Below are 57,671 nucleotides of genomic sequence, written 5' to 3'. Positions count from 1 at the left end.
CAGCATTCTAGCCAAAATCGTGTGCAAAGATACGAATCACTTGCGCCTTGTGTTGCACGACAAAATCCAGAAAATAGAAGGCATACAACGCACGGAAACCTTGATTTCCTTGGAGGAGAGTATCAGCCGCCCGGTCAACTTTTTGGAGGCTGATTGAAAACAAAGAGCAAATGGCGGTGCGGTTGCCATGTATTTCAGCGTCCGCGTTGTTTATTTGCATCCGGTATTTTGCTGCCAGCAACCCATGCTTCTCAGAATCGGCTCGCTGCTTTTTTTTGCACTCCTGCTCTCCTCGGCTGCTTCGGCACAGCCCAACGTGCCCGTTTATTCCGGCTACCGCATCAGCCTCTTCGACGTTTCCATCAAAAAACAAAAATCGGAAAGCCTCTCGCTGAAGCTCTCCGTCGCCAACACGGGCCGCTTGCCCATCGCTTTGGGCAAAAAAACGGAGGAAACACCCGAAAGCCTCATCGTCGAGCTCGACACCGTGAAACTCCCCCCCGTGCTGCGCGGGCGCGAACAGCTGCTCTCCGATGCCATCCGACAAGAAAAAATCAGCCTCCTGCCCGGCGAAATCATGCGCGACCTCGCACTCGAAATGAGGATAAAATCGCTCGACACGCCGCCCGACACGCCCGAAGGCTGCCCCGACCTGATGCTCGACACGGCCTACATCGTGCAATACACCGACAAGGCAATGTCGCTGCGCTTTGTGGTACGCAACGTGGGCAACGCCACCGCCCAACTGCTCGGCGCCACCGATAGCCTCGAAGACAATCTCGCCGTCAACGTCTATTTCACTTCCGGCACCAAACTCACGCGAGGCTCTATACTGGCCGACGGTGTTTTTGTCCAAAAAGGCCGCGAAACACTCGACGGGTTGCTCTTGCCGGGGCACTTTTTGCAAGGCGACATCGAAATCAGCCTCTCCAAACGCACGGCCTTCATGCCTAACCTCGTCTTCGAGCTCGACCCTTTTCACACCGTGCGCGATTGCTCCCGAGCGAACAACACAAAAGCAGTGGTCGTGGAGTTTTAGGGAGGATTTGAGAGTGTGCCAATTTGAGAATTGGTGCCGCTGTTGTTGTCCCCGCCGATAGCAAGCGACGGAGCGAGACATCGTCAGGCACAGCCCCATTCATTCCACCGCTTCTTGTTGGCGAAGGATGCCAGCAAGGGCCAAAAGTCCGCGATTTGCCCTCGTAAAGCGGACAGTTCCTTACAGGATGACAAAAAATATGGCTTAGCCTGATGCCTATGGCGAGGACACCAACAAGGGCAGGGCAAACTCATCAAAATGGCACAAACCTCGGAGATATCAAATGTTGCTAGCCCCCCCCATTTTCGCCGTATTTACGACCCCAGCGGGGTCGAATGTTGGTGACCTGTTTGCTGAGATAGACATTTGACCTCTCCGAGGTCGTGATAATTATCACAAAAACACGCCATTCCTACCAATATCAAACCTCTCCGAGGTCGGTTGTATTTTGATGCGTTTGCCCTGCCCAACAAGCGCAAAAACGTTTGCTGCATTGGCCAGACAACCAATCGCAAATCGCAAATCGTAAATCGCAAATCGTAAATCGTAAATCGTAAATCGCAAATCGCAAATCGCAAATCGTAAATCGCAAATCGCAAATCGCAAATCGTAAATCGCAAATCGTAAATCGTAAATCGCAAATCGCAAATCGCAAATCGCAAATCGTAAATCGCAAATCGCAAATCGCAAATCGTAAATCGCAAATCGCAAATCGCAAATCAAATCAACTTGGCATAAAAGTGTTGATGGGTATTTTCTCCCTGAATGAGTCGGGGTTGTAAAATCGCATGAGATACTCAGGGTATGGCAGGGGGGAGAGATTGGTGAGGACGGGAAAATGCAGATTGCGCGACGAAAAATGCTCCAGCATATATTGCACAGAGGCTAAGCTGCACTCTTTGAAAAGGTCAAAAAACAAGGCCGCGGACTCTTCACGAGTCGGCTCTGGCTTATCGAGCAAATAAGCGATTTCCGCCAGCAACGAAGAAATGACCGCGCCTACGCCCGGCTCCAAAAAAATGGCAACGCCCGTTCCATTATACAGCTAGCTCGGCGAAGTAAAAAAATTGCGCGTTTCGGGCTTTGACGGCTTAGGCGCAAACCACCCTCCCTTGCTCAATCTGCTATTGTATAAATCGTTTGCATCCTTAAATGCGGTATGTACGTCTTTCTCATCTTTGAAAAATACCATTGGAGCGCCAAAGTATTCGAGGTAGGCCGCCTTCCATATTGGAAGCAGTGTCGCGCAGCACCTGCTGTTGCTCTTCCGGCCATGCGTAAAACGAAACCGTGGAAGGGTCGAACTTTTTGTTCGTGTTTTTCAGTGCGAACTCGGCATTGCCCAAATTGGCAATCGTGCCAGTGACCCACCATTCGCCGCGCCATTCGACGATGCTAGTGAGCACCAGTTCGCCTAGGCTGATGCCCTTCAGGGTCACAGATTCCTGCTGCACAAGAAAAAGTCGCTTGGTGTGCAGATACCGAAATTTGTAATAGTCTCCCTCGTAGGCCTCATAGACAAACTCGCCGAGCACACGCCGGGATAATTTGCGGATATCGTCGTGCAGGGAATCGTCGGGGCAACGCGCCACTTCCGCCAGCCAGTCGGGCATGGTGAAAGCGAGAAACGACGAGCATTTTTTGTATAAATAATCATCCTGCATGGTGTAGATGAGTTTGTTGGGGTCGTCGTAGGCGCGGAGCAAGTCATTTTTTTCTTCCAAGAGTTTCCGCACTGCTTCATCCATTTCACGTCTCATCTCGGGCGCGGTGAGGTAGCATTGAAAGGCCAGCCAATACAGCTTGCTTTTTAGATTGAAAAAATAAATGTCGGGAGCAATATGCAGGAAATCGTCGTAGAAATCGGTGCCGGGCGCTTCGTCGAGCGCCTCATCAAAGGTTTCCAACAGCGCATCGGCCATTTTCAGCAAGTCGGCGTTGTCAGGACTGAAGATTTTGTTGGTAGCGTTGCAGCAGAAATGCCACACGAGATAAGCGATGTCCTCGGGATTCATGTCGTCGGGGTCGTAGTCGTCGAGATTGTAAAATGGCAGTTCGTAGCCGTGTAGCTCCTTGTTTTTGCGAACAAAAATAGCCCAAAGGCCGATTTCGTTCGCATAGTCCTCAAACCACGACGCAAGCACGACGGCGAGCTCGACTGTGTGCTCGCGGGCAATAATGCCCCGAAGAAAATCTGATGCGTTCAGCGCCTCGAACACACGGTTGGAGAGCCGCAGGTAATACCATCGTACTGCGGCGAGAATTGCTTGTAAGGGCAGTACTTGAGCCAGTCGGCTGTGGTGACGGCGAATACAGAGAAAGTGCGCTTGGCCATGTCGAAAAGGAAATTGCAAGGCGAAGGTAAAGACGGCTGGTTTATTGCACCAACTCACATTTTCCCGCCCGCAAATCATCTTCCAGTCGCTTGAACTTCCCCTTGCGGATGGCGCCATCCGGGTATTTCACTTTGACCACTTCGTTTCGGGAGATATTCTGGAACGGGTTTTCGCGTGCCGCGTGCTTCAATGCAACAACTCGAAATCGTGCCAGTAGAGCCAGTCATTGATGATTTCCAGATTTTCGGGCGTGGTGTCGAGGCGCACGAGGTCTGCCGGGCTGATGTGGTGGATGCGCTCGCTGCCTTCCTCTGCCACGCCCAAACGAATGGGGCTGCCTGTCTCGCTTTTGGGGTCCACCTCCACGATTTGCTCGGTTTTTTCCTCCGTCGTGCCGCCGCGCAGGGGCATCCGGGCGGTGGCGGTGATGGGAAACTCCAGATTGTCGGTCATGTAGTAGTACCGGCCCATGAGTTCTTCTTCCTCGTCGTAGCAGTCCACGATGATTTCGTCGAGGATGCGGTGTTCGCGGGCGGGGTCGTGGGAGGGTGGCATGGTGCTATGATTTGTAGTGGTTGAGGAAGTCTATGAGCTCGCGGATACGGGCGAAAAGGGTGAATTTGGAGTTGGCGGAGGGGCAGCGCTCTTGGTTGAGGTTGTAGTAGTACTTGCCGAAGAACACGATGTATTTCGCAGTATCGCGAAGGTAGTTGTCGAGCAGAAAATAGTGCGCCTGAATGTCGTCGGGAAGTTTCGTGAACGCTTCGATATTTAGCGCAGGCGGCAGGCTGTGCGCGTCGAACACGATGAAGTCGTATTTGTCGGACGGGACGGTTTTGCCCACCACAAAATCCGGCGTGGGCAGGTCTTGGATGCGGGCGAAGAAGTCCTGCATGTAGGCGCTGTCGTCGGGGGTGCGGGAGACGACGAGGATTCGGGCCGTGGAAAGGGAGAGGGTCATGCTTGTTCTGCGTTGTATGGCTTCCAATAGCCATAACCCACAGCCGATTTGGCGCCAAGCCCCCTTGTCGTCAAAGCCTCTATGAGCCAGGTTTCTAATTTTTCTTTTAATTCATTGTCCGGCAAGCCGATGAGAAATCGGAAAGGCGTCCCTTGCCCCACCGTCAAAAAATGGATGGGCGTAGGGCTTTGCCAATCGGCCGGGGGTTGGCCTTCGCCGTAGTATTTGGGGTAGTGTGGCGTCATCACGTCCAGTTCGATGCGCGGGGCTTTGGTCGGGAAGGCATCGAAGAAGATGCACTGCCCGCGCACGGGATTCTTGGTGCTGGATTCTTCGTCGTTTTTTCCAAAAATCTTTTCGATGTGCTTTTGGCCTTCCTCGAACTCCGAGAGGTAATGGCGCAGTATGCCTTTGATGCTCGAAGCCGGGATATAGGGCACGCCATAAACAGGGTGCAAGGTCATGTTCGTTTTATAGACGGATGCTTCGCCCATGCCTGTGACCATACGCCAGTCCGGAGTAAAATCTACCTGAATCAACCCACTTGGGGCGATTGCTGCGGCATTTTTCAGATTTCGAGCGGCGAGTTTTTCTAAAAATTCATTGTCGAAACGGAAGTTACAGAGGTCGTTTTTTTCAGGTGAAAATCGCGCCCCAAGTTTAGTGATGGGTTCATCCATTTTTGAAATATCAAACAAATTTGACCCTGTTTTTTGAGGATTCAACGCAGGCTTGTTCAATTCAAGCCCAAAATTTTTGAACATACTTTTTGATTCATTTGTAACGCTTTTTTCCATTGCAAGCCAGACTTGGGTGGCCACCCACTGATTGCCGCGTTGTTCCGCTTCCGCTTCGAGCCTGCATTTGCCTACGGCGCAACTGACCAATGTCCGGTCGAGCCAGGCACGGGTGATGAAGGCTTTCCGCAATACGGCTGCGGAAGCCGAGACCTTTCTCCGCTGGCCATCGGCCTCGACCAGTATGACATTCCGGCTCTGGTCGAACGATTCAAGTTTAAGGTTGCGCAGTATCATCGGGCGTTGAATTTGATTGAGGAGAGGTTGATTTCTCGGTTTTTACAAATCGGATCATCCAATTGGCCAGTGTAAATGTTTCGGCTTGCACGATTCGGTACTCATCATCTGTTAATTCTAACAAGACTTTCATAAAACCGTCAGGCTTTATGTTTTCTGGCGATGCCTGAAGTTTTGCCCTCATGAACTTTGTCGGCTCGTCGTCATCATTGAACCAATCGCGCACATTTTCAAAGACCTCCAGATGCTGACCTTTTTTTGAGTAAAAAAAAGCCATAGTCGCTCGCAGGCCATTCATGCGAATCATGGAAGGCAGCTCCTGAACGGCTGCCGAATAGTTGAATTTGTTTTTGGTGTCCTTCTGCTTTTTGTTCCCAATTTCAGCAAAAGTGAACGCCTTCAAAGCCCGCTTGGCTTCAAGATTTTGTGGCTTGCTCATTTTCAAAAAAAGGTTTGGTGATACGGACGATGCCTTTGCCGAGCGTGGCGTTGCCGCCTATTTGGACGATTCCCGGAAGGCCATTGTGGAAGATGTTAAGAATTTGCGCCGCGTTGCGCCCATCTTTTTTGAATTCAGGGTGAGCCATGGCCAACGAATAAAGCACACTCGCCGTAGGCAAATGCTCTTCGGAAAAAAGCGCTCCGTCCTCAACTACGCCGTCTTCCCCGATACGAATTCGAGTATGGACTTCGGTGTTGTGTTGCACAAAGTCTGAAAAATACTCATCCGGGATGACCACAAACTGTGTGGGCAGTTCTGGAATTCCGAGGATATTGGCCAAGGCTTCGGCGAGTTTGCTTGTCGCCCCATTTGCATCTGCATCTTTGGTTACTTCAATGCTGTATTCCTCTAAAAAAACCTTTCCAGCATTGGTGATTATGCTGCTTTGCGGCACCGTGTTTTTTGAAACAGAATTAACCAAATCCGCCAAATTACTTACTTCTTCACCGCCACCGTTTGCCGCGCTCACACGCAAGTCGCGCTCAAAACGGGTGAGCACCCGCGGGCAGGTTGTCCAAGCGAATACACCCTGCCGACTGCGCACCGGAAAAAGCAGAAGCCGCCCATCGGTCAGGCCGAGCGCGCCGGCGTTCAAATCACCTTCAGTCGGGTGCCCGAAAACGGCAATTAAATCTTGGTGAAGCCCCTTTCCAGTAAATTTTCGCTCAAAAACATCCCGAAAGGCCCCTTTGATGCCCGAGGCTTCTACTTTCGGAAAAAGGGTGTGCGCTTCGCGCTGAATGGGCAACTCCGTGCCGATGCCTCCGCCTGCGCCCGCATGAAGGGGCGTTTCGCAGATGAAAAAAATGGGTTTTGCGATTTGAAACATTATCTTGGAAGTTGAGTGTTAAACAGTTGACTGACAAGGCAAAGGCCGAAGCCGTTCTTTTGGTCTTCGCCGGGGCTGCAGAGTGATTCGCCGTGCAATTGTTCGGCCATTTCGTTGGCCTTTGCTTCGGATTCGGCTTGAAACAGAAAGACACTTCCAGCGGGTATGGCGCGGCGCATGGGCTTGGGTTGCTGCTCCAACACATCCCAGCCGCCCACGGAAACCGGTTTCCCGACGGCTGCTGCGACCAAAGTAAGCCCCGGAATTTCAGGAAACCATGCGTTGCAAAGTGCCGGCGTGAGCAAGACAATTTTCAGCAATTCCCCTTGAATCTTCGGCCTTTTCGGGAGCAAGTCAACGCTCGTAGTTTTTGCTGTTACGCTGCGCCGCTCACCGCCGAGGGGGAGCACCGCATGGCTCGCAAGTTTGAAGGGCTGCGATTCGGGCGCGTTCAATTCCACCAAGAGGCTAAGCCCCCCATGTTTTTCATCCTCAAAACGATTGGCGACGAGGCGGAAAAGCAGCCCCTCCTTCGTGCGATTGGTTTCGCGATCGCGCCCGATACCTATTTTGTGCTCGCGCTTGACCAGATCCGACAGGCGTATCGTCTCAAATGGAGCCGAAGAGTCGCCGTTCAAATAGTGCTGCATCGTTTCAAAATCAAGTAAGTGCCCATGCACAGGTTCCGTTTTCCCATCCGCTTCTGCCTTGAAAAGGTGGCTCACTTTGGGCGGGCAGGATGAGGCGGATATTTTGTCTATCAATTTCATCGGCTGAGCCGGAGTGCCCTTTTCGGGCTTTGGGAAGAACAAATCAAGGGGTGCGGGAAAAACGGGTTTGCCCGCAATCCCCAAGCCAAAATACTCCAGTTCCACCCCGATAGAGGCTGTGGCCAAGGCATCTTTGTCGGCATCAGGCACGCCGAGACGCTCGGACATCCACATCGAACGCAGCGCGCCGCGCACCGTCGAGGGCAGGGGCGGGAATATGCCATCGGCATACGACTCCTCGCCGAGCGCGAAGGGTCGGCCATCCCGGAAAAAGAGCGGGTCGAGGGCGTCAAGTTGTAGTTTCATGTTCTGCAGGCTCGTTTTTGGTGGGAGAGATATGGGTTTGGCGCTCGATGAAATCCGCTATGTCAAGCGCGTCGAAAAAGGCGCTGAGTTTTTGGTTATGCGCGTTGAGCAAGTTTTTGACTGCGGTTTGCAATGGTTCGACTTTCTCTTTTTTCCGCTTCTGAAACTCTTCGTCCGATTCGCCCTCGTTTTTCGTCAGGTTGCAGGCGCGGCTTACGGCACGGTCGAGCAGGCTGTGCGCAGTTGGCAAGAGCTTTTCCTTTAGTTTGCCGTCGTCATCCGCAAAGGCTGTCAATTCTGCCCTGGCTTTGCTGACAAAAGCATTGGAGAAGTCCGGCGTTTGCAAAGCGGCAATGACTTTGCCAAGGTTAGGGAAATCCTCAAACGGCAGCACGACCTCGGCAGTTTGTCCGCTGCCGGGTATGACCCCAATGCCGATTGCGTCTTTTTTATCCCGCAAGTTTTTGGCATCTTTTTCCATTTCGCGTGCTTGTGCGAGCACCAGCGAAAGCGGCTCCTTGTAATGCGCGATGCAAACCCCAGCGGAAAAGGTCAGTTTGTGCTCACCTTCGATATGCGCTGAAAGTTGTTCGTGAACGGTCTGTTGGTAGGTATCGCGCAGAAAGTCCAACGCCCCTGTCAAGTGGTGCAAATTGAAAAAGCCGAGGAAATCGTCGCCGCCGGCGTAAATGACCCAGCCCCGATGGTCACCTTTGGGGTATTCGGCCCGCACTGCTTTGGCGAAATCGGCCAACTTTCCCGTCAGGGTTTTGTGGAATGTCTCCAGATGCACACCGTGTTTCAGGTGCGTGCCTTTCCACCATTCGCCCATGTGGTCGCCGTCGAAAACGACGAGGGCGTAGTATTTTTCGAGTTTGCGGCCATGCTCTTTGGCTTTATCAGCCAATGCTTTTTGAATATCTTTCGCATCTTGCAGTTTTTGGGCGGATAATCCCTGCTTCTCAAAATATCGCTCGTTCAGATTTTCTTCAAATAACAGTTGCCAGTTCAGGTGTTTAGGATGGCTGTGGCCAAAAATCTTTGTCATGCTTGAAAGGCTGGTTGAGCCTACCTCGTGCATAGTGTCAGCAAGGGCAAACTCTGCCGTGTCCGGGAAGTCGCCTGCCTCAAACTCCTGAAACCTTTTTAGCATACTGACTGCACTCAAACCCTCGCCGGGCTGTAAGTGGCGAAGTTTCAACTGGCTTAGGTCGTTATAGCCGATTGTCACATTTGAAACGGAGTAGAGCGGTGCCTTGTCTTGTTGTCTAATAACTTGCCCGTTGGCCAATCTGTAGAAAATCACATTCCGCTCGCCATCAAGACTGCATTTCCTTCCCTTCTCATTGGGTGTGAAGAATGGCCGGGTGTTTTTGACTGCATTGAGGTTTTTGTTCAATTCGTCGTAAGCCCTGCGGTAGGTCGCGTCGGTTTCGTCTGCAAGCGGCTGGAAAAGCCACTGAATGTCGAGGTGCTGCTCGATTTGGCGTTTGGCTTCGTGATAAGTCGTAGGGTCAAGTAACTCAGCAAGCGAAAATTCAACTCCTTTTTGAGGTTCGTCAAATTGCATTCTCCAATAGTCCTGAACCGCATCGGCAACCGATTTGCCTATGGATGCCAAGTCATCAGCAGCGGTGATTTTCCCAAGAAACCGGTTGGGAATAGCGTCGCTGCTGATGTCAGGGAAAATGACTTCGCCGCCGTGCTTCTTTTCAAAATGGTCAGCAGCGACCTTGCACAACTCCGACAATATCCGGCTGCCACTGTACAGGTCGTGCACCTTCCGCGCTTGCGCGATGAAGGATTGGACTGGGCCGATGGTGAAGAGGAAGAGGTGGGTCATATCTGCTGGGCTTTGCTTTTGATTTTTTGCATGAAAGATTTTATAAGGCTGTCATCTTCTTTAGACCAAGAATGATCTTTATTTCGAACATTTCTATTTTTACTGGTAAAGACAATCGTGTCATTGTCTGGCATAAACTCACCTTCCAGGTGAGTGACAACCCAGTGGAATTTGCTATTATTTTTATTAAAAATCACAGATAGGTAGATCGGACTTGCGCGCCGTTCATTCTCTTTGAAAGTTACTGGATTGTCACTAAAAACACCTACTGGAATACGGTAGTGGAAATATTTAACTGATGACATTTAAGTTGTAGTGGTATGCGAATAGTTTGAAGTGCAGATTGAGCATATACTCCTTTTTGGAGAAGGAGAGGGTTTTTCGGACGAATCGGCTGATACGCTGGCGCAAGGTGTTGTTCAGCCTTTCAACATGGTTTGTCAGACCGGTCTCCTTGCCGACCATGTAGTGTGTTTCGTTGGGCAAGCATTGGTACGCCGTCCAAAAATCGCTGAAACTCAAGCATTTTTGGTACTCGTAGGGTAGTTTTCGCCAAAGGCGCTTGCAGGAGTCCATCGAGCCATCGCCAATGAAAAAGGAAAGTATCTGCCTAGTTCTACAGCACTGGACAATCCAGACCCGTACTTGATTGATTTTCACGGCGATGTAAGTGAACATTTCGTCCGCCTCTAACTGGTCGTCGGCTTGTCCTTCCTCAATGGTGGTTTTGAATGGGGGGAGTTGCCGGGCTTTTTTTTTTAACCAATTGAGTACCGTCCGATGCGAGACATTCAACAAGCGCCCCGTGCCTCGAAGGCTTTGCCGCTCTTGGTAGGCACGCTCCACCAGTTCGGGGTCCATGTTCCTGCTGGGTTGCTTGCTGTCCAATACCCGGCAGCAACCACAATCTTTGCACTTGTAGGTTTGGGTGCCGGAGCGGTTTTTCCCGTTTTTGACGATGTTGCTGCTTTCACAGCGGTGGCAACGACGAACTTCCGTTATCATGGCGCAAAATTACATTGTCAGTTAAATATTTCCACTACCCTGGAATACCAAAGGCCGCTTTCTTATCTAATGTTTCTATCGTAAAAGTTCGTTCAGATTTTATACGGCTTGTTTTCCCTTTTCTTGTGGACCGGAGCTCTCCTCCGATTGAATTGACTGCATCTTGCCATGTGGAAAAGGTTTGATTGCTTAAATATGCGGGGGAGGTCTGATTCAATAAACTATATTTTTTGAATAAAACTGGTTTTTTCGAGCCAATCAATTCGGAAATTTTCTTGAAGTTAGCTTTCAAAAAATCAATAGTTGTTTCGTCGGTCTCTGTAAAAAAAGATATTCTATCTTGTAAAATCCCCATTTTGTCTTCGATAGAATCAATGCAAAATGCGCCAGCGCAACGCCTCGCTCGCGTACCTAAACTGCCAAGGTTAACCAGCAACCAAAATGATGCAAGGGCTTTTAGTAGAATATCCCGGTTTTCCTCCCGACACGAAAAAATGATGTCAAATTTACTTTCTGTATCGAACCCCAAGTCATCCCTTTTATGGTGCTTCAACGAATAGAATAGGTATTCAATCCCTTCTATTTGGCCGCCTCGGAAAATATCTCCTCCTTTTGTATAGCGCATATTTTTTTCTACGACCCTGACAATAATTGGGCTCTTTTGCATTACTTGATAAATTCCTCCAAAGATATCTTCATCTTCTTTCAGCAAATATTGATAAGTTGGGTTACCATTTTCTTTCTTGACTAAATAACCATTCATCGCCCGCCACCAAAACCGCAACGCTCCCTTAATCGAAGGCGCACGAAGTTCCGGCGTGCCTTTAGGGTCGGCGCCACCGAGGAAGGCGGGGGTGATAAAGCGGCAGTTAAACGTAATAGTCTCCATATTCCAAATGAGTGAGGGCATTATGCCTGTTTTGTGGTGGATGGTTTGCGCAGATATTGTTGGTATTTCAGGGCATTGATGAGGTTACCGTAGATTTGGGATTTGAAGCCAGCAGAGGCAACCCGTCTATTCGCCATTGGTGTTTGTGAAAGATTAGGCCTTCCGAAATGAAAAATCATCGTGCCTGATGATGTTCTGTCCAAGCATAATAGCAATTCATCATCAGAAAAAGGATTTGGAGTCTCTTTTGGCGCATCGGATGCAACCTCATTATTGAAAAAAATCAGGTCATAATTTCCCCCATCCAAAAGGTTATATAGCGTGTCTTCGTCAAGTCTTTTCACATTATCAGGGATAGTTGCTGCGGCCAGAAACCCCGTGTCTTTCAACATCTGTCGGATAAATCCGGAATCGCTACCTTCTTTTGTCAGCACGAGCAGTTTTTTCTCGCGCTTGAACCTTTCTTCGTCCGGCAGATAGTAGCGGTCAACCGTTTCTTTTGCTCTTTCCAGCGCAAAGCCAAGCGCAGATTTATAGACCGACCAAAACATCAGGACGAAGGCGATCACCGTCAGCGGGATGCCGAGTTTTTGGATGAGGACAAAATCGTTGCGGATGCTTGTTTCTACCCGGTCAATTTTGAGTTCCAATTTCTGCATATCAAGCGTAGTACTTGACTTGGCGGAGTCCGCTGGTGCTTTTAGCAATTCGACCTCGTTTTTCAGTTTCGCGACTGTGCTGGGCAGGTACCCATAGCTTGCCCAAACGGAATAACTCCAAACTCCTAGAACAAGAAGAATTGCAAGAAGAAACCAGTAAATTGGCTTGATGTGAACTTGATAGGTCATTCGATTTTGTTTTTGTTCAACCCATTCTTTTTGAGTGTTCTGTTGTTAAGGAATGGCCGAGGTGTTTGGCTGCAAGTGACTTCGGCAGTTTTTCCACCACCTCAATCACCATCCCCGCGAACTCCACGAGTCGGTCTTCGAGATCGTATTTTCGTTCAGCGTGTTCCATATTTAGATCTGGCGTCAATTGTACATTGAAAATTGGCCATTGCACATTGTACATTTCAAAAATTTAAAAATTTCCAAGTCATTAATGTTCAATGTACAATGTTCAATGACCAATGTACAATTTTCGTCACCCCAACCTCCCATTCACCTCCTCCACGCTAAACCCCTCCACATCAAACTCCCCTCCGACCCATTCCAGCATGCTCTCATGTTCCGGGTTTTTGGGGTTGTTCAGCACGGCCAAAAGGTGCTCGTATCCCCACGGCCCGCCGCAGTCCTCGGGCGGACAGGCGCGTTTGCCGGCGGTGCAGCGCGGATAGGAGGCACCGGGTTCGGGGTCGAGTATTTTTTCCAAAACGATATCGTGTTCCCAGCCGTCGCCGAAGTCGTATTCGAGCAGGAATTTTTGCTTGGGCGCGGTGATGAGTTTGTTGAGTTTGGTTTTGCCCATCACGCGGCCACCCATTTCATCGGCGCTTTCTTTGTCGCCGAAAAACTCCTCTCCGCCGATATTGAGACTCATCAGGTGGTAGCCGTCCCAGCCCATCACATCAATGAGCGTGTCGCAAAGGTCTTTCAGGCCGATGTCGGCAGGCACCTCGACGCAGCGCCAGATGGGCGGCTTGATGTGCTTGAGCGTGATTTTGAGTTGGTAGATTTTCATGTTATGGTGTTGGTTGAAAATTTAGGATTTAGAATTGGGGATTTAGAATTTACGATTTACGATTTACGATTTACGATTAGGGATTTAGAATTTTTTGAAATGTTCAATGTCTATTTTTTTGCGGCCGCACCACTCCGAAGCCTAGCGCCGCGCCTTTGCCCAGCCCGATGTATTCGGGCAGCGATATGTTGGCCTCGAACTCGAGGGTGAAGGCCAGCATTTTGATGCCTTTGTGCTCTATCCATTCTTTTTTGAGCAAGTCGGTGATTTTCACCTCGAAGCGCGGCGCGGCCTCCCAGCCCACGCCTGCGGCGAAGGCGATAATGTGGGTGGCCAGCAGGCGCTCGAGGAAGGCGAACTGCTCGGCGATGCCCGTGAGGGTGCGGTAGTGCTCGTAGTTTTCGGGGTTGAAGGCCCTCCATTTGTGGAGGCGGTAGCGTGAGGGGGGCTCTTGCACGTGGAGGGTGTATTGGTTCACGTTGAGTTGGGCGATGCGCATGTCGTGTCGCTGCTCGCCGACGCGCAGGCTCCAGTCGGGTTGACTGAAGAAGTGGTGTGCCTCCTCGATGCCTTGTTCGAGACAGAGTAGCATGGGGCGGATTTGCCCTTTGTGGGTGTCCAACTTGTACTGAATGAGGGGATAACGCTGGTGGTAGGAGCCTGTGTCGTTGTTGTGGTTGTGAAACCAGTCGTGTTCGAGGCCTACTTTTCGAGCGACCGCGCCGCGGAAGTGCGGGAGTTCCCAAGGTTGGAGGTGCGTGTCGAAGGAAACGGATAAGATGCGAAGTTTCCTCATCTGGCGTGCGTGGATTGGATTGTTTGCAAAAACAGTTTCGATGGTGCGTTGGTCGCTGGGAGCGGGTATGGTCGGGAGGGGCGGCTCGGTTTTCAAACGCGCTGCAAGTAAGGTGTTTTGTGCGAAAAAGCGCAAGCCATTTGTCGAAAAAAAGTACCGGATGTCAGGTAGGTGGCAAAAATGGGGCTTGAGTGTTCGCTGGCTGGGGGGGGGCGTGGAAGGGGAGGCAGTCGTCGCGGCGGAAAGCACTTCCTTGCTGTGGGGTATTGGGTGAGTGGCGCGACGGGTGAGTGTGTGGGGTGGGGAGGATTTCATAAGGGTCGTCGCAATTCTTCCTTGCTCGAATATGCTTTTAGAGACAGCGGCAATCTTCTTTGGAAAATTGGGGAAAACGTCGCAATTCTTCCTTGCTCGAATATGCTTTTAGAGGTGACGGATAATCATATGCACAAATGTAGTCACGTCGCAATTCTTCCTTGCTCGAATATGCTTTTAGAGACTGAGAACATGCTCGCTACCATCAAGCAGATGGTAGGTCGCAATTCTTCCTTGCTCGAATATGCTTTTAGAGTCATCCACGTCCAAGATGTATTCTTTCTTCAACCGTCGCAATTCTTCCTTGCTCGAATATGCTTTTAGAGTCATTCAGAAATCACCGCTCATCAAGGACAAAGGCAGTCGCAATTCTTCCTTGCTCGAATATGCTTTTAGAGAACAAATTGAATATGACATCGCCGAAATAGTAAAGGGTCGCAATTCTTCCTTGCTCGAATATGCTTTTAGAGTTCAAAAGAATTTTCGTCAGAATTACCAAATCCAACGTCGCAATTCTTCCTTGCTCGAATATGCTTTTAGAGGCTTGAAATATAAAAATAACGGTTCTTTCTCTCAAGGGTCGCAATTCTTCCTTGCTCGAATATGCTTTTAGAGAAAAAATATAAAAGAGTATGAAAAAGATAAGCAAAGGTCGCAATTCTTCCTTGCTCGAATATGCTTTTAGAGGACAAAAAAAATTGTATCATTGTAGATATTGATGGAGTCGCAATTCTTCCTTGCTCGAATATGCTTTTAGAGCTATCTATGTTCGGACTTTACTGTATTCCGTCATGTCGCAATTCTTCCTTGCTCGAATATGCTTTTAGAGATGGGTGATACATTGCCAACCTTTGGTCAGAAAACCGTCGCAATTCTTCCTTGCTCGAATATGCTTTTAGAGGATACCAAATAATACTAGCACAGAAAGAGCTTTAAAGTCGCAATTCTTCCTTGCTCGAATATGCTTTTAGAGGAAAACTACGAGCGGCACGAATACAAATTTGGCCCGTCGCAATTCTTCCTTGCTCGAATATGCTTTTAGAGAGATAAGAAGTACTTAGAGTTATTACCTAAGAACTGTCGCAATTCTTCCTTGCTCGAATATGCTTTTAGAGTATCTAAATTTAGCATTGGTGAAAGAGATGTCAAAGGTCGCAATTCTTCCTTGCTCGAATATGCTTTTAGAGTGAGTACGACGCAGCAGCACAATACAAGTTTAGTGGTCGCAATTCTTCCTTGCTCGAATATGCTTTTAGAGAAGTCAAGGGGTTGGAGCTCCTTGATAAATGAACAGTCGCAATTCTTCCTTGCTCGAATATGCTTTTAGAGCCATTGGCTTTCGCGGCCTCTTTAATGGCCGCGGGGAGTCGCAATTCTTCCTTGCTCGAATATGCTTTTAGAGGATGACGATTACAGTGCCGTTCTCTCCTCTGCCATAGGTCGCAATTCTTCCTTGCTCGAATATGCTTTTAGAGAGATTAAGGAGTGGGGGCTCCTTAATCAATGAACACGTCGCAATTCTTCCTTGCTCGAATATGCTTTTAGAGCAGCCGAGTATCATCCCTGAGTGTACATCGCGGCAGTCGCAATTCTTCCTTGCTCGAATATGCTTTTAGAGCTCTACTTTGAAGAGTTAGTAGCGTTCCTGAAAGAAGTCGCAATTCTTCCTTGCTCGAATATGCTTTTAGAGAACCACGTTCTCTTCGGTGGGATTGCACTTAAAACGTCGCAATTCTTCCTTGCTCGAATATGCTTTTAGAGTACTATAAGAGCATTTTGTATCTTTCCTCGTTGGAGGTCGCAATTCTTCCTTGCTCGAATATGCTTTTAGAGTAATCTTTAAAAAGTGCTCTATCTTCGTAAAAGAGTCGCAATTCTTCCTTGCTCGAATATGCTTTTAGAGGGGCAACTACTTTCCCAGTGGGATTGCACTTAAAAGTCGCAATTCTTCCTTGCTCGAATATGCTTTTAGAGATCCATCTAATACTGTATGTGAGATCATTGGAGATCGTCGCAATTCTTCCTTGCTCGAATATGCTTTTAGAGTCAATGCTAATTTGCGTCTACACATGTTACCATAGTCGCAATTCTTCCTTGCTCGAATATGCTTTTAGAGGATGGTTGGTTTGCTGTTCTATTCAGCCTCGGTAGCGTCGCAATTCTTCCTTGCTCGAATATGCTTTTAGAGCATTCATCAAGTTGAGGCATGTAAAATTTTTCCAGTCGCAATTCTTCCTTGCTCGAATATGCTTTTAGAGAAGATGTTAGAATCTCTCACTAAAATCCTAATGAGCAGTCGCAATTCTTCCTTGCTCGAATATGCTTTTAGAGCAACCCACAGTTATGCCAACAATGAACCAAGAAGTCGCAATTCTTCCTTGCTCGAATATGCTTTTAGAGAGTAGCCCGTTGAGCCCCTCCGTTAGTTGCTTTCGAGTCGCAATTCTTCCTTGCTCGAATATGCTTTTAGAGAAATCCTAAGCAGACTGCCGCGAATCTAGAAGTAGGGTCGCAATTCTTCCTTGCTCGAATATGCTTTTAGAGACGTACTAGAAACTAGTATTAGTGACAGCGGAGAAGTCGCAATTCTTCCTTGCTCGAATATGCTTTTAGAGAGGCAGAAATTTACTATTGGTCACAGGTCTTTATTGTCGCAATTCTTCCTTGCTCGAATATGCTTTTAGAGTAATCTGGGGGAAACTCACGAACGGCACGAATACAGTCGCAATTCTTCCTTGCTCGAATATGCTTTTAGAGAGTTTCTTCTTCTACGAAGAGCTAATAGCCAACTGTCGCAATTCTTCCTTGCTCGAATATGCTTTTAGAGAGATGATGAATCTAAAACCACATTTTTTCAGAAAAGAGTCGCAATTCTTCCTTGCTCGAATATGCTTTTAGAGATAGCTGGGCAAAAGGTCGCTGGCAAAAGTCTTGGGGTCGCAATTCTTCCTTGCTCGAATATGCTTTTAGAGACAGGCGCGGTTAGCAGCCAGTTTCCGGGCGCGGAGTCGCAATTCTTCCTTGCTCGAATATGCTTTTAGAGGAAAAATGAAACAGGGGTCACGATTATTCCCTACAGTCGCAATTCTTCCTTGCTCGAATATGCTTTTAGAGGACCTGCCGACGAATAAGGCCGGAAATTATACCATTGTCGCAATTCTTCCTTGCTCGAATATGCTTTTAGAGTCGACCAGATTATCTGGCCAAATTGACCCTGACTGTCGCAATTCTTCCTTGCTCGAATATGCTTTTAGAGGAGCCTCTTTTGACTTCTCCGACCTGAATTACAGGGGTCGCAATTCTTCCTTGCTCGAATATGCTTTTAGAGTTACACAGGGTTTCCCCTCAATTTTCCTTTCGGAAGGGTCGCAATTCTTCCTTGCTCGAATATGCTTTTAGAGACCACTTTAATTTTCATAATTATTATGAGAATTTTGTCGCAATTCTTCCTTGCTCGAATATGCTTTTAGAGAATGTCAGATAACCTACACATATTCAGTTAATAATGTCGCAATTCTTCCTTGCTCGAATATGCTTTTAGAGTAATTGCATTTTCTACAGGATAGACGTTTCCTGAGTCGCAATTCTTCCTTGCTCGAATATGCTTTTAGAGTGAAGGTTCTCATTTTGTTCAAACAGATTATCAAATCGTCGCAATTCTTCCTTGCTCGAATATGCTTTTAGAGGCATCATCAAAAACCTCAAAAAATTCTCCGCCGAAAGTCGCAATTCTTCCTTGCTCGAATATGCTTTTAGAGCCGTAATACGGCTTATGCGTACTGCGAAGGTAGTCAACTCCTTCCCGCTTCGCCAAGTGTTTCACAGCATTATTTTCAAAGGCTTTTCAGCCAGGGCCGTAATTATATTGTTAACCCCCAGCACCTCTATGTCGGCCACATATTCCTCGCGCAGTGGCACCAAGAGCAGGCTGTCGTCGGGCGACAGGGGTTGTCGGGCATAACATTGCTTCAAGGCACCGCGCAGGCGCACAAGGTGCTTGCGCTCCAAATAAGGTGCCACAAACACCGAGCGCTGCACCCTATGGCAGCCGTGTCTTTCGAGGATTTTTGCGGTTCGAGCGCGGAGGCGGTCGTTTTCGATGTCGTAGCAAATGACGAAGTGCATATCGGACGAGTTTCTCGTTGTTGTTGACCCAGCGCAATATCATGCGCACGATGAAGAATGCAGCCGCCCCTGCAATGGATAGAGTGGCGGCATCGCTCCAGCCAAATCCACCGGTTGGCTCCACTTGGGGCGGTATCACCACCACCGGGGCTGAATATGGCACGGGGGCCACGGTGGGCAGGTTTTGGGTGCGAGCAGCGCGTTTTCGGCTGAGCTCGCTCATTTCCTCGGCGCTCAGCGGGTGGGGGTGCAGCTCGTGTCGGGCGGTGAGTATGTGCACGGTGTCGCCCTCGCGGGTGCGATACACCCAGAAGCGCACGCCGCCGTGCCCGCTGCAAGCGCCTGTGCTGCGAGTGTCGCTGTGGGTGTCGTCCATGCAGACGCACCCGATGCGAAACGCGCCTTTTGGCACGCTGACGCGCTTGTTCTTGTGCTGGCGCTGGCGGTGGTTGGTGGGGGTTTCGCCTGCTTGCTCGCTGGTGCGAAATATCTCCTCGATGCGGGCTTGCTCATTGGCCTCTATGTCGGGATCTTGAGCAAGGGCAGTGGCTGGCAGCAGCCACAAGTAGAGGACGGTCGTATGAAGAAATATGTTTTTCATCAGAATGGAAGAAGTAGAGCGGGAGTGGGGGGCGGGGGTGGATGCGCTAAGTTTTTAAGAAGTAGATAAAATGTAATAAGTATCGCTAAAAAACAAGTTCACGATTTCGATACCAATCTGCCGTGCCGGGCAGTGCAGGATGACACCGTGAACAGGGAAATGGTGTCAACAAAAAAACACAGAGACACGGAGGGCACAGGGTTTGGGTCTTCAACAATTTGCCCTCTTTTAAGCACTGTCAACAAAAAAACACAGAGACACGGAGGGCACAGGGTTTGGGTCTTCAACGATTTGCCCTCTTTTAAGCACTGTCAACAAAAAAACACAGAGACACGGTGGGCACAGGGTTTGGGTCTTCAACGATTTGCCCTCTTTTAAGCACTGTCAACAAAAAAACACAGAGACACGGAGGGCACAGGGTTTGGGTCTTCAACAATTTGCCCTATTTCAAGCACTGGATTTGTCTCAAAAAGAAGACATCCGGGAAGGCTTGACGCAACTTTCCGAACCTTCTCCCTCTACCCCGTCCGCTTCGCTTGGCCGGGCAAGCCCTTTAGCCCGAACAAAAACACGGCCAAATCACGCAAAGGCTTTGACGCGCAGGGCTAGTTGCTGCATATCGAGGTCGAGCAGCACTTTGCGGCGCACTTGTCGCCCAGCGTGCGGCAGGGAGGTTTCCATGAATTGGAGCATGGCATCTATCACCAAGTCCTTGCCCGCGCTGGCGAGCCAAAGCCCGCGTTCGTGGAGGTCGGGTTCGAAGCAATCTTCAGCGAGATTGCCGCTCCAAGCCAGGCGCACGGCCACCTCGTCGGCCCAGGGGCGATAGGGTTCGATGGCATCGAACACCAGTGTGGGCGCGTCGCCATGGCGGTCGGCGTGCAGGATGCCGAGGTAGGGGTCGAGGCCGCTTTTGAGTTGGGAGAGGTGCACCGAGGTGTAGAGCATGCCGTAGAGGTAGTTGAGCACGGTGTTGAAAGGGTCGTAGGCAGGTCTTTTTTGGCGGCTGGCGAAGTCCATGCGTCCTTCGAGCAGTCGAGCGAGTTGTTGGAAATAGACCCGTGAGGCGGTGCCCTCTTGTCCCCTGAATTTTTCGGCTTGTGCGGCGGCGGTCTCGGCATCCCATGTGGGGGGCGGTGTCCAAGCCACGAAGTTTTTTTCGGCGGCTGCCATGATGCGGTCGGTGACCCGCAGGTCGGATGTGTAGGCATGGGGAGCGTCGGGCCATTCGGCGAGCGTTTGGAGCAGGGCGCGCTGGCGGACCACCTTTTGGGCAATCACCGAGGCCACCCATTGAAATCCTTCAGGGGCGCGGCTGAAAAGGGGTTGGTTTTTGCGCACGGTGGCGATGTTGCCAGGCAGTCCGGTGCCCAACTGAGCCAGTGGGCGGTGCGTTTGCGCGTCTATCAGCAACAGCGGGATATCGTGTTCGGCGGCCAGGAGCGCGGCATCGCTGCTCAGCGCCGTGCCTTTGGTGAGCAACACGGCGCTCACGTCGCGCAGGGCAAACAGGCGCTCGCCGCCCGCGCGGGTACGCACGCCCAACATTCCGTTGCGCACATACAGGTAAGCACCAAAGGAATCAAGGTAAAGTTGCATGGCTCGCCAGCGCCCCGCAAAAAACGAGCCTACGCCGAAACGACTACTTACCAGCGTGTGTTTATCGCCACAGATTCCACAGATTTACCCTGATTTTCTTTGCGGGTTTGATATTTCTACCGTTCCTCCGTGAAAATTTGTGCGAATCTGTGGCAGCCTAAGCAGTTACATGACATGAAAAGATAGCCGCCTGCCGAAGACGGGGCTTTTTCAACCCTTGATTCGCGCAAATCGTAAATCGTGCGAATCAAGGGTTGAAAAATACAAAGTGTTGAAAATCAAATTTTTAAGCGGCTTACGTTTACGAAACTTTTGAAAGTTTCGTAAACGTAAGCCGCTTAAAATGAAGTCAATCTTCTAACCCTTGATTCGCATAAATCGCAAATCCCAAATCGCAAATCGTAAATCGTAAATCGTAAATCGCAAATCGTAAATCGTAAATCGTCAGATTCCTTTCTCCACCAAATATCTTTCCGCATCGAGCGCCGCCATGCAGCCCGTGCCTGCCGCTGTCACGGCTTGCCGATAGATTTTGTCCTGCGCGTCGCCGCTGACGAACACGCCCGGCACTTTGGTGAGGGTGCGGCCCGGTGTGGCGATGAGGTAGCCGCTCTCGTCGCGGTCGAGCCAGTCGGCAAAGATGTCGGTGTTGGGCTTGTGGCCGATGGCGACAAAGAAGCCCGTCACGTTGAGCACCGTTCGTTCGCCTGTTTTGTTGTTGAGGAGGCGCACACCCGTCACGCCGTCGTCGCCGAGCACCTCTTCGGGCGAGGTGTTCCAATGAACGACGATGTTGGGGGTGTTGAGCACGCGCTCCTGCATGATTTTGGAGGCACGCATCTCGTCGCGGCGCACGAGCAGGTGCACGGTGTTGCAGATTTTGGCGAGGTAGGTGGCTTCTTCGGCAGCGGTGTCGCCGCCGCCTACGATGGCCACGTCTTGCTTGCGGAAGAAAAACCCGTCGCACACGGCGCAGGCCGACACGCCGAGGTTTTGCAGGCGCTCCTCGCCGGGTATTCCGAGCCATTTGGCGCTGGCTCCCGTGGCGATGATGACCGTGTGGGCGTGTAATTCGTGGCCGCTTTCCGACCAAGCCTTGTGTACTGGCCCGGTGAAATCCACCTTTGTTATCATTTCTTGCCGAATCACCGTGTCGAAACGCTCGGCCTGACGCTTGAAGTCGTCCATCATTTCAGGCCCCATGCGGCCATCGGGGTAGCCGGGGTAGTTTTCCACGTCGTTCGTAATCATGAGCTGACCACCGGGCTGGGGGCCGGTGTACATCAATGGGTCGAGGCCGGCACGGGCGGCATATATCGCGGCAGTGTATCCGGCAGGGCCGGAGCCGATGATGAGGCATTTTACTTTTTCCATATTGGGCGCAAAAATAGCAAGCCAAACCGCCCGCAGGATGGAAAGTTTGAAATTTTGAAGAGTAGAGGGCAAAATGTTGGGAGGCGGACAAAACCTTGTGACATACTTTAGGGTTCAGTGTTTGACAAATCTCCCTAAGCCTATTATTTCCCCCGTCTTGTTGCGCAAGCACAACAAATAGCATCCCGAGGCCAATACGTCCAAAGGAATCTGCCATGTAAAGTCTCCGGTCTTCTGTAAAATGTTGAAAGATTTGATTTTCCGTCCGGCGGCATCGAACAAATCGAGCCATGCCGGAGAAAGTGTCTTTAGGCTGTTTAACTCTAAATTGGCTAAATGAGCGGTTGGGTTTGGATAAATCAGCAACTGTGTAACACTTTCTGCTTCGTCAAGTCCTGACGTGTATTTCACCTCAAATGCCCAGACGGAAGTACGGCCCTGCCAGTCGGTGACGGTAAGCGTGTAAACGTTACTGAATTGATGGAAAAAGGGGCCTTTAATGGCTTTGAAGATGCCTACACCGAGATTTTTGAATACATCGAACTGTATTACAACCGAAAACGCCGACATTCGTCAATCGGCTACGAAATACCTGAACTGTCTGAGCAAAAATGGTATACTGCGCAAACTGTTAGTCAGCCTGGTCAATGAACTTTGACCCCCGGAATCAAGATAACTGAACCTCATCTCTTTACAAAAAGTGTGCGGCGAAATTGAGCCACCTCAAATCTCGTTTTCTCCGCGCTCTTGTTACCTTTGCCACATGGAATATATCGGCGAAAATCTCCTCCCCGGACAAATCGGCCATCTCTGTGTGGTGCTGTCGTTTGTGGCTGTACTGCTCTCCACTTTTGCCTACTTTTTTGCCACAAAAAAACGCGACACCGCCGAAGAAGAAAGGTGGCGCAACATCGGACGTTTTTCGTTTCTGCTGCACGGGTTGGCGACTCTCGGCATTATCGGCAGTTTGTTTTACCTGCTCACGGGGAAAATGTACGAATACCAGTACGCTTGGGCAAACGTGTCGGACGACCTGCCGGGCCAATATGTTTTTTCGGCTTTTTGGAAAGAGCAACAGGGGAGTTTTTTGCTGTGGAGTTTTTGGCACATCGTGCTGGGCATGGTGCTGATGCTGCGTGGAGGCAAATGGGAAGCCCCGGTGCTGACCATCGTGGCTTTGGCGGAGACCTTTATTGCCAGCATGATTCTGGGGCTTTATTTCGGCGATTTTCGGTTGGGGGTCACCCCTTTTGAGTTGCTCCGCGACACGATGGACGCGCCGATTTTCGCACAAGCGGATTATTTGACCAAAATACAAGGCAACGGCCTCAATCCGCTGCTCCAGAACTACTGGATGACTATCCATCCCCCTACCCTCTTTCTCGGCTTTGCCAGCACGATTGTCCCCTTCGCCTACGCAATGGCGGGACTTTGGACACGCGAGCATCGGGAGTGGCTGAAGCCCGCGCTCTCGTGGTCGCTTTTCTCCGGCGCCATACTCGGCACGGGCATCCTGATGGGCGGCGCATGGGCTTACGAGGCGCTGTCGTTTGCCGGCTACTGGGCTTGGGACCCGGTGGAAAACACCTCGTTGGTGCCGTGGATTACTTTGGTGGCAGGCATCCACACCAACCTCGTGGCACGCTCGACGGGCTACTCGATTCGCAGCACTTACGGGTTTTACCTGATGACGTTTGTGCTGATTTTGTATTCCACTTACCTCACGCGCAGCGGTATTCTGGGCGACACTTCGGCACACGCTTTCACCGAGATGGGGTTGGGGTTTCAGTTGGTGCTGTTCATCGCCGCCTTCTCGCTCTTGGGGCTGACGATGTGGATACGGCGCTATCGGGAGGTGCCCGACGTGAAGGGCGAGGAAAGTGCCACGAGCCGCGAATTTTGGATGTTTATCGGCTCGTTGGTGCTGCTGTTTTCGGCGGTACTGATAACGGGAGCCACGTCGCTGCCCGTATTGAACAAAATTTTCGGCACCGACTGGGCCTTGAAAGACCCCGTGGAACATCACAACCGCTACCAACTCTGGATTGCCGTGTTCATTGGGCTGTTGACGGCCATTGGCCAATGGATGCGCTACAATGAGCGCAACTGGACAGCGCAAGCCAAGACCTTTGCCCTGCATATCGGCATCGCGGCGGCGGGTGCGGCGACGCTCACGGCGCTCAACACGCTGTGGATAAATGTGCGGGCATGGCAATTGTTTGCCCTGCTGTTTGCCGCCATGTTCACATTGGTGGCCAACGCTGATTATCTCCTCACGGCGCTGAAAGGCAACCTGAAACTCGCAGGCTCGGCGATTTCGCATTTGGGTTTTGGTATCCTCATCTTGGGCGTGATGAGCACGGGGCTGGGCAAGGAGTGGGTTTCGAGCAACAGTTTTGCCATGGAGGGCCTCATAGAAGGTATGGGCGACGACGCGATGAACAAAAACGTACTGCTGATGAAAGATGCCCCCATGCCGATTCGCAACTACACGGCCACCTACCTGAAAGACACCATCGAGCGCCAAACGCGGACGTTCACGGTCAAATTCCAGCGCCGCGACGCGGCAGGCAATCTTACAGGCGAGGAGTTCACCCTTTCGCCCAACGTGATGTACGAACGCGATTTCAGCAAAGTGGTAGCCAGCAACCCCTCCACCAAGCACTACTGGAACTACGATATTTTTACCCATGTCTCTTCCCTGCCCAAAGCAGAGCTCGACCCAGAATACGCCAAACAACAAGAGGACAGCCTAAAATTCGTGCAATACGAGGCTGCGGTGGGCGACACGATTTTTACCGAAAAACACTACTTCGTGGTGGAGGAACTGACCAAACAACCTCAACACCCCGACTACCACCCCCAAAAGGGCGACTTGGCTTTTGGCCTGAAACTTCACGCCTACGCCAAGGACTCGCCCACGCCGCACCGCGCCGAACCGATGCTCTACCTGCGCATGGGCAAGGGCGGCTTCACCCTACCCGTCATGCTCGGCACCTTGCAAGTGAAGATTCGCCTGACCGAGGCCTCCATGGAGAAAATCCTCAAATTGGAAGAGGAGCTCCGATACACCAACTTTGGCGTGCAGGAAGGCAGCGAGTTTCAATACAACGGCTACCGCATCCGCTTCGCGGGGGCTGACCGAGCCGTGAAACATCCCGCATATTCCCCCGAACCGGACGACATTGCCGTGGGTGCCATCTTGGACATCACGGCTCCCGACGGGAGCAAAACGACCGCCACCCCTGTCTATCTCATACGCGGCAATCAGCCTTTCAGCCTGAAAGACGAGGTCCCGCAGCATGGCCTGCATTTTCGTTTTGAAAACATTGACCCCAAGGCGGGCGTGCTGACCATCGGCGTGGCGCAAGCCAGCCCGGCGCAGCGCCGCATCCCGGTACAAATAGCAGAGGATGCCCCCCGCTCCGACTATATCGTGTTGGAGGCCATCCTCTTTCCGGGCATCAATTTCGTGTGGCTAGGCTCCATCACGATGCTGCTGGGCTTGTGCATCGCGTTGTGGCGGCGATTGGCGCAGAAGATGTGAATGGGGGGGGGCGAAGAGCAAACGCATCAAAATGGCACAGACCTCGGAGAGGTCAAATATTGGTAGAAACGCCCCATTTTCGCGGTGTTTACGACCCCAGCGGAGTCGAATATTGGTTACCTGTTTGCTGCGATAGACATTTGACCTCTCCGAGGTCGTGATAATTATCACATAAACACACCATTTCTACCAACATTTGACCTCTCCGAGGTCGGTTGTGTTTTGATGCGTTTGCCCCACCTCCGTCCCCGTCCCGACATCTCGACTTTTTACAAAACAAAATAGGAACATTATGCTAAAAAAAGTTTTTGCAACGGCCTTTTTATCCATCCTGACACTCTCCACCTCCATCAACGACGCATCGGCCTGCACCAGAGTGGTCTATAAAGGCCCCAACGGTGTTGTCATGACTGGTAGGAGCATGGATTTTTCCATTGAAATCCCTGCAAACTTGTGGTGTTTCCCAAGAGGCATGAAGCGCAATGGCGAGGTAGGGCCAAATTCTTTTGAATGGACCTCCAAATATGGGAGCGTGATAGCCAGCTCTTGGGACATAGCCACTCCCGACGGCATGAACGAAAAAGGGTTGGTGGCCAACCTCCTTTGGCTTGTGCAATCGAAATACCCAGCCTTCGACAAAAACGGAGACAAAAAGGGATTGACCATCGCCGCTTGGGCCCAATACGCGCTGGACAATTTTGCCACGGTGGCCGAAGCAGTGGAGACACTCAAAAAAGAGGAATTTGTCGTGGTCACTGATTTTATCCCCGGCACTGACAAGTTCACGACCGTACATCTTTCGTTATCAGACGCGACAGGCGACAACGCCATATTCGAATACGTGGAAGGCAAACTTGTTATTCACCACGACCCGTCCTACACGGTCATGACAAACGACCCCTTGTTCGAACAGCAATTGGCAATCAACGAATACTGGCAAAGCGTGCCGGGCAAAGAATTTCTGCCCGGCACCAATAAGGCAGCAGACCGCTTTGTGCGGGCACATTATTACATCAATGCTATCCCTCAGACCGACAACACACGGATAGCGGTTGCCAGCGTTTTTAGTGTGGTACGAAATGTATCCGTGCCTTATGGCATCTCCACCGAGGGTTTCCCCAATTTGTCCACCACACAGTGGAGAGTTGTGGCCGACCAAAAAAACCTGGTCTATTATTTCGAGACGGCACTCACCCCAAACACTTTCTGGGTAGATTTGAAAAAGATGAATTTTAGTGAGAAAGGAGAGGTCAAAGTGCTCAGAACATCGAACGAGGCCACCTACGCGGGTGAAGTTTCAGGCAAGTTCGTCAAATCGGTGCCTTTTAAATTTCAAGGGCTGTGAACCTCGTCCGCAGTCATGCAGTGCTCGGGGGGCTGGGAAGCGTTTTTTTGCCATGCGCGAATCTCATGCCCCCCGCGCACGCCCTCAATTTTTCTGCTCCGAGCGCACATAGATTTCTTGGTCTTTGTACTTCGACGGGCATTTGAGCAGCATATCCGATGCCTCGAAGTGGTCGCCATTCATCTGCCCGGTGAGCACGATGGATTCGGAACGCTCGAAGTCCTGCGGTTTGGCAGCTCTTAGCACTACTTGCCGCACCTCGCCCGCCTCGTCCTTCATATAGAACGCCATATAGTCAGGTGCCTTTTCGGGGTTGTAATCCACAGGTCGGTCTTTCACCAATTGGCCGATGAGTTTCACCCGCTCGCCACTCGCCGTGGCTTGGGCAAAATTGGAATAGGTGGTCACGTCCTTGCTGGCCGATATGAGGATGCCGATGGCAACAGCGACGATGGCAATAGCTATGATGTGTGATTTTTTCATCTCCAGAATTTTTTGCAAAATTACGACGCAAAACACGTTGTGAGTGTTGCAATTCGTCATCTCTTTTGGTGATTGTTGACCAAAAGGTCCGCTTGTAGTCGGCGAAGACGCGCAACAGCGGCAAAAAATCCGCTTGTGCCAGCGGGGAGGCGCAACAGCGGCAAACAACGATAACACGTTTTCGGCCTTTTACCTCAAACCCTCATTCGCGTAGTATGCAAAAAAACCGTCCCATTGGCTTTTTTGATTCGGGCATTGGTGGCCTTAGCGTGTTGCACGAGGCACTAAAAATCCTGCCCAACGAACACTATATTTATTTTTCCGACGGCGACAACGCGCCCTATGGCACACGCCCGAAGGAAGAGGTGCGGGCATTGGTGCTCTCAGCCGCCGCGTTCATCGCCCAACAAAACATCAAGGCACTCGTGGTGGCCTGCAACACGGCCACCAGCGTCGCCATCGAGGATTTGAGGCAACGCTACCCATTCCCCGTCATTGGCATGGAGCCTGCCGTGAAACCCGCCGTGATGGCTGGGGGGCGCAAGCGCGTGTTGGTGTTTGCCACCGAATTGACATTGAAAGAGGAAAAATTCAGGAATCTCGTTGCTCGCGTGGACACGGAACAGGTGGTGGACTATCTGCCCTTGCAGGAGTTGGTGATGTTTGCCGAGCGGTTTGAGTTCGACGAGCCAACCATCGTCGCATACCTGAACGCAAAACTCGACGGCCTCGCGCTCAGTCAATACGGCGCGGTGGTGCTGGGCTGCACCCATTTTTTATTTTTCAAAAAAATCATGCGCCAAGTGTTGCCGCCAGAAATTCAAATCATTGATGGCAACCTCGGCACGGTGAACAACCTCAAAAACAAATTGGGCACGCGCCTTCGCGACGACGGCCCCGGCCACGTGCGCTATTATGTGTCAGGCAAGCCCATGGACGCAGCATGGTTTGAGCGATGGCTCAGGCGACTGTCAGCCGACGAGACACGCTTGGCAGAGGGGGCAAAATGAACTGTGGCCTGCGCGACCGTCACTGCAATTGGCCCAGAGCCGCCCGAAACCGCTGTGCCGCCTGCGCGTTGCCCTGCGACTCATAAATCTGTGCCGACATTTCGTAGGCCTGCTTGAAATTGGGCGCCAGCTCAATAGCGTTCATCAGGTTTTTGAGCGCGGTCTGGTTGTCCTGCTGCGAACGGGCGATGATAGCCAGGTAATACCAAGCCATGGGGTTGTTGGACTCCTTGCGCAAGGCGAGTTCAAACTGGCTTTTGGCTTTTGCCGCGTCGTTTTTGTTCATCCAATACATCCCAATCAAATTATTGGCCTGAGGGTCGTCGGGCGTGATTTCGATGGCGCGTTCGGCGGCCTTCTTGGATTCTTCCAGCTCGCCGAGGTTCAGGTACGAGAGCGACATACCCACCCAAGCGATGTCGTTGTCGGGATGGGCGGCCACTTCGGATTTGTAGTGTTCGATGGCTGTGGGCCAATCGGTTGATTTGAACGCGGCAGTAGCGGTGGCGCAGTGCTTGGTGTCATCTTTGAGCACAGCCAACAGCGGAGCGCCGCCGGCCCTCACCACATATACGGCATTGCTGGGCGGCCACGAGCCTTTCTGAAGCGTGGCCCCGTCAATGAATCTGGAAGGATACAGCGCGTAATCCCAAGCCTCGTCACAGCGCCTTTCCCATTTGAGGTACTTCAAATGCACCTTGTCGCCGTATTTGTCGGTCAGTTGGCGAGCCGAATAGAACATATTGGTGGCGATGGCCACCGTGTCCTTCATGTCGGGTCGCAACACGCCCTGCGATTCCAGCCATTCGATCCCTTGTCGAACGCTCACGCCCCAATAGTCGGTCTCAAACTTGTCGTAAGCACCCTTCGCCCCACCGACAACGGGGTTGAAATAGACGTAGGGGAATTTGTAATTGGACACGATGAAAGCACCCGCATCGGCGAGCAAGACACCCATGAGACCGTAGGTTGCCCATTGCGCGTATTTTTTTCCTTCAAAAAAACCGACAAGTTCGTTCCAAGCCAACGCCGCCGCAACGCACATCGGCGGATAGGCAAACGTGAGGTGACGCCACCCGTCGTGAATCACCGAGTTTTTGTAAATCACATAAAAAACAGGGAAAACAGCCGCAAAAAGAGCCAGCGACACCCACAACGGGTTGTATTTTTTGAGCAAAACGAACAACCCAAGCAGGCTGCCGAACACACCCAAAATCACCGCCAACGGAATCGTGTAGAACATCCATTTGAGCGGATAGTGCCACGGTGTTTTGTCCGACATCACGTTGGCGCCCTCGTAAAGCACCCGGATTTTCACCTCCAAGTCAGCAAATTTAGAGAGCGCCTCAAAGGGGTTTTTCAACGGTGCCTGCAACCCGAAGGGCCAGAAGAGCAGCGCGAACGCATAGCCAGCCACCGCTGCGCCGACTACGACCAGCGCGTATTTTCTCAAAACCGCACCATTGGAAAATGCTGCCAAGCCGCCGTTTTTGAGCCAAAAATGAAGCGCCGCAAACAATCCCAGCATGGCGAACGACAACAAGCCACCCGCCCTTGTCGCCAGCGCGATGCCTAACCCGACCACCAAGCCCACCACGTTCCAGCGCCGAGGATTTGGCATTCGCTCCAACACGGCAGCCATGTTGTAAATTGCCATCATGTAGCCCGCCGCAAAGGGGATGTCCTTGGGGTTCATCAGAGAGTCACCAACAAAACGCGGCGACAACAACATGAATATCAAAGTGATGAGTCCGGCTCGCCAACCCGCAAACATCTGCGCGAACAGTGCCGCGCACAGCATGGCGCTCCAGCCCAGCACGGCACTTGATGCGTGGCGCACGTTGTGATAAGCCAAAGTCGTCGGCTCGAAGCCCAAGGCCTTGTTTGCAAAGCCCGTCACCACTTCGAAGAAGCCGCCGTAGAGGTGCATATTGCCATCGGGGATGTTTAGCGCAGCGGTGTCCTTGCCAAACGTGCCGTAATAGCGGACGAGCTTTTGCGAATAATCCACTTGGAACTTATCGTCGGCATTGATGCCGGAGCCGAAGGAAAGAATGACCAGCACCAACAGCCCCGCAGCAGCCACGCCCCAGAAGATTTTGCGCAGCAGCGGGTCGTAGGGCGATTGGGTGGAAGGTCGCTCCAAGAGATTGCGGATTTCGGCAGTCTTGCGCGGCTTGCTTTCGCGCACGGGCGAACGGCTTGGTGTCTCGGTCTTTTTCTGGCTGGGTGTCGCCTGCTGTTGTTTGCCAGACTTGGGGTTGGGCTTGCCGGATTTTGCCATTTCTTACGGTTGATGGTAGAAAGTAGAGGTTGGAAGGTAGAGGAGGCCGTCTCGCAAATCATTTGGCAATTGAACAATGACCGATCATCAATGAAAAATCATCAATTCTCAATGTTTGATGAGCTGTGAGACATCCTCTTTTGAATTGCGGCGCAAGGTAGGGAAAAAGCAACTGATGACTATACTTCGCGCCGCCAAGTTTTGGGCATGGCTAAAAGCGCAATTTGTTCAAAATCAGGGACATCAATCATGAGCATCTGACAAATTCTGGCGAATCAGGGGATAAAAGACATGGAGAAACCTCATCACCCCATTTTCCTCACAAAATACCACACCAAGCCAGCGGCCAAAAGCAGTATCAAAATCGCCAGCGCCACCACGCCCAACTGCATGAAGCGAATGCCCCGTCGCTTGGGACGGCGGTTTCGTTCGAGTTTTTGCTCCAATTTGGCCCAAGCCTGTTCGGGCGGGCGCTCGTGGAGTTTGTTCTCGTTTTCCTTAAAGAAGTCAAACAAATCTGACATGGCGAATCAATAACCTTTGGCTTTCAGAAGGTTTCTAAGTTTTTGCTTGGCCAATATGAGTTGGCTCTTGCTGGTATTGATACTGATGCCGAGCAAGTCGGCGATTTCGTGGTGTTTGTAGCCTTCCAGCACATAGAGGTTAAAAACCGTGCGGTAGCCGTTGGGCAGTTGGTCGAGCAGTTCAAGGATTTCTCGCGCCGATATTTCGGCATCAATGCTGAAAGTATCGGCGTGCGATTCGTTCAGTTGCAAGTCGTTGCCGGGAAACACCAACAGTTGCGTCTTGCGAAGCATCATCAGGCACTCATTCACCACGATGCGGCGCATCCACCCCTCAAAACTGCCCGCGCCCGTGTAATGCTCGATTTGCGATAGCACCTTGAACAACCCGCTCACCAACGCCTCCTCCGCATCCTCGCGTGTGCGGAGGTAGCGGCGGCAAAGCGCAAACAACATCGGCGAATAGCGGTCGTAAAGCCATTTCTGGGCTGCCGGGTCTTGGGCCGCAAGGGCTTGGAGGAGCGTTGCTTCGTTCACGCGGTCAAAGGTGCAATGTTTGGATGGATTGCACAAAAGATGCGAGCGACGACGGATTTGGCGGCAAGGCGTTGGAATAAATTTCACCATCACTTTTTATGGTGCTTTGTTGCCACCGTAACCTTTTCCCACCCATCGGGAACTACTATTTTGCGGCACCTGTGAGCAACGTTCGACGTTTGATTCTCGACGTTTGACCGTTGAGCATCGCGCCTCGTCCAACGACTAATGCGTAGCACGCCAACATCACTGAATTTTAGGGGCCGAAACCATTGAAATCATATTGGACGGCTGTTGAAAAATTTAACACTTGAACCCTCACGCCAAATGCAACGTGCGCCCCATGAACCGTGTCTTTTCTCGGCAACCAAATCAGTGACATTTCAGGGCAAATCCAAACGCTGTGCGCTCGCGCACGGGGTGCATGGTTTTGCTTCATTTTAATCCTTATTTTTTCACTGATTTAAATTTTGGCTATGCTAACGAAAACGCTCCTCTGCTCCTCCAAAACACTCATTTTCAGTCTCGTACTGCTGTTGCTTTTTGCCCGCGCTCACGCCCAACCACCCCTCGTCGCCACTTCTGCCTTCGATTACCTAACCCCCCAAGAAGGCATCTCCATGACCTTGGAACTGGATTTGACGGAACTGATTAACAACAAAAACACGAACCAGTACTACCCCGGCTCGCTCACCACCGCCGATGGTAAAATGCTAAAAGTGGAAGTGCGCGCACGAGGCAAGTTTCGCCGTCGCGTCTGCGAGGTGCCGCCATTGAAACTCAAATTCCCGAAAAAGGAATTGCGCGCACTCGGGCTTGACACCTTGAACGAAATCAAACTCGTGGTGCCCTGCTTCAACGACCCAAAAGGCGAGGAACTGTTGCTCCGCGAGTATGTCGCCTATCGGATGTTCGAGCGGCTCAGCCCATACAGTGTCCGCGCCCGCTTGGTGAAAGTCACTTTCCGCGACAAACATGTGGAAGAAGCGAAGAAGCCTGTCTATTGCCTGCTGGTGGAACACGAAGAGCAACTGCGAGCGCGGTTGGGTGGCCAAATCTCGGAAGACTACGGAATGAACGTTGACAGCTTGCAGTCGGAGCAGGCCGCCTTGGCTTCCGTGTTCCAATACATGATAGGCAACACGGACTGGGGGCTTGCCGACAACCGCAACATCTATCTCTTCAGAACCGCCCCTACCGAGAAGTTCATCCTGATTCCTTACGACTTCGATTTTGCGGGCTTGGTCAATGCGCCCTACGCCGTGCCAAGGGCCGACACCGGGCTGAAAAATGTGAAAGAGCGCAAGCTGCTGGCCAACAACCTGCCCGACGACGCACTCAAGCAGGCTGCCGAGACCATGAAAGCCGCACAGTCCGACCTGCTAGCTTGGTGCAACGCCTCGTTTTTGAGCAAAAACACGCAAAGAGAAGTCGCTCGCTATGTGGAGGCATTTTTTCAAAAACTGGATGCCGCTCCCATAGAGCGTGAAAAAAACAAGGGCGACTTGCGGTGAATAGGTCGGGAAAGTCGGCAAGCCCGTACCTTCGCGCCTTGAAAAAATTGCTTGCGCAACACTGCATGGAACTTGTCAACAACCACTACCAACTCGCCGGCGGCATTGACCCGCTCGCACTTTGCAAAGAATACGGCACCCCTCTCTACGTCTATGATGCCTCTGTGATGGAACGCCAATACCAGCGCATCACAGGGGCTTTTTCATATCCGAAAGTCCACATCCACTACGCCTGCAAAGCACTCACCAACTTGACCGTGATGCGGCTCTTTCGCCAATGGGGAGCAGGGCTTGACTGTGTGTCCATTCAGGAGGTGCAATTGGGCCTCATGGCTGGTTTCAAGCCAGCAGACATCCTCTACACCCCCAATTTCGCCAGCTTCGAGGAATACGACGAGGCGGCTCGGCTCGGCGTGAAAATCAACATTGATGCCATTCCAATGCTTGAAAACTGGGGGCTGCACCATAAAGACATCCCTATTTGCCTGCGCATCAACCCGCACCTAATGGCAGGCGGCAATGAAAAAATCAGCGTGGGGCATATTGATTCCAAATTTGGCATCAGCATTCACCAACTGCCCCATGTGTTGCGCGTGGTGGAAAGCCAAGGGCTTATCATCGAAGGCTTGCACATGCACACTGGCTCCGATATCCTCGACGTGGATGTGTTTTTGCGCGGCGCCGACATCCTGTTCGAGGCTGCTCGCAAATTCCCGCATCTTCAGTACATAGACCTCGGCAGTGGTTTCAAAGTGCCTTACAAACCCGACGACATTGAGACCGACGTGGAGGAGCTAGGCGAAAAACTCAGCCAGAAATTCGCTCAATTCTGCGACGAGATTGGCCGCGAACTGACCTTGATGTTTGAGCCGGGCAAATACCTGGTGAGTGAGGCAGGCTATCTTTTCGCAAAATGCACCTTGGTGAAACAAACCACCTCGACGGTCTTCGTGGGTCTGGACACCGGCCTCAATCACCTTATCCGCCCCATGTTCTACGGCTCGTATCACAAAATCGTGAACGTGACCGAGCCAACGTTCAAACCGCGCATCTACACAGTGGTGGGCAACATCTGCGAGACGGACACCTTCGCCGTTGACCGCCGGCTAGCAGAGGTGGTGGAAGGCGACATCATCGGCTTCCACAACGCGGGAGCCTATGGCTGGATGATGGCTTCCAACTACAATTCGCGCCCTCGACCCGCAGAAGCGCTGCTTTACAAGGGGAAAGCCCTTCTGATTCGCAAACGCGAAACATTGGAGGATTTAACACGCAATCAAGTGCCAGTCAATTTGGAAGAAATTCTCTAAAATTGCGGTGCGTTTTTTCGCCCAATATCGCTCCACCTCCGTACCATGCAAGCCCAGTACAACTACATAGAGGATATCATTGACGAAAGCATGGAAATGCAGCCGCTCGAGCCAGCTGTGTTCGACCGCTACATGGCTGAGGGTTGGCGCCTTTTAGGCCACTCTATTGTTCGGCACAATTTCTCCGTCTGCCGTGGAAAAATGTGCCGAACCGTCCCGCTCCGCATCCGCCTCGATGGGTTTGAGTTTTCCAAAAGTCAGCGACGCTTGTTGCGGCGCGTCCGCGAGCTGGATGTATGCTACGCCCCGATTGCACTGACACCCGACAAGACGCAGCTCTTTTCCCGACACGCACTAGCTCGCTTCGAGGAACGACGACCCGAGTCCATCGCTTCTTTCCTCAACCACAATTCTCACCGCGACCCGGTGCCGGGCATGGAATTCACGCTGCGCAACGGAGGGAGCCCGCCGATTGCTTGCAGTTTCATTCACATTGGGGCAGAGGTCGTGTCAGGCACTTACTGTTTCTACAATCCCGAAGCCGGACGGCTTAGCCTCGGTGCGGGCACCATGCTGCTCGAAATAGCCAAATCGCAGGAACTAGGCAAAAAATACTACTACCACGGCTACGTTTATGACGTACCTTCTCAATTCGACTATAAACTGAATTTCAACAACTTGGAAGCACTCAACTGGGAAACGGGCGAGTGGCAGCCGCGAGAACGCACGCCCTTGCGCCGCTGGGCAGACTTGGTGACCAATGAGGAGCGAGTGGAAGGCGGATTTGAAGGGCTGAAGGCGTGAGAGTGGTTGAAGGGGGGAGTTGAGCTGAAAGGCTTGCCCGACCAAACCGAGCGGCCGGGCAAACCCTTCAACTCAATTCAACCGAAAACTTGACGCCCCCAACAGCCCTTTGTCGCAGTAAATCGCCACCACATAGCTGCCCGCCTTCAGTTTTTCATCGAATTTATGGTGGAACGACAGCCGTTGGGTCTCCCCAAGCACCACCGCCTTCACTTGTTGCGCTTGAATTTCCACCGGCCCCGTAGGCGCGTACACGGTTGCTACCGTAGGGTTCGGATGTGCCACAGGCTTGCCCTTGTCGTCCGTGATGACCATGTAGAGCTTTTGTGAGCCTTGGAAAGGCTCAGGCACGTCGGCGAGGTCGAAACTCACATCAATCTCCCGGCTGCGACGCGCCTTCGTGGTCAGTTTTTCATTCTTTCGGGCCGTCCATACCTTGAACGAGGTCGCTTTGAAGCTGGCAGACTGCGTCTTGCGGATTTGCTCAGCCAACTGTTTGGCCAAGTCATCCACCTGCTCGCTCAGCTGAGTGTTGGCCCCTTTCAGTTCGGCATTCTCGCCGCTAAGCCGCTCATTTTCTGCTTTTAGGGAGTCGTTTTCGATGCGCAAGGCACTGATGATGGTCTCCAACTCGATTTTTGCGCGTTCCAGCTGCGCCACTTGCTGGCGCAAGGCATCCACATCTCTGGCAGTAGTGGCTTTTATTTGTCTGATAGTGTTTTCCTTTTCAGCCACCAGCGCGGCGGTGGACGTGACGCGGCCCTGCAAGTTTTCGTTTTCGGTGCGCAGCGACGAGTAAGCATTGGCAAGGCTATCGAGCTCTCGTTCGAAGGTTACTTTCTGCATCACCAGCTCTTGGCGTTCTGCCTCGGCTTTTTCTTTTTCTGCCAAATAACTCCTCGATTGTTTCCAAAAAAATAATCCGAGCACGAAGGCTAGGGCCAATAGCGCAGTGACGACGAAACCATACACGCGCGAGTTCTGAGTGTTACTCATAGAGATAGCGTTTTGAAAATGACAAGAATTTTAGATGCACTGGAAAATCGCACAAACGTCCGCAGGCGGAACGAGATTTTTGTCAACCAGCAATTTTATGTTAAAATTTTGTGCCGCGCAAATGTAAAGGAGAGCAATCGGAAAATGTGCCATTTCTTATTTTGCCAAAAATACACCTCGCGCCGCAAAGCGTTGAGCACGGCAAGAAGCACAACAAGAACGCGGCATCCGTTGAAACGGGCGCGTTTCAAATTGCCGCAAGCAAATCGGAACAACATTCCGGCGTACATACGCGGCAATTTGAAACGCGCCCTGCTAAAACAGCCGCGACGAAAGCCCTACCTTCGCCCTGCCTGACTTTCAAATCAAACAAGAGGGAGTCTCAACTCATCGGACATCTTGATTTCAAATTGAAAAAATTGTTTCTTGAAATGACCAATGTTCAATGACCAATTCTATATGACATGACCAAGTGGCTTGAAGGACATCCTCTTATCAAATTCTACCAAACAATGCCCACCCTCGCACCGACAAAAAAACAAAAAACCGCCCCCGTCAACCCAGTGACACGCGCCGTTCTGAAGCAGGCCTTCCGCTTCATGGCCACCGCCAAGTCCATGACGGAGACCTACGAGGCCAATTTCAAATTCGTCAGCAAGTACGTCCACGCCACCTCACGCGGCCACGAGGCCATCCAGCTGGCCGTCGGGATGCAACTGCTTCCCCAAGACTATGCCTACCTCTACTACCGCGACGACGCGATGTTGCTCGGCATGGGGCTGCGCCCCTACGAGCTCATGCTCCAACTCATGGCCAAGCGCGACGACCCCTTCTCCGCCGGGCGCTCCTACTATTGCCACCCCAGCCTGCGCCGCCCCGATTTCCCCAAAATCCCTCACCAAAGCAGCGCCACCGGGATGCAAGCCATTCCCGCCACGGGTTCGGCCTTGGGATTTTGGTACAAAGAGCAAATGGGAATACCGTTTATAGAGGACGGCACTGCCCATGTCGAAATGATGGTTGACTTGGAAAACCCCTACCCTTACCACTTCAAGTCGCAGTCGCCAGCCACCCATCACCCATCACCCATCGTTGTCTGCTCTTTGGGCGATGCCTCCGTCACCGAAGGCGAAGTAGCCGAGGCCTTCCAAATGGCAGTGCTGAAAAAACTCCCGATTCTCTACCTCGTGCAGGACAACGGCTGGGACATCTCGGCCAACGCCGCCGAGACCCGCGTCGCCAACGCCGCCGAATACGCGCGGGGGTTCCCCGGCCTCGAAGCCGTCAGTATCGAGGGCAATGACTTTGAGGAATGTTGGAAAACAGTCGCCGATATTATTGAAAAAATCCGCCGCGAGCGCCGCCCGTTTCTGCTCCACGCGCGCGTCCCGCTTTTGAACCACCACACCTCCGGCGTTCGCAAGGAATGGTACCGCGACGACCTCGACGAGCACGCCCGCCGCGACCCCTACCCTATTTTGCGCAAGACTTTGTTGGAAAACGGCTTTTCGGAAAAAGAACTCCAAAAAATTGAAAAAGAGGCCGTTGCAACGGTCGAGGCAGATTTTGAGCAGGCCAAAAACGCCGAAGACCCACGCCCCGAAGACCTTTATGCCCACGACTTCGCCCCCACGCCCATCACCGAAGAACGCGGCGAACGCTCGCCCCAAAACCGCGAGCCGAAGGTCATGGTGGACTGCGCCCTCTTCGCCATCGAGGAGCTCATGCGCAAGCACCCCGAATGTCTGCTCTACGGCCAAGACGTGGGGCGACGGCTCGGCGGCGTGTTCCGCGAGGCCGCCACGCTGGCCGAAAAATTCGGCGACCACCGCGTGTTCAACACGCCCATCCAAGAGGCATTCATCATCGGCAGCACCGTCGGCATGAGCGCCGTCGGGCTGAAGCCCATCGTCGAGGTGCAATTCGCCGACTACATCTGGCCGGGGCTGAACCAACTCTTCACCGAGGTCGCCCGCAGCTGTTACCTCACCAACGGCAAATGGCCGGTCAGCTGCGTGGTGCGCGTCCCCATTGGCGCGTATGGGAGCGGCGGCCCCTACCACAGCAGCAGCGTGGAGACGGTCGTGACCAACGTTCGCGGCGTGAAAATCGCCTATCCGAGCAATGGGGCCGACCTGAAAGGCCTGCTCAAGGCCGCCTACTACGACCCGAACCCTGTCGTCATTTTTGAGCATAAAGGCCTCTACTGGTCGAAAGTGCGCGGCACCGAAGCCGCCCGCACCGTGGAGCCGGGCGAGGATTACGTCATCCCCTTCGGCAAAGCCAGAACAGTCTTGTCGGCTGAAAACGAATGGGTCGAAAAAGGCGAAACGCTCGGCATTGTCACTTACGGCATGGGGGTGCATTGGGCCTTGAACGCCGCGAACGACCGCTTCAAGGGCCGCGTGGAAATCCTCGACCTGCGCACCCTTTGCCCACTTGACGAGGCGGCCATGTATGCGCTTGCCCAACGGCACGGCAAGGTGCTCGTCGTCACCGAAGAGCAGGTGAACAACTCCTTCGCCCAGACTTTGGCCGCTCGCATCCAAGAGCACTGCTTCCAATGGCTCGACGCGCCCGTGCGCACCATCGGCGCGGCGAATATGCCCGCCGTACCGCTCAATTCGACCTTGGAACAGGAAATGATTCCCTCGATTGAAAAAGTGGGCGACGCGATGGAGGGGATGTTAAAATGGTGAGTCGTCCATACATTTGACCCGAAAAACCCACGAAACCTAACTTTGCATCATTTTTAAAAACGTCTGCCAACACCATGAGTTGCACTCTTACACCTCCCGCATCGTCCTCCGGGCGATTCAACGGAAACGCCATCGAAATTTCCTGGTCGGCTGTCGCTGGTGCCTACGGCTACCGCGTCGCGGTCACCAACAAAACCACTCGTCAGGAGTTTTTCAGCGGCGACATCACTGGCCATAGCATCAGCGTGCCGAACGCCAATCCCGCTCATCAATACAGTTACTCCATCAAGTCCATGTGCAGCGCGACCGAGGTGGCGGTTGACGGCATCATTGACGATGTGGTGCACTTCTCCGCATAATTCTCCTGCGCTGCCCAATGCTGCCACAAGCCTGTTTGGGGACGGCACATTTCGAGTTGTCGCAAAACGCATCGCGGAATAACATTCCGGATTACGAAAGGCGACAACTTGAAATGCACCCGTTCGGGGGCAATACCGTTGTCTGTGACACATGAGAGACATCATCATATACATAGCCGCCGCATTTTTTGAAATTTTTGGCTGCTTTGCTTTCTGGAATTATTTCAAATCCGGCAGGTCAATCTATTGGCTCATCCCCGGCACTCTCTCTTTAATCGTTTTTGCCTTCCTGCTGGCGAAAGTCCAAGCGGAATTTGCGGGACGAGCCTACGCGATTTACGGCGGCATCTACATCGCCGCCTCGTTGCTTTGGTTGTATTTGGCAGAATACCAAACACCCGACAACTGGGACCTCATCGGCGCGAGTATTTGCATCGCAGGGGCTTTGATTATCTTGTTCATGCCGCGATGAAATGGGGGGGATTGGTTATTTCCATTGGGGGGGGGCGCCGCCAGACTTGGTACCGCTCAGCCATTCTCGTTTTGTAAGAGTTGTCATCTTTTGAGCAACGAAGAAGGTGACATCTCGGCCTGTTTCTGAGACGCACCCCTGCATTCTTCCGGGATGACACCTCTCAGAACCCGACAAAGCGAAAATCGCTGTAACAAGGCAGTTGTACTATCCTTTCAGGCAATGGCAACTGCACACGAAAAAGAAGGTAAACGTGCTTTTTTTTGAGAAGCGAAAAGATGACTATTCGTTTTGGCAATTTATACCTTGATTCGCTAGGATTTGTCAGATGAGCATGGTCACTATCGCAATCTGCTCAAAATCAGGGGCATCAATCACGGCCATCTGACAAATCCTATCGAATCAAGGTATAAGGTATAAAGTCGCGGCACAGCGCACATCCGACATTGGCCGCACGCAGGTCTTGCGCCCCCGCACATCCTACCCCTCCCAAATTTTGCGAGCGACCTCCCACACTACAATACCCGCCGCCACTGCCACATTGAGCGAGTGTTTGGTGCCGAATTGGGGAATTTCCATGGCCCCGTCGCACAGGGCAAGCACGGCATCGCTCACGCCCTCCACTTCGTTGCCCAACACAAAGGCGTAACGGGTCTGGTGTTCCGGCATAAAATCGTGCAGCCAGATTTTATGGGTGGTCTGTTCCACGGCAAACACGCGATAGCCGTTTTGTTTGAGCCAATCCACTGCCTCCGTAGTGTGCGCGTGATAAGTCCAATCCACCGATTCAGTGCTGCCCAGCGCGGTTTTTAGTATCTCCCGATGCGGGGGCTGCGCGGTGATGCCACACAAAATGAGCCTTTCCAGCAAAAAAGCATCGGCGCTGCGAAAAATGGAGCCGACATTGAGGCCTGAGCGCACATTGTCGAGCACCAAGACGACGGGCAGTTTTTGTTGTCGGGAAAAATCCGCCACCGACAGGCGGTTGAGGTCATCCATGCTTAGTTTTTGCATAGTTCGCGTTTGCATTTGGGGGGCAAATTTATGGCTCGCATCTACCTTTGCGGCATGGAATTGCACAACACGAAATTGGGCCTTCAATTGCCTACCGACCCGCGCTGGGTCAATCTGGCCGAAATGGACTTGGCCGAAATCCTCACCGACCATGCCTACTGCGAGCAAAAGGCAGCCACTTCCTGTATCTCGCTCATTCAGGCTTATCCAGACCGACCCGAGCTGGTGGAGGAACTCGCCCCCATCGTCACGGAGGAATGGGGGCATTTCAGGCTGGTCTTGGCCGAGTTGAAAAAACGCGATTTGAAGTTGGGCCGTCAGCGCAAGGACGAGTATGTGAACCAACTCCTTGCTTATCAGCGAAAGGGGATTTCCCGCGAGGAGGCGCTGCTGGAGCGGCTACTGGTGTGCGCGCTCATCGAGGCGCGCAGCTGCGAGCGATTCAGGCTTTTGTCGCTGCACTGCTCGGACGAGGCGTTGCGCAAATGGTATCACCAGTTCATGGTGGCGGAGGCCGGGCACTATCGGATGTTTATCGAGCTGGCCGAGCTGTATTTTGGGAAAGAAAAAACCCGCGCCCGATGGAAGGAATATCTGTTGCACGAGGCTGGCATCATGCAACAGCTGGCGCCACGCGGCGACCGAATGCACTAAAACTCTACTGCCACCCCTTCACCCGATTGATTTTACCATCCTCCCCAAATACTTCTTTGGAGCGTTTGTTGTAGGCGGCGGCGGCTTCCTCCGCCGTGTCGAACATTCCGAGGTGAATGGATTTGCCTTCCACGGAGATGACGGCTCGGTAGCGGTTGTGCTCTTGATAGACGCCCGTGTAGCCCGTCTTGCTGGTCGTCTTGCGTTGGCGACTGGCGAGCGAGCGCGAGCGCCACACCAAATTTTCCAGACGACAATCCAACTTATCGCCATTTTTGCTGCCAACCAGTTTGCGATTGCCCTTGCGCTGGTTCGACAAAAATCGCTCGGCGACCAATTTGTGCAAATATATCGTCTCCGTCTTGAAAGTACCGTCCGCCTTTTTCCATGTTTTCTGAAAAACGGCGCAGCCGCTCGAATGCTTTCGCAAGCTGTTGATAAAGTTGATTTTGGAAAGGTATGGGTCGATTGAAAGGGCTTCATAGATATGGGCATCGAGCAGCACCATATCGTTCGAGTTTTTAAGTTTTATCTTGTAAGTCACGGCAACAGGATGTTTTGTTTTTGTTTTAGAAAACTGATTAAAAAGGCAAAATAGCCGACTTGAAGGGAGTGCTAAGGGGACATATGCCGCACGCTCCTCGAATTGGGTCGCGGGGACAAGAGCAATAGGTGAGAATGCAAGATTCATCGAACACGCTGGCAATGCGCCAAACAAGGTGTTCACATAGAGAGTCCCGAGAGAATGGACGTATTGCGATTATGGCGAGGTTGGAGTGTTGGCAACCATGCGATTGTTTCAGATATCTTCGCAGCAGCGAAAGTAGTGTTTTTTTCAAAACTTCAAATTCAATTTTTTATTCAGTTTTTTTGAATTTAGCCAAAACTTTACATTATTTACACAAAAAAAACATCTGCATTTCTTTGGCACAATTTGACAACCGCGAAATAACAAGATTCCGGCGCATGATGCCTGTTGAGGCGCTGCAACTTCCCTTTGGGGAAATCATGCGCTCGCTCAGCAAAATACTCGGCCCCCAACTTTATCCGGCCTTCGACCCTTCGGCATCCATTCCCAGCCCATTGGAAGAGAGGCGCGACACTTCTTTTCTGAAAACCGCGAACACGGTGGGCATCAATATTCGGACGATTCAGCATTTCTGGAACGCGGTGCCCTACTCACTTGTGTTGCCCAAGGCACAAAACGCTATTCATATCCTTCCGATATGGGAGCCGGGTGTGGTAGCGAGCCTTTATGGCCCTGCCAGTTGGAACGTGAACCCCGAATTCTTCAGCCCTCAGTTGGCTGCGGCCTTCCCCCATCTCGACACGGTGGAAAAGCACCTAAAAGTGACGGTCAACATCCTGCACCTGCTGGGAAAGGTAGTAGGCGTCGATGTGGTGCCACACACAGACCGCTATTCCGAAATGGCACTCGCCAATCCCCATCTCTTTGAGTGGCTTCAACGCCGCGACATGGAAATCGCAGCGCACGACGCTCATCTGCATCGCAAAGTACAGACGCTGCTTTTCGAGCACTTGTTGCAGCAAGGAAGCGCGGTGCGGGATGTTGAGTTGCCCACGTCGCCCGAAGCGTTTTTTGAAAAAACGACGGAAAACACCCGCTTGCGTGTGCTTTTCGGTGAAAAATATGACTATTGGGGCCGGTTGTTCCGACGAAAAGAAATGGTGCGGTTGCTCCATGCACATGGCTACGAGACAGTGCCTGCCACGATGGGCCCTCCCTATCGCGGCCTCGAGGTGGACCCGCGCCCGGAGGCACAGGTGGTGGACGAGGAAGGCCTCGTCTGGCGTGACTATCGGCTTGTGCGGCCACAAAAATTTTCGCGTGTTTTTGGGCCATTGGCCCGCTACAGGCTCTACGAGAGCAAAGACGACAACCAAAACTGGGAACTCGATTTTGGGCGCCCCAATCACGCGGCGTGGGCGTATTGCGCCGAACATTACCGAAGCATCGTGGCGGAGTATGGGTTCGACTTCATGCGTGGCGACATGTCTCACGTGCAGATGAGGCCCGGAGGAGTGCCGGCCGTGCGCGACGAATACTACGACCTGCTGGGAGCGGTGAAACGAGCGGTGCTGCGCGACAAGCCCTATTTCGGCTACTTCGCGGAGAGCTTTTTGGCTCCGCCCAACGAGATGGCTTACGGCGACGAGTGCGCTCATCTGGAAGCGGCGATGGCGGACTCCACTTTGGGCGATTTGCAATCGGAACCCGTCGGCACGGAACAATTCGTGCGAACTTTCTGGCAATACCGACAGTGGCTGGAGACACGGAAGTTCGCGCCCAACTTTACCATCATGACCGCCGACAAGGACGACCCTCGCTTCGACCGATTTTATCTGGATGGCAACGAGATGCGGCATTTCATCGCGTTGTTTCTGACCGATATGCCTTCCTACATGGGGCTTGGATTTGAGTGCCGCGACCCGCACCCGCAGCCCGCGCCCAACGAGTGTTACAGCAAATACTATGTTTTTCAAATGCCGAACGACCCCAAAACTACCAACGGACCATATAGGTGGGGGCAAAACAAGCGGCTTTATGAAAATCTGGTTCGACAAAAATTGTTGTCGGATGAAATCATGGTCGACATCCGCGACGCCAAAACGGCTTGGCTCTTGCCGCCCGACCCGAATGGACACGACAAGGTGATAGCATGGACGCAGCGTGACACCCCACGGTATTTATTTGTGGCTAATCTCGACACCCAGCATGCGCAATATGACGTTGCTTTTGAGGCGCCATGGGGCCACGGATGGAAAATGATATTTTCGACGGAACAAGCACAATTTGAGGCTGGGGCCGAACAGTCGAGCAACATTCTTGTTGAAAAATTGCTGCCGGGCGAGGGCGTGGTTTTCAGCCGTGTTTGAAATTTAATTTTACGGAACTGTTAAATTTCGGCCAACACCCAAAATATATTCGGCCATTCATGCCCGCGAAGTCTATTTTTGCGGCATATTTTTTCGGTGGCACAAGGTTTGCAACAATAAGCCTGACGGCTTTCCGTTTTTTTCTCGCTTTACCAAGCGCATCATCGTTACTATCAAAATCACTATCGCACAATGAAAAATTGGAAAAAGTATCTCGCCTTTGCATTCATGGCCGCTTTGTTCCTCCTCGAAGCTTGCCATCGCGGTTATGGCTGCCCCGGCACTGACCTCTGATACAAAAAATAATCGAATACCCGAACCGATTTTACAGGGCGCGGCTTGACAGCAGCGCCTTTTTTTATTTTCGCTGCGGACAATACCTGCGACTTGTCATCAGCGCGTCTTACGAGCCCACACGCCAGCGTCCCACCATCGACGAATCTTGATGTATAGTTCGCGTCGCCAAGTTTTGAGCATGGCTAAAAGCGCAATCTGTTCAAAATCAGGGGCATCAAGCATGGGTATCCGACAAATCCTAACGAATCATGGTTTATTTTCGCCGCGTGAGCTACCTGCGACTTATTTGGCGATTCTTGTTTTTTGCCTTTTTCACTACTGCCATCGTCGTTGAGATATGGCTGCGCCGCACCTTCATGGGGGCCGATATGCGGGTGGCAATGCGTGTGCGGCGGCGCTGGGCGAGGGTTCTGCTGCGCAACGTTGGCATACGGGGTGCCACCGAAGGCACCGCACCAGATTTTGCGTGCATCATCGTCTGCAATCACCGCTCTTATCTCGACCCCATCCTTATGCTGCGCGACGTGGATGCCTATCCGGTGGCCAAAGCCGAGCTGGCCGACTGGCCCGTCATCGGCAAGGGCGCTCTTTTGGCGGGCATTCTTTACCTGCGCCGCGACCATTCTGGCAGCCGCGCCAACGCGCTGCGACTGATGGAGGAAAAAATCAGGGTGGGGTTTCAAATCATTCTTTTCCCGGAAGGCACCACCTCTGGTGTGCATGGTACTTTGCCATTCAAAAAAGGGGTGTTCCAACTGGCCGCAAGAACGGGGATACCGATTGTGCCGGCGGCGCTGATTTTTCACGATAAAAATGATTTTTGGATTGGCAAACAAACTTTTTTGCGACACGCTGGTCGGCGTTTCAAAGAAAAAATCATTCGCGTGGACGTTTGCTACGGGCCGACATTGCGGGGCGACGACGCTGAAAAGTTGCTCTCAGATGCAAAAGACTGGATAGACGGGCGCTTGGGAACTGCAACGGGATAGAAATCGGTTTTTGAAATTCCTTTTTGAAAAAGCCACACAAGCACTACCTTTGCGCCTGCTTCGGCCCCGTAGTTCAACGGATAGAATGGAAGTTTCCGGAACTTCAGATAGTGGTTCGATCCCACTCGGGGCTACAAAAAAACGCTGACGACCTTGCTGGTTGTCAGCGTTTTTATTTTCGCGTTCTCAAGTTTTCTGCATGAGCGGAACAATCAATCCGTTCAAGAACATGTCCATCCAAGAAATCTCGACAAGTCAACAGCTATTCTCGGTTTGTGATAGGTGTCATCATTTGAGGAACGAGAAAGGTGGCATCTCGGTCGGGTTCTGGGGTGTCACCTCAGAACCCGACAAAGCAAAAATCGCTGGACAAAGTCAAGGTTTCATCTTTCGTTTCATCTCGCGCTCACAGCCACCCCAAAAATGGCTCTTCCAAAATCTTCTTCAAATCCACCAAGAAGCGAGCGGCATCTGCACCATTGATGACGCGGTGGTCCCAGCCGATGGTGATGGGCATCATGAGGCGCGGCTCAAATTCTTTGCCGTTCCAATGGGCTTCCATGCTGGCAGCGGTGACGCTGAGGATGGCTACTTGCGGCCAGTTGACGATGCTCAGCATGTTGGTGCCGCCGATGCCGCCAATGTTGGAGATGGAAAACGTGCCGCCGTCCAAATCATCCAATTTGTTTTTGCCCTCGCGCGTGCGAGTGCTGAGTTCGGTGAGTTCGACGGATATTTCGGTCAGTGATTTTTGGTCGCAGTTGCGGATGACTGGCACCAAAAGCCCTCGCGGCGTGTCCACCGCAATGCCGATATTGATGTATTTTTTGTAAATCACTTCGTTGGTGGCATCGTCGAGGCTGGCGTTGAACTGCGGGTATTTGCGCAGCACCGAGCAAATCGCCTTGGTGAGGATGGCGGTGGTGGTCAGGTTGCCACCTGCTGCCTTCACGGTGTCCTTGTGCTGTTGGCGCAGTTGCTCCAAGCGCGTGATGTCTGCCTTTTCTGAAATCCACGCATGTGGGATGGTGTTGAAGGCATAGTGCATGTTTTCGGCGGTCAATTCGCCGATGCGTCCCAAGGGCTTGCGTTCGATGGTGCCAAATTTTTCAAAATTGGGCAAGGGCTTGCGGGTCAGTCCGGCGCCACCTGTGCCGGTGCTGCCTCCGCTGGTGTCAATTTTTCTTTTGACAAAATCCATCACATCCTTGTATGAAATGCGGCTCGCGCCTTGCGGCGGACGCACGTCGGAGAGGTTGATGCCAAATTCCTTGGCGCGTTTGCGAGCGAGCGGAGAGGCTCGCAATGAGCCGGAGGCTCCTTGTTTGGCATCGCTCGTGCTGCTTGTGGGAGCGGGGGCTGGCGGAGGTGCCGGGGGCGGTGTGGGAGGAGTGGCAGCAGGCGCGGATGTCGAGGTGGCGGTGGGGCTGCTGCTTTCTTTTTCTTTGGGCGCGCTGCTGCTGGGAGAGGCGGAGTCGCTTTTCATTTTCAGGATGACGGTGCCATCGGTCACGTCATCGCCTTTTTTCACGAGGATTTCCTCCACGATGCCATCGGCATCCACGGGGATTTCGGCATCCACTTTGTCGGTACCGACTATGAGGACGATTTGTTCTTTCGTTACTTTGTCGCCTGGTTTCACGAGTATGTCGAGCACCTTTCCGGTCACGTCGTCGCCGAGCGAGGGTAGTCTGAATTCGTAGGCCATGATAATCAACTGTTGGGCGGCAAAGATGAAGCAAGTTTGTGACATCTTTGCAACAGGCGTTGACAAAAGACTTATATCGCGCCACACAACTTTCGCGTCATGAATTTTTTGCTGCATTTTTTGGCCACGCTTTTGGTGTTTTTGCTCTTGGATGTCGTATGGCTCAAGTTTCTCATTGGCGGCTTGGTTGAATATCCGTTTGTGACGCGCTATGGGTATCCGCCGAATTGGGCGTTGGCCGAGATTTATTACGTCTTGTTCTCGTTGTGGCTGGCTTTTGGCGCTGCTTACAAGAGCATGGTTTACAACAACTTGGCTCCTGCATTTCTGGATGGGTGGCGGGTGGGTTTTCGCGTTGGGGCGCTTTATGCCGCTGTCAATATCGTGTTTGTCGCCCCGTGGCCCCTTGAGTTGGTGGTGCTTGATGTCGCATGGGTCACTTTGTCCACTGCATTGGCGGCGGTGGCGAGCTACGCCATTGGGCTGTGGCTTACGAGTGGGGGTTCGCAGGTGAGGAGGAGGTGAGTGTTTTTTTTGTTGTTGGTTGGTCTGAGTGGCTCGTCAGGGCGGAAGATTGTTTGTTTTTTTGTGAAAACTTAGGTAAAGGGCTGTGAGAGACCTGATTTGGGGTTGCATACTGTTTCTATGGAGATGAAAACAGCCTTCTACCCTCTACCTAAGTTTTTACGTTTTTTTATCATGAAAAATTTTGCCCACTTCTTGTTTACCCTTGTGGTTTATACTGCTTTTGACTTGGCGTGGTTGAATCTTTTTGCCAAAAAATTCATCCAGCAGCAGGTAGGTTCGATGCTCGCCGCCCGCCCCGACTTAATTGCCGGGGGTGTTTTTTACTTGATTTTTGCTTTTGGGATGCTGTGGTTTTGTGTTTGGCCTGCCCAATCACCGCTGCGCGCATTGCTCAACGGCGCTTTGTTTGGCTTGGTCACTTATGGCACTTATGAATTGGTGAACAAGGCATTGATTGACCGATGGCCGCTGCCTTTGGTGGTGGTTGACATCGCATGGGGTGTTTTTGTGGGAATGCTGACGAGTTGGATGTCGTACAAAACGGGCGAATGGCTGAAGACGCTTTGAGGGTTCGAAAGTAAAACCTTGCACCCGTGTTCAGCCCGAATATAACTTGACCCGGCAACGACCTGTCAGCTGCATCCTTGCGCGAAAAATCGCCTGAGAGCGCGGGTTCGGCAAAAAGCCCCAAAATGGCGGGCAAGGCGAAATTCGGTGCCTAAGGATGCCCAATAACCCAAAAAGAAACTGCCTGCTGTCTGGTACTGCATACTGTAGCCGTTGTTGCCCTGCAACAATCGCAAACGCACGTTCTGCGATGCGCTTGCCGTCACGTCGAGTTGGTTTTTTAAAATAAAGTTTCCGACCAGTCCTGCTTTGGCCACTGCCTGCCAACGCCCCTGCCCGATTCGGCAAACAGCCAAGGCGGGGACGCGGAATATTTGCAATGTTTCGGTGGTCATGACGCGCAAAGCCACGCGCCCATTGTCGGGCAATGGGGCCGAAGGGTTCACGGGTTCCATGCGAAGCGTCACGTTGGCGGAGCCTCCATAGACTCGCAGGTCGTAGTTGAATTGGCGGACTTGACCGCTTGGGCCAAGATTGCCTTGACTGAGCCTGAACCGGGGGCGTGCGTGGCTTTGCGCGTCATGGAGCGAAACCCCAGTCCTGTCTCGACCGACCAACGCGAATTGATTTTTTTGCCAATACTCAGCCACCAGTCCGTAGCAAAATCGGCGCTTTCCTGACGACTGAAGAATACTGGCCGTGTGCCGGGCACGGGCGAAATCTCCATATCCTGTTCCAGAGCAGTGTACGGCATGACGTGTAAACCCAAATGCCAGCCAGAAGGGGCGCGAAATGGCTTGATGGGTATGCTTGCCTCGGCTCTTGCGCGATAGGCAGCGACTTCCAGTAGCGGCATGGCGGCAGGCAGGGGGTCGAGAGCAGGCACTTTCACAGGTTCTGGCCCGAGTGGAGAAAGAGGGGTTATTTGCGACGTGTTTAGGGTGATTTGTTCGACGTTTTTTGATGTTTCGGGAAATAGAGTTGTTGCGGTGGAGGGCTTTGGCGAAGGGAAAGCCCTCCACCGGAACAAGTCTAATGATTTTCACGGATTTGAACGGGCATTTTTTCGCAAACCACTTTCCGTTGGGTATAAAACATTTGAAAATCCAGAGGCAGCGCCCCGAAACGTTTATGGAAGCTTGCGCAAGCCTCTCTCCCCTACTCTTTCTTCGAAGGAATAATCCTATCGAACGCTAGCCCGCTGTGGCCTTCGCCGCGTCCGGTGCGTTTTTTCACGCCCAGCCAAGTAAACACCTTGCCGTTCGTCCAGCGGGTGCGCTGAAAAGCCTGCAACACATGCACACCCGCACGCGGCACCTCTTCCTCGTGGATGTGGTAGGGCTTGACTTGGTCAAGCCCTTCGCGCAACAGCACGGTACGCGGTCGCACCCGCTCGAAGATGGGCGGGTTTTCGTTTTCCAAAAAACGCGGCATGGCGGCGCGGCGCAATTGAATCCGGCGATTGCTGCCGGGTATGTGTTCGGGCACAAAAGGAATCCAGTTTTCAGGCACGGAAGTCATGATGTCGTAGCGGAAAGGCGCTTTCCATGCAGGCTCCGCGACGGGGACAGCGGTTGGGATAAGCCCTTGCAAGTAGTCGTGGAATTCGGCAGCTGCTATGTTGCCCGGCTTGGTGCGGCCATGAGCCAGCGGCACCGCCGTCTCGATGCCCCATACCATGTTGGCCATTTCGTCGCGGATGAGGGCGACCTCTTCCATAGGCTGGCCTTCCTGAATTTTTGGCACCGTCGGCAACACGAGCAACGTCAGGTCGGCAGGTTCCTCTTTTTTGCCTTTTATGTTGAGGCTGAACATATTCCACCGCTGCCAAGCCTCGTCGGAGCCGCGCCCTGCGGGCTCTATCCAGTATCGTTCGCCAAACGTGTTGGTGACAGCAAGCCCCCGGATGTTCAGCACCGAACCCGTTGGCACCGTGTAAGGCAGGATGAACCAGTCGTTGGCATACACCAGCCCAAACTCGATGAACAACAGTTTGGCCAAATCCGTCGTGCCGGGTTTGATGTCGCCAAAATTGGTTTTGCCGTCCTCAAACGCCCACCAGCGCGTGTCGGGCATCCCGTCGAAACGAACAGGGGCGGGTATAAAACTTTGGGTCGTGTATCGCGCCTCCACAGGAGCTTCAGGAGCGGTCTCCGCTGGTTCGTCGAGGGTTTTGTCCTTTTCCCAGTCGAAATTGTACCAATCCAATCGCTCGTGGTAGTACTCCTCGGCGTTAAGCACTTTTTCACCGCCTTGCCCATCAGGCACAGCGCAGTCGAATTGGTACTCCAACCGCTCCGGCTGCCAAGCATCGCTTGTTTCAGAGGGGTGGAAATAGAGCGCCTCGAACCACCGCACAAATTCCACGCCTGCCGCATCAATGCTCGACTTGTCGGCGGCGGAAAGCCCCGCGATGTCGTCCGATGCCACATTGCCTGGTGTTTTTAAGTGAAAATACAACTGTGCGCCATCCATCGCCCGGCCTGCTACCGCCTTCCACTGTTGCCACACCTCCGGGTGGGCGCAAATCGCCGCATCCGCCTTGCTCGCGGGGTTGGGCAGCTCTATGGGGTAGGCATCCTTGAAAAGCGGCGCCGTTGCCGCTGGAATCATTTTGAGCCATCGACGCCCCATCAGCAGCCTCAGGTCGAGCGACATTTTCTGTGCGCCTATGGCGAAGGGGAACGCCCGCCGCTCCACCGTCGCTTCCAAGGGGGTGTCGTGGGCAAATTTTTGCACCGAGGCTCCTGCTGGCTGGTACTTGGTGATGCGCTGGCCCTCGACGTGAATTTTTGCATACACGGGAGTGCCCGCATCGTCGCCGAGAAACTCGCCCATTTGCCACTGTTTGCACAGGAGCCAAAGCGGGTCGCGCACCTCGGCACGGAGGGCACGGGTGAAATTGTTGGTGCGTGGACGCGCCTCCAAGCGGTTGTAGCGCGTGAGGGTCGGATAGCGCACCTCCCCTGTGAAGACTTGCTGGAGATTTCGGATGATGAGATGTTCGGTCATTGATTCGACGGATTGGATGATAGGATGAATGCGATGGGGAGCGCGTCAGTCTGGGGGGGGGCGGAAGGGGGACTGCAATGCGCTACAAAACTATGATATGCCCCACAATTCCGTGCGAATTTTAACGCGCAATTGTAAAAGCTTCGATGGAGGATATAGGTGAAGCCAACTTTCAGTTGGCGCAAGCAAGCGTCATTCCCTATCTGAGCGAAGCACCGAACCCCATCCGAACGAATGTTCATTCGGGCAGGCAGAAACCCCGTCCGCTCCGCATGGCTGGGCAAGCCTCAAACCAACCTCCTCAGCATCATCTTTTCCACCCTTTCTTTCAACGCCGGGATATCCGCTGCCGTCATTCCGTCCGTCGGAATCGGCTCATCCCACACGATGCGCACGGTGCCGGGGCGAAGGCCGTAACCGGATGCGATTTTGGACATATTCACAATCGTCTCCACCGCAAGCGGTGCCTTGGTCTGAATGGCGATGCGGAACGCGCCGTCGTAAAACGGGCCGAGCAGGTCGTCGGATTTATTGCGGCTGCCTTCCGGATAGATGAAAATGCTCCAGCCGTTGGCGAGGTTTTCCTTCAAAGCAACCACACTGCGAGCGCGGCTCATGGCGCTGCTGCGGTCAACGGTCAGACACATTTTTTTCACCACCCAGCCGAACACGGGAATTTTTTGCAATTCCTGTTTTGCCAAAAAACGAAACACGCCGGGAAAGGCATGGGCGTGCACGATAAAATCGAGTGCCGAACGATGGTTGCCAACGATGACATAGGATTGCTTCGGGTCGAGCTTTTCACGGCCCTCTACTTTTAGCCGGATGCCGACGAGCGTCAAAAACAGTGGCGTGAAAATGTGGTGCAGGTAAAAGATATTGTTGCGCAACGCTCGTTCGCCCGGCGTGAAGGCCATGAAAACCAGCAGCACGGGTAGGCTAGCAAGCATCAGCATCAGGAAGAGCAACACCGCGTAGCCGGCCCATATTTTTTTAAAAATGGTCATGATGTCGAAAAATGGCGAGCAAAGGTAGGAAAGGCTGGGGACGGGCAGCTATCTTTACGCGCCGAACGTCTTCACACCAAACCTACTTGCTCGCCTATCCATGAAAATGGTCACTCGCTTCCTGTGCAAGGCACTTTTTTGCCTTCTCCTCCACCCTATTGCCGCGCAGAACATCCTCATCAGTTATCAAAAAAGCGACTCGTTGTTCGTCTGTGGCACCGATACGTTTTTTGTTCAGGTGCAAAACACCGGGGCAGCCCCCATGCTCGACGGGACGCTTCATCTGACGCTGCCCGCCGGGGTGGCTTATTTGCCCGGCACCATTGTTGGCGCCACCCAAGTGAACGTGACGAACCCTCAGCAACCCGTGTTCGCGCTGCCGAGCCTCGCTCCGGGGGCAACGGGAACAGTGTCGCTGCTTCTGACGGCCACCTGCGCCGCCGCCGCCGCGTTGGATGCCGGGCAGCTGTTCATTGCCAACATCGCGGTGCAATCGTCGGTGGGCAACGCTTCGATTGCCACCACCAATTTTGCGCTGGAAACGGGTTTGATTTTGATAGAAAGTGTGGAAAACCCGCTGATGAGTGGCGAAAAAGGCGATACTCTATTTCGCAAAATTTGTGTGAGAAACACTCGATTGGGCAAAATCGGCAACCTGCACTTTGAGGATTCGCACAAACCTGGCATCGAACTCAGCATCGTGGGGGCGACCAGCCAAACCAACCTGCCCGAACTTTCGGTCGCTGATTTCGATGGCAGTTTTTTCGCCGCCGTCGGCAATGGCGACCATTGGCTCGACGTGGGCGAGACCGTCTGTTTCACCGAAAGAATCATCATCACGGATTGCGGCACACCCCCATTTTTCAACACATCCTTGCTGCGCGTGGGTTGGGGGTGCGGAGGCGAAGTGTGTCGTTACGACAGCGTGCTGGTCAATATCGAAATCAAGGAATCGAAAAAAGTGCCGGACTTGGTTTTTGAGCAAATCTGGAACGCACCAACGGACCACTGCGGCAACACGCCTGCTATAATCGGCATGAAAATCAACAACATCGGAAAGTCAGAGGCGAAGGATGTCTTTGTGCGGCTGCGCGTGCAAGACATGAACCAGAGCAAAGCCGGCATAGGCAACAATTCTTTCCGCGTGGTGCACAACGGCATCTCGACCCCGCTGGCACCCAATCTTGCCTCGTTCAACACGCTGGACGTGTGTGGGCTGACGGTGACGAACGATGCCTCGCTGGTGCTCCCCCTGGTGGCAGCGCAAGACTCCGTCTTGCTACTCTTTGATGCCTTCACTTGCGAGACCTCGTGCGAGCAGGTGTTGCCCACCGTGCAGGTCGAGTACTTCTATCGCAAGCCCTGCCCGGAAAATGGTTTTGTGTCCGACACCTTGCTAATCGTGCCCGACGGCGAATACACCGTGAATGGGTTCGTCGGGTTCAAGGCCGGCGTTTGCCTTCAAAACGCCAACAGTTATGTGTTCAACTATCAGGCAGTGTCGAAGCGGCTCGTAGAGGATGACGGTTTTTGGCACGTCACGTTCGATATGTCGCAAGGGCTTTCGTTCGATGAAAACTGCCCTGCACTGCTCGGTGGGGCCGCACCCGACTTCACGACGATTGAACCCTCGGCCAATGGCGGGTACACCGTGCATTTGACTTGGGCGCTGCCGCTGCCGAGCGATTCGCTCAACATGGACTTTTGCCTTCGTTACGACTGCGACACCACGATGAATTGCCTCAAAGATTTTGAGCCGGCCGATGGCACGGTGGTCGTTTATTCGAGCGACTGCCCCATTGCTTGCTTCCTCCAACTGAGCACCCACACCTATTGGACACCTCAACTCAACACGCCTTTTTCCTGTGCCATCAGCGACTGCGATTCCCTGCGAATGGTGGTGAACACGAGCTGCCTGCCTATAGAGGACGACCCGGGCGCGGGCGATACGACCATCCTTGACATCGTGTTTCCGTTGCCGGGTTTCAACAGCCGATTCGAGGTGTACCGGCTCAACTACGGATTTGAGGACGGTGACGACGACCGCCGCGCCGATAGCGACGCGCTGCTGCACCCCGAGGCGCCATTGGTGCGCCGCGACCGCTTTTTGGCTGGCGATACCCTGCGCGTGGAATACTGCGGCGCGGTGGATTCGGGAGGCGAGCTGGTGTATTTTGCACGCACCATCTGGCACGAAGTGGTCGGCAGCGACATGATTACGCAGGGCAACGACGTGTTCCTCACCCAATCGGCCACCAACACCTTCTGCAATTCGAACAGGTTTCGTTTTCTGCGCGACAGCATCCGCATCCGATATGCCGATGGCTCGCAAGTCGCCTGCTCGCTGAGCGACCTCGTCAGCATCAACGACGAAAACTTTTTCTCTGTGAATCAGGTGAATACATGGCCGCCCGCGAAGGTTGACGAAATTGCCACGCAGCGATTCAGGTTTTATTTTTCTTTGGAAAACCTGCACGACGCGGGCTGTTTGCCCAAAGGAACACTCGACTTGGGCGACTCGCTTTTTGTTTACACGGATTTCAAAATAGACCTGAACTACCGCCCCATCTCCACCAACCATCCCGACCCGCCGTTGGTGGGCTTTCGCACGGCTTTGAGCGGTGGCGGAAAAGTGTATGCCTATAACGAACAGCCTTTCAAAAAACTTCAGTATTCAGGCATCAACATCACGCGCTCGGCCAATCAGCACAGCATCCGTCCTTGCGAGCCTTCGCTGGAACCCCGGCGATTCCGCCAAACGCTCCGCATCGCCCGCGAAAATATGTTCACGCACGAGGTGCGCCCCATCGCACGCATCTCCGATTACTGGCAGACCGTGCCGGATGACCTCGAAGCACTTTCTGTCAAATTGGAATACCTCGTTTTGCAGGACAGTGTGGCACGATGGAACAATCTCGATTTGCCATTCCAGCAATCGCCCGGCATCCTGTCCATTGATTTTGCGCCAGCCTTCGACGAGCCTGTGGATGAGGGATTCATGTTGCGCACCAATATCGCCTTCAAGCCCGATTGCTCGTACGACAGGCCCGACTCGTCGCGTCAGTACATCACCTTGGAGTATCATGTTCCGTTGGAGTCGAACATCGCCGTAACGGATTCTATCACCAACCAAATAGGATTTTTTTCCAACGCACCCGATTTGCGTTTTGAGGCACCGGACAGCATCTTGGTGGGCAATACAAAAGCGTTTGGGTTCAATTTTGTCTTGAAAAACAACGTGGTGTCCACCGCTTTCAACTCGTGGGTGGCAGTGGTGTCGCCAAACGGCAACGCCACCAACTTTGAAGTGATTCAAGTCCCTCAAAATCAGCCAGTCGCAACCCAAAACGGTATTTTCCAAACAGGCAACATCGGCGGGTTCGGCCAGCAGGGTTTCCGATTGCAAGGCTTGAATGGCTCCTGTGGCCCCGATACCTTGCTCATCATTTTTGGCTGGGACTGTGCGCCCGTCGCAGGGCTGGAGCAAGCCACTTGCGGACGCGACACCTATTGGCTGGAGCTGCGTTTGGAAAAACCCGAATTGGAACTGAACGTGCTCAAAGAACCAAATTTCATCGCCGTTTGCGACAGCTCGGATTATTTTGAATTTGAAATTTTCAACGCCAAAACGGGTTTTGCCTACGACCCGTTCGCTACCGTGAAACTACCACCCGGCATTTTCATTGTGCCGGGTTCCTGTCAGGTTTCCTACCCAGCGGGAAGCGCCTATCAAAACATTCCAGACCCGACCGACTTGAGCAGCAATTTGTTTCAATGGGCCATTGACTCCATCGTGGCAGCCATCGCCGCCAACGGTTTGCCCGGGGTGGACAAGGCCCCGCTGAACACCCTGCGGATTCGATTCAAAACTTATGCGGAATGTGGCTTCGTGGCCAACACACAAGTGATTTACGGCACACGCGGCACGGAGCCATGCGGACGCTCCACCAATGTGCTGAACAAGCCCGGCGAACCCTTGAAAATCAGCGGCTTGAACACGGGCCTCAATGTGGTTATCCAGTTCTCTACGGTTGGCAGTGGCACGGCCTTTTGTGGCGGCTCGCAGTCGTTTGAGGTGACCATTGTGTCGTTGGGCTTGCCCACCGATGGAGACAGCATCTATGTGTCGCTGCCGATGGGTGTCTCGTACTTGCCCGGCTCTTACCTTCCGCTCGACGGCGCTCCGACAGGGCCACCCAGCATAGATGCACAAGGCTTCCGTTTGCCCTTCCCCAACGCGGGAGCCGGAGTCATAAAATTCCGATTCGATGCCTCTTTTGACGCAACGGCGGGCTGCGTTGACCCCACAATGGTTGTTCAGACGAGGCTTCGTTCGGAGGTTTTTTGCCCAACATTGGGAGCACCCTGCACGATATACGCCGCGACGGGGCAGGCTACTCTGAGCATAAGTCTGCAACGCCCCGAACTGCAATTGGGCAGCGTCAACGCTAATGTGAACGGCACCGAAATCAGTCTTAACATCGGTATCAACAATATCGGCAATGTGCCTGCCAACGGCGCCACTGCTCAAATTTGGCAAGACATGGATGGCGACGGAACCTTGTCGGCGGGCGACGTGCTGCTGCAAACCGTTGAAAACGAGCAGGTGCTTTTGCCGGGCGGCAGTTTCGACCTGTCAGCATTGTTGAGCGTTCAGCCCGCGATGTTGTGCGACCTGCTTTTTGCTTTACCAGCCGAAGAAAACTGTATTTGCGCTACTCAGACATTGCGGCTCAACAACATCAACCTAACATACCAGCGGCAGGAATACTGCGACATTCAAACCGTCAACATTGGGGTAGCGGAACAACCCGGCTTTGAATATCAATGGCTTACAGCGACAGGCATCGCTTGCCCGACTTGCTCCTCCACGCAATTCACGCCACCCGCCTCTACCCCACCCGGCCAACCCGTCACGCTTGTTTTGGAGGAAAAATCGGGAGATTGCATGGTACTTCACCGGTTTGAATTCACCTTCGGCACGCCACCCGCGTCCATCATGGTGAACAACCCGGCGATTTGCAAAGGAGAGAGCGCCATTTTGACCGCGCAACCGCCGGGCAACGATTATCAATGGTCGCCGGGAAGCCTCCCCAGCCAACAGCAAAT

At 52.6% G+C, this 57,671-nt stretch carries 51 protein-coding genes, 1 tRNA gene and 1 CRISPR repeat array (2 of these 53 cut by a window edge); of the genes, 19 read left to right on the top strand and 33 right to left on the bottom strand.

Annotated elements, in window-relative coordinates:
* Positions 1–157: the final stretch of an Lrp/AsnC ligand binding domain-containing protein gene (locus tag KIS77_02950; GenBank protein MCW5921274.1), read on the top strand. It extends 317 nt beyond the left edge of the window; only the last 157 of its 474 coding nucleotides appear in the window; its start codon lies off the left edge, out of view; the stop codon is at positions 155–157.
* Positions 158–244: 87 nt separating this feature from the next.
* Positions 245–1,039, top strand: coding sequence for a hypothetical protein (locus KIS77_02945; protein MCW5921273.1), 795 nt, complete (start codon positions 245–247; stop codon positions 1,037–1,039).
* Between the two features lie 724 nt (positions 1,040–1,763).
* Here the strand turns inward: KIS77_02945 and KIS77_02940 are convergent.
* The 21 genes from KIS77_02940 to KIS77_02840 form a co-directional block, all read right to left on the bottom strand.
* Entirely contained in the window at positions 1,764–2,054 is a 291-nt protein-coding gene (locus KIS77_02940; protein MCW5921272.1) for a hypothetical protein, read from the bottom strand.
* 157 nt (positions 2,055–2,211) lie between these two features.
* On the bottom strand, positions 2,212–3,432 hold the full coding sequence (locus KIS77_02935; protein ID MCW5921271.1) for a DUF3843 family protein: 1,221 nt from the start codon (positions 3,430–3,432) through the stop codon (positions 2,212–2,214).
* A gap of 129 nt (positions 3,433–3,561) precedes the next feature.
* On the bottom strand, positions 3,562–3,930 hold the full coding sequence (locus KIS77_02930; GenBank protein MCW5921270.1) for a hypothetical protein: 369 nt from the start codon (positions 3,928–3,930) through the stop codon (positions 3,562–3,564).
* Positions 3,931–3,934: 4 nt separating this feature from the next.
* The gene (locus tag KIS77_02925) at positions 3,935–4,336 is read right to left on the bottom strand and encodes a hypothetical protein (protein ID MCW5921269.1); all 402 of its coding nucleotides are present in this window, start codon (positions 4,334–4,336) and stop codon (positions 3,935–3,937) included.
* Entirely contained in the window at positions 4,333–5,370 is a 1,038-nt protein-coding gene (gene cmr6 / locus KIS77_02920) for a type III-B CRISPR module RAMP protein Cmr6 (GenBank protein MCW5921268.1), read from the bottom strand. The genes KIS77_02925 and cmr6 overlap by 4 nt, the downstream gene beginning before the upstream one ends.
* Complete coding sequence (cmr5, locus tag KIS77_02915; protein ID MCW5921267.1) at positions 5,351–5,809, bottom strand: type III-B CRISPR module-associated protein Cmr5; 459 nt, start codon at positions 5,807–5,809, stop codon at positions 5,351–5,353. Before cmr5 ends, cmr6 begins: the two co-directional genes overlap by 20 nt.
* Positions 5,787–6,701, bottom strand: coding sequence for a type III-B CRISPR module RAMP protein Cmr4 (cmr4, locus tag KIS77_02910; protein MCW5921266.1), 915 nt, complete (start codon positions 6,699–6,701; stop codon positions 5,787–5,789). Before cmr4 ends, cmr5 begins: the two co-directional genes overlap by 23 nt.
* A complete protein-coding gene (cmr3, locus tag KIS77_02905) occupies positions 6,701–7,777 on the bottom strand; it encodes a type III-B CRISPR module-associated protein Cmr3 (protein MCW5921265.1) in 1,077 nt (358 codons plus the stop codon). Before cmr3 ends, cmr4 begins: the two co-directional genes overlap by 1 nt.
* Complete coding sequence (gene cas10 / locus KIS77_02900) at positions 7,761–9,620, bottom strand: type III-B CRISPR-associated protein Cas10/Cmr2 (GenBank protein MCW5921264.1); 1,860 nt, start codon at positions 9,618–9,620, stop codon at positions 7,761–7,763. Before cas10 ends, cmr3 begins: the two co-directional genes overlap by 17 nt.
* On the bottom strand, positions 9,617–9,925 hold the full coding sequence (locus KIS77_02895) for a hypothetical protein (GenBank protein ID MCW5921263.1): 309 nt from the start codon (positions 9,923–9,925) through the stop codon (positions 9,617–9,619). Before KIS77_02895 ends, cas10 begins: the two co-directional genes overlap by 4 nt.
* On the bottom strand, positions 9,912–10,625 hold the full coding sequence (locus KIS77_02890) for an IS1 family transposase (protein MCW5921262.1): 714 nt from the start codon (positions 10,623–10,625) through the stop codon (positions 9,912–9,914). The genes KIS77_02895 and KIS77_02890 overlap by 14 nt, the downstream gene beginning before the upstream one ends.
* Before the next feature lie 34 nt (positions 10,626–10,659).
* Positions 10,660–11,535: a type III-B CRISPR module RAMP protein Cmr1 gene (gene cmr1 / locus KIS77_02885; GenBank protein MCW5921261.1), complete on the bottom strand. Its 876-nt coding sequence runs from the start codon at positions 11,533–11,535 to the stop codon at positions 10,660–10,662.
* The gene (locus KIS77_02880) at positions 11,535–12,362 is read right to left on the bottom strand and encodes a hypothetical protein (GenBank protein ID MCW5921260.1); all 828 of its coding nucleotides are present in this window, start codon (positions 12,360–12,362) and stop codon (positions 11,535–11,537) included. Before KIS77_02880 ends, cmr1 begins: the two co-directional genes overlap by 1 nt.
* A gap of 16 nt (positions 12,363–12,378) precedes the next feature.
* Positions 12,379–12,531 carry a hypothetical protein gene (locus KIS77_02875; protein ID MCW5921259.1) on the bottom strand — a complete coding sequence of 51 codons (153 nt, stop codon included), beginning with the start codon at positions 12,529–12,531 and terminating at the stop codon, positions 12,379–12,381.
* 126 nt (positions 12,532–12,657) lie between these two features.
* Positions 12,658–13,194, bottom strand: a complete 537-nt coding sequence (locus tag KIS77_02870) for a plasmid pRiA4b ORF-3 family protein (protein MCW5921258.1) — start codon at positions 13,192–13,194, stop codon at positions 12,658–12,660.
* 103 nt (positions 13,195–13,297) lie between these two features.
* On the bottom strand, positions 13,298–13,975 hold the full coding sequence (locus KIS77_02865) for a hypothetical protein (protein MCW5921257.1): 678 nt from the start codon (positions 13,973–13,975) through the stop codon (positions 13,298–13,300).
* A 337-nt stretch (positions 13,976–14,312) separates the two neighbouring features.
* Positions 14,313–18,063: direct repeats of the CRISPR family, unit length 36 nt; unit sequence GTCGCAATTCTTCCTTGCTCGAATATGCTTTTAGAG.
* 61 nt (positions 18,064–18,124) lie between these two features.
* Positions 18,125–18,430, bottom strand: a complete 306-nt coding sequence (gene cas2, locus KIS77_02860) for a CRISPR-associated endonuclease Cas2 (protein MCW5921256.1) — start codon at positions 18,428–18,430, stop codon at positions 18,125–18,127.
* Complete coding sequence (locus KIS77_02855; GenBank protein MCW5921255.1) at positions 18,345–19,031, bottom strand: hypothetical protein; 687 nt, start codon at positions 19,029–19,031, stop codon at positions 18,345–18,347. The genes cas2 and KIS77_02855 overlap by 86 nt, the downstream gene beginning before the upstream one ends.
* 579 nt (positions 19,032–19,610) lie before the next feature.
* Entirely contained in the window at positions 19,611–20,630 is a 1,020-nt protein-coding gene (cas1, locus tag KIS77_02850; protein MCW5921254.1) for a CRISPR-associated endonuclease Cas1, read from the bottom strand.
* Between the two features lie 444 nt (positions 20,631–21,074).
* The gene (gene trxB, locus KIS77_02845) at positions 21,075–22,004 is read right to left on the bottom strand and encodes a thioredoxin-disulfide reductase (GenBank protein MCW5921253.1); all 930 of its coding nucleotides are present in this window, start codon (positions 22,002–22,004) and stop codon (positions 21,075–21,077) included.
* 114 nt (positions 22,005–22,118) lie between these two features.
* Positions 22,119–22,415, bottom strand: a complete 297-nt coding sequence (locus tag KIS77_02840) for a T9SS type A sorting domain-containing protein (GenBank protein ID MCW5921252.1) — start codon at positions 22,413–22,415, stop codon at positions 22,119–22,121.
* Positions 22,416–22,484: 69 nt separating this feature from the next.
* Here KIS77_02840 and KIS77_02835 point away from each other — a divergent pair, with 69 nt between their 5' ends.
* The 3 genes from KIS77_02835 (at position 22,485) to KIS77_02825 (ending at position 26,896) form a co-directional block, all read left to right on the top strand.
* Positions 22,485–22,655 (top strand): IS3 family transposase, encoded by a 171-nt coding sequence (locus KIS77_02835; protein ID MCW5921251.1) that lies wholly within the window; start codon positions 22,485–22,487, stop codon positions 22,653–22,655.
* Between the two features lie 112 nt (positions 22,656–22,767).
* The gene (gene ccsA / locus KIS77_02830; GenBank protein ID MCW5921250.1) at positions 22,768–25,551 is read left to right on the top strand and encodes a cytochrome c biogenesis protein CcsA; all 2,784 of its coding nucleotides are present in this window, start codon (positions 22,768–22,770) and stop codon (positions 25,549–25,551) included.
* A gap of 292 nt (positions 25,552–25,843) precedes the next feature.
* On the top strand, positions 25,844–26,896 hold the full coding sequence (locus KIS77_02825; GenBank protein ID MCW5921249.1) for a linear amide C-N hydrolase: 1,053 nt from the start codon (positions 25,844–25,846) through the stop codon (positions 26,894–26,896).
* A gap of 84 nt (positions 26,897–26,980) precedes the next feature.
* Here the strand turns inward: KIS77_02825 and KIS77_02820 are convergent, their stop codons facing one another.
* Positions 26,981–27,379: a cytochrome c maturation protein CcmE gene (locus tag KIS77_02820; GenBank protein ID MCW5921248.1), complete on the bottom strand. Its 399-nt coding sequence runs from the start codon at positions 27,377–27,379 to the stop codon at positions 26,981–26,983.
* A gap of 215 nt (positions 27,380–27,594) precedes the next feature.
* Between KIS77_02820 and murI the strand changes: the two genes are divergently transcribed.
* Entirely contained in the window at positions 27,595–28,389 is a 795-nt protein-coding gene (gene murI, locus KIS77_02815; GenBank protein ID MCW5921247.1) for a glutamate racemase, read from the top strand.
* A gap of 19 nt (positions 28,390–28,408) precedes the next feature.
* Here the strand turns inward: murI and KIS77_02810 are convergent, their stop codons facing one another.
* From KIS77_02810 to KIS77_02800, 3 genes are all read right to left on the bottom strand, one after another.
* Positions 28,409–30,673 carry a tetratricopeptide repeat protein gene (locus KIS77_02810; protein ID MCW5921246.1) on the bottom strand — a complete coding sequence of 755 codons (2,265 nt, stop codon included), beginning with the start codon at positions 30,671–30,673 and terminating at the stop codon, positions 28,409–28,411.
* Between the two features lie 305 nt (positions 30,674–30,978).
* A complete protein-coding gene (locus KIS77_02805) occupies positions 30,979–31,197 on the bottom strand; it encodes a hypothetical protein (GenBank protein MCW5921245.1) in 219 nt (72 codons plus the stop codon).
* A gap of 6 nt (positions 31,198–31,203) precedes the next feature.
* Positions 31,204–31,824: a sigma-70 family RNA polymerase sigma factor gene (locus KIS77_02800; GenBank protein MCW5921244.1), complete on the bottom strand. Its 621-nt coding sequence runs from the start codon at positions 31,822–31,824 to the stop codon at positions 31,204–31,206.
* 386 nt (positions 31,825–32,210) lie between these two features.
* Between KIS77_02800 and KIS77_02795 the strand changes: the two genes are divergently transcribed.
* From KIS77_02795 to KIS77_02785, 3 genes are all read left to right on the top strand, one after another.
* Positions 32,211–33,248, top strand: coding sequence for a hypothetical protein (locus KIS77_02795; GenBank protein MCW5921243.1), 1,038 nt, complete (start codon positions 32,211–32,213; stop codon positions 33,246–33,248).
* A gap of 65 nt (positions 33,249–33,313) precedes the next feature.
* Positions 33,314–34,558 (top strand): diaminopimelate decarboxylase, encoded by a 1,245-nt coding sequence (gene lysA / locus KIS77_02790; protein ID MCW5921242.1) that lies wholly within the window; start codon positions 33,314–33,316, stop codon positions 34,556–34,558.
* A gap of 45 nt (positions 34,559–34,603) precedes the next feature.
* Positions 34,604–35,362: a hypothetical protein gene (locus KIS77_02785; protein ID MCW5921241.1), complete on the top strand. Its 759-nt coding sequence runs from the start codon at positions 34,604–34,606 to the stop codon at positions 35,360–35,362.
* Between the two features lie 72 nt (positions 35,363–35,434).
* Here the strand turns inward: KIS77_02785 and KIS77_02780 are convergent, their stop codons facing one another.
* Entirely contained in the window at positions 35,435–36,358 is a 924-nt protein-coding gene (locus KIS77_02780; GenBank protein MCW5921240.1) for a hypothetical protein, read from the bottom strand.
* Positions 36,359–36,870: 512 nt separating this feature from the next.
* Here KIS77_02780 and KIS77_02775 point away from each other — a divergent pair.
* From KIS77_02775 to KIS77_02765, 3 genes are all read left to right on the top strand, one after another.
* Positions 36,871–39,057: a tungsten formylmethanofuran dehydrogenase gene (locus KIS77_02775; GenBank protein ID MCW5921239.1), complete on the top strand. Its 2,187-nt coding sequence runs from the start codon at positions 36,871–36,873 to the stop codon at positions 39,055–39,057.
* Between the two features lie 74 nt (positions 39,058–39,131).
* Entirely contained in the window at positions 39,132–39,416 is a 285-nt protein-coding gene (locus KIS77_02770; protein ID MCW5921238.1) for a hypothetical protein, read from the top strand.
* Between the two features lie 151 nt (positions 39,417–39,567).
* Positions 39,568–39,888: a YnfA family protein gene (locus KIS77_02765; GenBank protein ID MCW5921237.1), complete on the top strand. Its 321-nt coding sequence runs from the start codon at positions 39,568–39,570 to the stop codon at positions 39,886–39,888.
* Between the two features lie 480 nt (positions 39,889–40,368).
* Here KIS77_02765 and KIS77_02760 read toward each other — a convergent pair whose 3' ends face one another.
* A complete protein-coding gene (locus KIS77_02760; GenBank protein MCW5921236.1) occupies positions 40,369–40,902 on the bottom strand; it encodes an RNA methyltransferase in 534 nt (177 codons plus the stop codon).
* Between the two features lie 54 nt (positions 40,903–40,956).
* Between KIS77_02760 and KIS77_02755 the strand changes: the two genes are divergently transcribed.
* Entirely contained in the window at positions 40,957–41,556 is a 600-nt protein-coding gene (locus KIS77_02755) for a tRNA-(ms[2]io[6]A)-hydroxylase (protein ID MCW5921235.1), read from the top strand.
* A gap of 4 nt (positions 41,557–41,560) precedes the next feature.
* Here the strand turns inward: KIS77_02755 and KIS77_02750 are convergent, their stop codons facing one another.
* Positions 41,561–42,100 (bottom strand): hypothetical protein, encoded by a 540-nt coding sequence (locus tag KIS77_02750; protein ID MCW5921234.1) that lies wholly within the window; start codon positions 42,098–42,100, stop codon positions 41,561–41,563.
* Positions 42,101–42,480: 380 nt separating this feature from the next.
* Here KIS77_02750 and KIS77_02745 point away from each other — a divergent pair, with 380 nt between their 5' ends.
* From KIS77_02745 to KIS77_02735, 3 genes are all read left to right on the top strand, one after another.
* Positions 42,481–44,454: a hypothetical protein gene (locus KIS77_02745; protein ID MCW5921233.1), complete on the top strand. Its 1,974-nt coding sequence runs from the start codon at positions 42,481–42,483 to the stop codon at positions 44,452–44,454.
* Between the two features lie 545 nt (positions 44,455–44,999).
* Complete coding sequence (locus tag KIS77_02740) at positions 45,000–45,740, top strand: 1-acyl-sn-glycerol-3-phosphate acyltransferase (protein ID MCW5921232.1); 741 nt, start codon at positions 45,000–45,002, stop codon at positions 45,738–45,740.
* Between the two features lie 62 nt (positions 45,741–45,802).
* A tRNA-Arg gene (locus tag KIS77_02735) sits at positions 45,803–45,874 on the top strand.
* A gap of 272 nt (positions 45,875–46,146) precedes the next feature.
* Here the strand turns inward: KIS77_02735 and KIS77_02730 are convergent.
* Complete coding sequence (locus KIS77_02730) at positions 46,147–47,448, bottom strand: 2-oxo acid dehydrogenase subunit E2 (protein MCW5921231.1); 1,302 nt, start codon at positions 47,446–47,448, stop codon at positions 46,147–46,149.
* Between the two features lie 99 nt (positions 47,449–47,547).
* Here KIS77_02730 and KIS77_02725 point away from each other — a divergent pair, with 99 nt between their 5' ends.
* Together KIS77_02725 and KIS77_02720 are read left to right on the top strand one after the other, a co-directional pair.
* A complete protein-coding gene (locus KIS77_02725; GenBank protein MCW5921230.1) occupies positions 47,548–47,973 on the top strand; it encodes a DUF2177 family protein in 426 nt (141 codons plus the stop codon).
* A 174-nt stretch (positions 47,974–48,147) separates the two neighbouring features.
* Positions 48,148–48,543: a DUF2177 family protein gene (locus KIS77_02720; GenBank protein MCW5921229.1), complete on the top strand. Its 396-nt coding sequence runs from the start codon at positions 48,148–48,150 to the stop codon at positions 48,541–48,543.
* Positions 48,544–48,608: 65 nt separating this feature from the next.
* Here the strand turns inward: KIS77_02720 and KIS77_02715 are convergent, their stop codons facing one another.
* From KIS77_02715 to KIS77_02700, 4 genes are all read right to left on the bottom strand, one after another.
* Positions 48,609–48,998: a hypothetical protein gene (locus KIS77_02715; protein ID MCW5921228.1), complete on the bottom strand. Its 390-nt coding sequence runs from the start codon at positions 48,996–48,998 to the stop codon at positions 48,609–48,611.
* A gap of 8 nt (positions 48,999–49,006) precedes the next feature.
* Positions 49,007–49,435, bottom strand: a complete 429-nt coding sequence (locus KIS77_02710; protein MCW5921227.1) for a hypothetical protein — start codon at positions 49,433–49,435, stop codon at positions 49,007–49,009.
* A 266-nt stretch (positions 49,436–49,701) separates the two neighbouring features.
* Positions 49,702–51,555, bottom strand: a complete 1,854-nt coding sequence (locus KIS77_02705; protein MCW5921226.1) for a hypothetical protein — start codon at positions 51,553–51,555, stop codon at positions 49,702–49,704.
* A gap of 287 nt (positions 51,556–51,842) precedes the next feature.
* Positions 51,843–52,562 (bottom strand): 1-acyl-sn-glycerol-3-phosphate acyltransferase, encoded by a 720-nt coding sequence (locus KIS77_02700; GenBank protein MCW5921225.1) that lies wholly within the window; start codon positions 52,560–52,562, stop codon positions 51,843–51,845.
* A 100-nt stretch (positions 52,563–52,662) separates the two neighbouring features.
* Here KIS77_02700 and KIS77_02695 point away from each other — a divergent pair, with 100 nt between their 5' ends.
* Positions 52,663–57,671, top strand: partial view of a gliding motility-associated C-terminal domain-containing protein gene (locus tag KIS77_02695; GenBank protein ID MCW5921224.1) — the 5' portion only. Its footprint extends 922 nt past the window's final position; the window shows 5,009 of its 5,931 coding nt (coding positions 1–5,009); the start codon lies at positions 52,663–52,665; its stop codon lies off the right edge, out of view.

Source organism: Saprospiraceae bacterium, from assembly GCA_026129545.1.
In the GTDB taxonomy this organism is placed as follows: domain Bacteria; phylum Bacteroidota; class Bacteroidia; order Chitinophagales; family Saprospiraceae; genus M3007.
Note: the sequence above shows the minus strand (reverse complement) of the source record. Positions and strands in the feature narration are given on the sequence as shown.

Excerpts from the sequence above, each read along its gene's own strand:
- KIS77_02730 (MCW5921231.1), bottom strand. The coding sequence starts at position 47,448 with ATGGCCTACGAATTCAGACTACCCTCGCTCGGCGACGACGTGACCGGA.
- KIS77_02720 (MCW5921229.1), top strand. The coding sequence starts at position 48,148 with ATGAAAAATTTTGCCCACTTCTTGTTTACCCTTGTGGTTTATACTGCT.
- KIS77_02780 (MCW5921240.1), bottom strand. The coding sequence starts at position 36,358 with ATGAGTAACACTCAGAACTCGCGCGTGTATGGTTTCGTCGTCACTGCG.
- KIS77_02705 (MCW5921226.1), bottom strand. The coding sequence starts at position 51,555 with ATGACCGAACATCTCATCATCCGAAATCTCCAGCAAGTCTTCACAGGG.
- KIS77_02795 (MCW5921243.1), top strand. The coding sequence starts at position 32,211 with ATGCTAACGAAAACGCTCCTCTGCTCCTCCAAAACACTCATTTTCAGT.
- KIS77_02785 (MCW5921241.1), top strand. The coding sequence starts at position 34,604 with ATGCAAGCCCAGTACAACTACATAGAGGATATCATTGACGAAAGCATG.
- KIS77_02880 (MCW5921260.1), bottom strand. The coding sequence starts at position 12,362 with ATGACCTATCAAGTTCACATCAAGCCAATTTACTGGTTTCTTCTTGCA.
- cmr5 (MCW5921267.1), bottom strand. The coding sequence starts at position 5,809 with ATGAGCAAGCCACAAAATCTTGAAGCCAAGCGGGCTTTGAAGGCGTTC.
- lysA (MCW5921242.1), top strand. The coding sequence starts at position 33,314 with ATGGAACTTGTCAACAACCACTACCAACTCGCCGGCGGCATTGACCCG.
- KIS77_02855 (MCW5921255.1), bottom strand. The coding sequence starts at position 19,031 with ATGAAAAACATATTTCTTCATACGACCGTCCTCTACTTGTGGCTGCTG.
- KIS77_02770 (MCW5921238.1), top strand. The coding sequence starts at position 39,132 with ATGAGTTGCACTCTTACACCTCCCGCATCGTCCTCCGGGCGATTCAAC.
- KIS77_02895 (MCW5921263.1), bottom strand. The coding sequence starts at position 9,925 with ATGTCATCAGTTAAATATTTCCACTACCGTATTCCAGTAGGTGTTTTT.
- KIS77_02765 (MCW5921237.1), top strand. The coding sequence starts at position 39,568 with ATGAGAGACATCATCATATACATAGCCGCCGCATTTTTTGAAATTTTT.
- KIS77_02875 (MCW5921259.1), bottom strand. The coding sequence starts at position 12,531 with ATGGAACACGCTGAACGAAAATACGATCTCGAAGACCGACTCGTGGAG.
- murI (MCW5921247.1), top strand. The coding sequence starts at position 27,595 with ATGCAAAAAAACCGTCCCATTGGCTTTTTTGATTCGGGCATTGGTGGC.
- KIS77_02800 (MCW5921244.1), bottom strand. The coding sequence starts at position 31,824 with ATGGTGAAATTTATTCCAACGCCTTGCCGCCAAATCCGTCGTCGCTCG.
- cas2 (MCW5921256.1), bottom strand. The coding sequence starts at position 18,430 with ATGCACTTCGTCATTTGCTACGACATCGAAAACGACCGCCTCCGCGCT.
- KIS77_02700 (MCW5921225.1), bottom strand. The coding sequence starts at position 52,562 with ATGACCATTTTTAAAAAAATATGGGCCGGCTACGCGGTGTTGCTCTTC.
- KIS77_02775 (MCW5921239.1), top strand. The coding sequence starts at position 36,871 with ATGCCCACCCTCGCACCGACAAAAAAACAAAAAACCGCCCCCGTCAAC.
- ccsA (MCW5921250.1), top strand. The coding sequence starts at position 22,768 with ATGGAATATATCGGCGAAAATCTCCTCCCCGGACAAATCGGCCATCTC.
- KIS77_02820 (MCW5921248.1), bottom strand. The coding sequence starts at position 27,379 with ATGAAAAAATCACACATCATAGCTATTGCCATCGTCGCTGTTGCCATC.
- KIS77_02740 (MCW5921232.1), top strand. The coding sequence starts at position 45,000 with ATGGTTTATTTTCGCCGCGTGAGCTACCTGCGACTTATTTGGCGATTC.
- KIS77_02925 (MCW5921269.1), bottom strand. The coding sequence starts at position 4,336 with ATGACCCTCTCCCTTTCCACGGCCCGAATCCTCGTCGTCTCCCGCACC.
- KIS77_02930 (MCW5921270.1), bottom strand. The coding sequence starts at position 3,930 with ATGCCACCCTCCCACGACCCCGCCCGCGAACACCGCATCCTCGACGAA.
- KIS77_02715 (MCW5921228.1), bottom strand. The coding sequence starts at position 48,998 with ATGGAACCCGTGAACCCTTCGGCCCCATTGCCCGACAATGGGCGCGTG.
- KIS77_02810 (MCW5921246.1), bottom strand. The coding sequence starts at position 30,673 with ATGGCAAAATCCGGCAAGCCCAACCCCAAGTCTGGCAAACAACAGCAG.
- trxB (MCW5921253.1), bottom strand. The coding sequence starts at position 22,004 with ATGGAAAAAGTAAAATGCCTCATCATCGGCTCCGGCCCTGCCGGATAC.
- KIS77_02945 (MCW5921273.1), top strand. The coding sequence starts at position 245 with ATGCTTCTCAGAATCGGCTCGCTGCTTTTTTTTGCACTCCTGCTCTCC.
- KIS77_02805 (MCW5921245.1), bottom strand. The coding sequence starts at position 31,197 with ATGTCAGATTTGTTTGACTTCTTTAAGGAAAACGAGAACAAACTCCAC.
- KIS77_02870 (MCW5921258.1), bottom strand. The coding sequence starts at position 13,194 with ATGAAAATCTACCAACTCAAAATCACGCTCAAGCACATCAAGCCGCCC.
- cas10 (MCW5921264.1), bottom strand. The coding sequence starts at position 9,620 with ATGACCCACCTCTTCCTCTTCACCATCGGCCCAGTCCAATCCTTCATC.
- KIS77_02760 (MCW5921236.1), bottom strand. The coding sequence starts at position 40,902 with ATGCAAAAACTAAGCATGGATGACCTCAACCGCCTGTCGGTGGCGGAT.
- cmr4 (MCW5921266.1), bottom strand. The coding sequence starts at position 6,701 with ATGTTTCAAATCGCAAAACCCATTTTTTTCATCTGCGAAACGCCCCTT.
- KIS77_02825 (MCW5921249.1), top strand. The coding sequence starts at position 25,844 with ATGCTAAAAAAAGTTTTTGCAACGGCCTTTTTATCCATCCTGACACTC.
- cas1 (MCW5921254.1), bottom strand. The coding sequence starts at position 20,630 with ATGCAACTTTACCTTGATTCCTTTGGTGCTTACCTGTATGTGCGCAAC.
- KIS77_02890 (MCW5921262.1), bottom strand. The coding sequence starts at position 10,625 with ATGATAACGGAAGTTCGTCGTTGCCACCGCTGTGAAAGCAGCAACATC.
- KIS77_02755 (MCW5921235.1), top strand. The coding sequence starts at position 40,957 with ATGGAATTGCACAACACGAAATTGGGCCTTCAATTGCCTACCGACCCG.
- cmr1 (MCW5921261.1), bottom strand. The coding sequence starts at position 11,535 with ATGCCCTCACTCATTTGGAATATGGAGACTATTACGTTTAACTGCCGC.
- cmr6 (MCW5921268.1), bottom strand. The coding sequence starts at position 5,370 with ATGATACTGCGCAACCTTAAACTTGAATCGTTCGACCAGAGCCGGAAT.
- KIS77_02725 (MCW5921230.1), top strand. The coding sequence starts at position 47,548 with ATGAATTTTTTGCTGCATTTTTTGGCCACGCTTTTGGTGTTTTTGCTC.
- KIS77_02835 (MCW5921251.1), top strand. The coding sequence starts at position 22,485 with ATGGAAAAAGGGGCCTTTAATGGCTTTGAAGATGCCTACACCGAGATT.
- cmr3 (MCW5921265.1), bottom strand. The coding sequence starts at position 7,777 with ATGAAACTACAACTTGACGCCCTCGACCCGCTCTTTTTCCGGGATGGC.